Source organism: Paenibacillus sinopodophylli (assembly GCF_005930355.1).
Classification (GTDB): Bacteria; Bacillota; Bacilli; order Paenibacillales; family Paenibacillaceae; genus Pristimantibacillus; species Pristimantibacillus sinopodophylli.
This window is the reverse complement of sequence record NZ_VDBO01000001.1, coordinates 346,027-403,697: the sequence shown is the minus strand read 5'-3', so window position 1 is coordinate 403,697 and position 57,671 is coordinate 346,027. Positions and strand designations below refer to the sequence as shown.

The following is a 57,671-nucleotide window of genomic DNA, read 5'->3' as shown; positions in this document are numbered from 1 at the left end:
CTCCTGTAATACCTGTGTTTCCTGTTGCTCCAGTGGCTCCAGTGGCTCCAGTGGCTCCTGTTAATCCAGTTATTCCTGTTGCACCAGTACTTCCTATTATTCCCGTTTCACCAGTCGCTCCAGTGGCTCCTGTGACTCCTGTGGCTCCAGTATCACCGGTTGTTCCTGTGACTCCTGTTAGTCCACTTACTCCTGTTACTCCTATAGAGCCTGTAGCACCGGTTTCACCTGTAACTCCCGTAATTCCAGTACTTCCCGTTACTCCTGTAATACCTGAGTTTCCTGTGGCTCCTGTTAATCCAGTTATTCCTGTTGCACCAGTCTCGCCTGTGACTCCTGTGGTTCCGGTAGTTCCGTTAGTTCCTTTGGCTCCCGTTGCTCCTGTTTCACCAGTACTTCCTGTTATTCCCGTAGTACCCGTGGCTCCTATAGCGCCAGTAGCACCGGTTTCACCGGTTTCACCAGTAGCTCCCGTAATTCCTGTTATTCCTATAGTCCCTGTTGCTCCCGTATCACCAGTTGTTCCTGTGACTCCTGTTAGTCCACTTGCTCCTGTTGCTCCTGTTGCTCCCGTAGTACCTGTAACTCCAGTCACACCTGTAATACCTGTGTTTCCTGTTCCTCCTGTTTCACCAACAGCACCAGTACTTCCTGTTATTCCTGTGGCTCCTGTAATACCTGTGTTTCCTGTTTCACCAGTAGCACCAGTCGCGCCAGTACTTCCTACTACTCCCGTTTCACCTGTCGCTCCTGTAACACCTGTACTTCCTGTTGCTGCTGTAACTCCAGTCACACCTGTGTTTCCTATGGCTCCTGTGGCTCCTGTTTCACCTATTGCTCCCGTTACTCCCGTGGCACCTGTTATTCCCGTAACTCCAGTACTTCCTGTGACTCCCGTTATCCCTGTTACACCAGTAATACCCGGCTCACCTGTTGCTCCTGTTATACCTGTTTCACCAGTCGCGCCTGTGATACCTGTTATTCCTGTGGCACCAGTTACTCCAGTACTTCCTGTTGCTCCTGTCAATCCAGTTATTCCTGTGGCACCAGTGGCTCCTCTTTCACCAATCGCGCCTGCGATACCTGTACTTCCTGTATTACCCGTTATTCCCATGACACCTGTTTCACCAGTCGCGCCTATGGCTCCAGTTGCTCCTGTTGTACCAGTACTTCCTGTGATTCCTGTAGCTCCTGTGGCTCCTGTATTACCTGTAACTCCAGTTACTCCTGTTACACCAGTACTTCCTGTGACTCCTGTCGCTCCTGTTGCGCCAGTCGCGCTTGTGACCCCTGTTGCTCCTGTGGATCCTGTTGCTCCTATAGCACCGGTTTCACCTGTAGCTCCCGTAATTCCAGTACTTCCTGTTATTCCTGTTGCACCAGTCGCTCCTGTTACTCCTGTTACTCCTGTTACTCCTGTTACTCCTGTTACTCCTGTTACTCCTGTTACTCCTGTTGCTCCTGTGACTCCAGTTTCACCAGTCAAGCCTGTGACTCCAGTGACTCCAGTAACTCCTGTTGCACCTGATAGTCCACTTACTCCTGTTATTCCCGTAGTACCCGTGGCTCCCGTTATTCCTGTTGCACCAGTCGCGCCTGTGGATCCTGTTTCACCAGTCAAGCCTGTGACTCCAATAACTCCTGTAGCACCAGTACTACCTGTTATTCCTGTTGCACCAGTCGCGCCAGTTACTCCTGTTACTCCTATAGCACCTGTTGTTCCGGTAGTTCCTGTGGCACCTGTTTCGCCAGTGACTCCAGTAGCACCAGTATCTCCTGTTATTCCTGTGGCTCCTGTTACTCCTGTAGTACCTGTAATACCTGTAATACCTGTGTTTCCTGTTTCACCAGTAGCACCAGTCACACCTGTGTTTCCTATGGCTCCTGTTTCACCAGTAGCACCAGTCACACCTGTGTTTCCTATGACTCCTGTTTCACCAGTAACTCCAGTCACACCTGTGTTTCCTATGGCTCCTGTTTCACCAGTAACACCAGTCACACCTGTGTTTCCTATGGCTCCTGTTTCACCAGTAACACCAGTCGCGCCAGTACTTCCTGCTACTCCCGTATCACCTGTCGCTCCTGTAACACCTGTTACTCCCGTTGCTCCTGTTGTTCCTGTGGCACCTGTGTCTCCCGTAGCACCGGTTGCTCCTGTTGCTCCTGTAACACCAATACCTCCTGTGATACCTGTAATACCTGCAACGCCTGTTTCTCCTGTAGCTCCCGTTGATCCTGTGAATCCAGTTGTACCTGTTGCTCCTGTGAGTCCAGCACTTCCTGTTACTCCCGTTATTCCCGTGACTCCTGTTTCACCAGTCGCGCCTGTGGCTCCAGTTGCTCCTGTTACTCCAGTATTACCTGTTATTCCTATGGCTCCCGTATTACCTGTAACACCAGTGTTTCCTGTTATTCCTGTTGCACCTGTAATTCCTGTTTCACCCGTAGCACCAGTCAATCCTGTGACTCCAGTACTTCCTGTCGCTCCCGTTACCCCTGTAACACCTGTTGTACCTATTTCACCAGTAGCTCCCGTTGTTCCAGTAACACCCGTAACGCCACCTTTACCAGAAATCCCATCACAACTCAAAGAGCTCGAGCCCATACATACATAACACGAACACTCCAGACTGAATTTACTTGATCCCGAGCAGTTGCAATCCATGTACAAGCTCCTTCCTCAAAATAGTCATATGAATCCAAGTACTTTTATCATCAAACAACATCCAGTAACTCTTTTATTCCATTAGCCGAAATGAATCCCTTATTGCTATTAAATGAACGCGCAAAGAAGTTTGACTGTACTTAAGCCTTCTAAATGAGTCTTTCCAAAGATAAAAGACTATTCAATCCACCTATCCAGCACAAAAAAACGACAACTCCCACGATCCTCATTCAAGGTTCATATCACGGATCATTTGCTACCGGTGCAAACACCCAAGCACACCGTAACAAATCGGCATACATTACTGAGTACTCAACATGCAAGGAGGTGCTGTATACAATGTCCGGTCATGTAGGTGGTGCTTTCACTAACACTGGAACGATTCTCGTGCTTTTCATCCTATTGGTGATTATCGCTTGTAGCTGTGGCGTTTTTGGCGGCGGCTATTAATAGCAACGAACTTGGTCCTCCTTAATCGGAGGGCCATTTTTATTTTCATCCCGGCACAGAGCAGAATCATTCATTATCGAAATCTCTACAGACACCTTTTAGTAATTGTTGAGAGCTAATTTCATTACATATTCTCGAATTTGCAAAATGAACATTAAATGGTAATCTAGAATAGGGAACAGGGACAAGCAATGACAAATTTGCAGTTTGAAAGGGTGTTTAGAATGTCACTTGAAATTTATTTAAACTTCAACGGAAACTGTCGCGAAGCAGCTGAATTCTATGCGCAGGCATTCCATTCAGAAATTACGCATTTGGCAACATTTGGAGATATGCCTCCGAATCCTGATCACCCGCTGCCAGAAGAAGCGAAGTCTCTCATTATGCATGCTCGTGTTTCGATCTTAGGGAAAACTGTCATGTTCTCAGATGTATTCCCAGGCATGCCTTTCCACTTAGGAAATAACATCAACCTCACTGCACTAAGCCCCGACGAAGCACAAATTCGTACTATTTTCGATAATCTTTCGCAGGATGGAACAATAAAAATGGAGCTTGCTCCCACTTTCTGGAGTAAAAGCTACGGACAGCTTACCGATAAGTTCGGTATAGAATGGCAATTAAGCTGCGAGGACGAAACTGCTGGTTCGTAACCAAATTTAGATTCCCTAAATAGAAAGGCGCTTCTCCACAAAGAGAAGCGCCTTTCTTCGTCAAAAACTCCTACTTTTCGCACCTATCGTTTGACATACTTTTTCAGTAAAATCATTTATTCTTGTGTTGTTCTTATGCAAACACCTAACTAAATATTCCCACTATTACAATACAGAAAGAGGAGATTATTCATGCTGATTAAAAAGAAAACAGACATTGCTTCTATTCTAGAAAGCTTCAATGCATTTTCCCAATGGGACCAAGACGGCCAGAAGTTTTACCTCGTATTCGAAGATCGAAAGCGCGGAGGTCAGTGGACCTTGATGAGCTATGGCGAGGAACGCTTCAGTGTTCATGGACTTGGCGACGAATACTTGGACAAGCAAGAATATTTCTTTAATGAACAAGCCGAAATAGTTTCTTTTCTATGGCAGAACCGTGCCGCTTTCAATGCTGCGCTCAAGCCCACCTCCATGTGCAGCTAAAAGTTATAAAATCATCGCTTCAATTTGATTTTTTATGTATAAATACCAAAAAACACACCGAACGTCGCGTGTGTTTTTTGCTGCTCTGCATACAATTTCTATTGTGCTATGCGTTGCTGCAATAGCATCGCCAGCTCCTCTGAGCTCTCCCACATTAATGGCCGTATAGCAGGCATTCGAACACAATCCTCCGCTTGGACACTGCTTCTCATCGTCGATATGATTGGAATGTTTTTGCCCATTCCGATTCCGGCGACTAAATAAATCTCAGGAGAATGCTCCGATAAGTCTGCAATCATAAGCTTGCAGTCTGAATACTCGAGCAGTGAATACGCGTCTGTATATTCCCGCTCCGATGGCTGAAACAGCCTTGGACGGTATCCACACTGCTCAATTTTTGGAAATATTTGATCCAACCACTCTGCTCGCATCCCCTCGTCTTCGGGCAGCAGCACACAGCAGTCTTTCAGCTTACTACCTCCAGCACTAGCTGCAGCAATACTCCAGCCGCTATCCGTGAGTTTAAAGTTCAAACCCTCCCTAATCAACAACTGTGCCTCTTTCAGCTTCTCAATAATATAAACAAGCTCCTGCAGATTTGGCGAATAGGTCAGATTAAAATGATTACTTAACGGCTGAATAAGTACTGAGTCACCTGGACCTTTCGTATTCCGATAAATGAATTGGAGCAAACGTCGCTCCTTATCCTCAATCGTGACTGGAATCGTCGGCGCATCTGTTATCGCCTGAAGATCGTTCTCTCCGAGCACAACCTTATCTCCACAATCCGTCTTCTCCCTAATATAACCCGATATAATAGGAAATCGCTTATTTTTAACTGTATATGGCAGCGCATGAATCGTGACATAATGCTCTCTTTGCAGGCTATATGAGCTTTCTGGCGCACAATGGCATCCAAGAAAACGGTCAAACTCACCTTTTGGCTCTACAGGAACATATTCTGAACAAAATAAGCAACGTTTTTTCTCCATATTGATCATCCCCCTATTCACTAGCTTTCGCACATCTTAGCTGATATAAGGGGTTAAAGGGGATTAATAATTTTTAATATGTCAATATCATCCTTACGATTCGGAACACTTCATTATGTTTGAACCATTACAAATCTATCATCGGAAGAAACGACACAGCCTATTCACCACGCGGATCACATTCAATAATGAGGCGGTATAACTCTTCCGTCTCAACGTCCTGAACATTCATCTCTCTGTAAATATCGCACAGTGGTGGTGGTGGAAGTGTCGCCCTGTTAGCTTTTGGTATGATTCTCCCAAAATCGATGTCTTCTTTTAGCCTATATCTACGTCGAGTTGTTTGTCTAGGCTCATGTGCTGTCGGAGTATAGTTTAATCTAATTAGTATAAATAAGGCTGACGCAGACAAAAGCATCATTACACCTGATTTCAAGTCTTCTGTCAATCCCATGACGAGCACTGAGAATAACACTGCTGGAAGTCCAATTAACAGCATGATTAAATAGATCATCAGCTTCATGATTGCTTTCCCGTATGGTACATGGCATACACCTCACTTATTCAGCCATTCCGTTTAATCTATGTCACCATAGGTTATCCCAATTACTACGCAACTCCCCCAGTTGCGCCTTAACTCTTGTTGACAGGATGCTGCGGCATTTGAAAACCATAAGTCTATAACGAAAGGGCAGCTACACAATTAGCTGCCCTTTTCTATTCGCTATGCCAATCGTCGCTTCTACACCTGAATTGAACGCCAAATAATCGCTCTCTACACCATCGCTGAAGATCACTCCGTCCTCAGGCATTTGAGACGTTATCCGCAGCGGCTTGCTGTCATGAATCTGACCGAATACAAGCTTTGTTGCCGTTGTTTGACTAGGGAAAGGCTCTCTTACTGTGAAATAGAGATACGGAGACTGCCAAGTGAAATCATTCACTTCCACATTCCACTCGCTTACACTGCTATGTGCTGACTGATTCATCTCTCCTCTTACGATTCCGGCCGCACCAGCCAGCACGCTCCTAAACCAGCCCGTTGCACCAAGGCCCGTCGATATAATAATCCCACTTGAGGACTGCTGCTCGCTTAGTTGATTAATGGTAAGGTGGTATCGTGCTGACATATGTGTCCTCCTCCCAACAAAAAGATCGTTGACGCCATACAGCACCTGTCCATCGTTCAACTGAGCCTGTGCCAACGTTACTTCTTTTACCTGTCTTCTATTCTTGAGCACATCTGGCACAATAACCCTAATATCCTTGGTCGTAAACGGGAGCAGATGACCATCAAAGCGAACAGGATCAGAGTTAACGCCTATTAATGGCTGCTCCTGCAAGTATTTCAATGTATTGGCGACAAGGCCATCCTGTCCAACAACAACGACAATATCCTGCTTACCAAATATATACTGCTGAATGTGCTCACGCTCAATCAACTGCAACCTGCCGAAAGCACTCAGGTCATTAGAAACTTCTGCAATAGCCTTTCTATAAATCTCATCCTCGATCAAATAATCACTGAAGTCGGCACCAAGCCTCTCGATATAGAACTGTGCTTGCGAAATAGTATGATGACGCACTACTAATTCCTCTAGACGCGTTTTGCGCTTGATGAGAATGATTTTTTGAGTATGATTACGGTCACTCATCTTGCATTTCCCCCTCTACTAGCAATAGCTGGCGTACCCGAACCAGCCATCATGCCCTGCAATAAATCCGGGGTAATATTAAGCTGTCCAATTTTCTCTGCTTTGTCTGCAATATCCTGGAAAGCAATCGCAATCAGCTTGTTCGGCTCCATACCCATATTGCTTAGCGCTTGAAGGACATAGGGCTCAATTCCACTCATAGCCTTCATTACTGCAGCTAACTCATAGGCTTTGGCATCTGCCTGTGCGTTTTTATTTGCTATTGCTAACTCGATTAAACTACCCTTCTTCGCTTCAAGTGCTGTATCGAAGAATAGCTGTTCTTCCTTCATTTCATTCTGTTTCTGCTTAATAAACCGCTCTGCATCCAACTGAGTTTGTTTGATTTGCTTCTTCTTCGTTTCCACTGCTATTTCCGTACTTAGCTCATTCTCTTTTACTCTTCTTTCTTGTTCGATTGAAGCGTTTCGGCGCTCATATAGGGCATCGTCCGCGTCTCTCAACATTTCTTCCCTTGCTTTTGCTTCAAGTGCTCTCATCGTTTCCTTATTGGGCAGAACGGCAAGAACGGACAATCCCATCAGCTCAATCCCCAGTTTTTCGATCTCCTCATTACCCTTTACTTCATTTATAATTCGCTGTCCTAGTTTTTCGCTGGACTGGATTGCCTCTTTAAGCGGTAAATGTGCAAGCTGCTTCTTGATTTGCACTTTAACGATTGGAATCACTCTTTGCGCAAGTTTGTTGGGATCATCCGAGATATAGTTTTTTCTCCGTACATTATATGTGTAGTTCAAAAGCTGAGTTGTTTTATTATAATCAACGATGCGATAGGTCAACTGGCCTTGTACGGTCACGGTCTGGTAATCTTGCGTCATTTCTTCAAACATAAACGGCACGTCAATCGATGAAATCGGAACGACAATTACAGAAGTAGTGGGCTCAAAATAATAAAAGGATAATCCGATGCCTTCCTGGATAACTTTACCGTTCTGCACCTTAATTACATAATCACTTGGCTGAAACTTAACAAATCGGAATCCAAACATGCTAAAAACCTCGCTTTCGCTCTTGAATTGAATAATTCAAAATGACTATATCAGAACTATACAGCCTTCATTTGATAATATCAATATGAATAAATTAAACGCAAGCTGTTGAATCCCCCCTCAAAAACCACGAAAAGTATCCAATTTTTAGAAAAAATCTCGTTTACAAACGGATTTTTTTATTATAAAATTCTTTATAACGAACAACATGTTCGTAATGAAAGCTGTGTAGGGGGAGGTGTTAATGTCATGTCCAAATTCAAAAAAATCATAAGTCTTTCTTTACTGCTCACTCTTTGCCTGTTTCCTACTACAGCATTTGCTTCATCTAACAAAGATACTTCAGATCATAAAAAGAGCTTCATTTCCAGCATCTTTTCGGTATTTACGGTTACGAAAAACAATAACAGCAACAGTAATAATCAGTCTAATTACAACTCATCCAATCATTATTCGAATGACAAAGATTGGAACAACAAAGGCTGGTTTGATTGGTGGGACGATGATGACTGGTGGGATGAGATCTGTTGGTGGGATAAGCATAAAGATGATTCCTACAAAATTTGGGAACGCTACTATTGTTATTAATCCTTCTTGCATACGGACTATCTCACAATAAACAAGCTGCCTGCCCTAGTTTCGAAAAATAAAAAACCGTCTGGGCGCTGACCCAGACGGTTTTTGTTTGCCTATTATTAGTGTTTTCTTTTGTAATAGGTAATGCCAAGTGCAAGTGCTAGCACTGATCCTTTCACTATATCCATGGCATAGTAGGGAATGGACAGCATAATAAGACCATTGGAGAGAATTCCGATCAATACCGCACCAGCAAATGTGCCGAAAGCATTCGGCTTTCCAGCACCAAATACCGAATAGCCAATAAAGGCTGCAGCAACAGCATCCATCAAATAAGGGGCTCCGGCATTAACCTCGGCATTCATGACCCGTGCACCAAGCATGATCCCGCCGACAGCTGCGAATAAAGCTGAGATCAGGTAGGCTATCAGGCGATACTTGCTTACCGCGATGCCTGAGAGTTTAGCTGCTTCCTGATTACCGCCAATCATATACATGTAGCGTCCATGCTTTGTGTAAGTAAGGAAGATATGAACAACTGCTACGATGAGCAGCATAATGATGATAATCCAAGGTACTTGTCCCATCTTGCTAAACAGCTTGGGTATTTGGCCGGTTGCGAAATCTCCACTTGGCATCACCATATTTTGAGAAATCGTAGCTCCTCGTGTATACGTTAGCGCCACTCCCTGGAAAACAAACATTGTCGCGAGTGTCATAAGCATATCTTGTATTTTGAAATTGATGACCAGCAATGCGTTAATAACTCCCACGACGAGGCAGAACACAATCGTTACTGCTATCCCAAGTCCGACGTTTTGACCATGCCAGACATACATTGAAATAACGATCGCATTCGCAAGCGAAGCAACAGACCCAACGGAGAGATCAAAACCTCCGACAGAAAGCGAAACCGTTAAGCCAATTGCGATAATCGTTACGATCGAAATGGAACGTAAAATAATAATAATGTTCGATGTACTTAAAAAGTTATCTGTAACCGTACCAAATATAACGATAAGAAGAAGAATCGTTATAAGCGTTCCATATTTATATAAAAAATCAACGACCTGAAAATTTTTCTTCTCCCTGGCCTTTGCGGCAGCCATCATGTTAATAATCCTCCTGTACTATGAAGCATAATCTCTTCCTCGCTCGTTTGCGAAGTATGTAGCTCTTTCACAACAACCCCATCATACATCACATAGATACGATCCGTAATGCCCATTATTTCTGACATTTCACTTGAAGCGTAAATGATACATTTCCCTCGCCTTGCAAGTTCCGCAACCAGCTCGTAAATATCGCGCTTCGCCCCAACATCAACGCCTTTGGTAGGCTCATCGAATAGGTACACATCTGCATCAACAAGCAGCCACTTGCCAATCGCGACCTTCTGCTGATTACCTCCGGAGAGGTTGCCCACCTTCGCACTAGCATTTGGCGTTTTCACACCTAAGCTTTGAATAATTCCAGCTGCTGCTTTCTGCTCTTTCTCCTTGCTTAGCCATGTTCTCCATCTTGTGAAACGTGATAACCCAGCAGCAGTCAAGTTTGTGCTTACGGACTCCTCTACGAACACACCTTCTCGTCTGCGTTCCTCAGGAACCAGCGCAATACCGTTTCGAACAGCATGGTGTGGCGATCGAATCCGCAGCTCTTTTTCATTCATGAACAGTTGACCGGATACATCGGGTGCTGCTCCAAACAACGCGCGGCAAAGTTCAGTTTTTCCCGCACCTACCAAGCCTGCCAATCCAATGATTTCTCCTTTGCAAACATGCAGGTCGACGCCATTTACTTTCTCGCCGTCGCGAATGCCTTTGGCCTCAAACCATTTCTGTCCAATCTCTTTCTGTACATGAGGAAACTGACCATCCATCTTGGCACCAAGCATGTGCTCCACTACTTTATGCTGGTCGACATTCACAAGCTCTTCCCGTATTACCAGCTTTCCGTCACGCATAATAGTAATGTCTTCACAAATTTCATAAAGCTCCGGCAGTCGATGCGAGATGAATATGATGCCGACGCCCTCTTCCTTCAAAAAACGGATAAGCCGAAATAATTGTTCGGTTTCACTATGACTAAGCGGAGCCGTAGGCTCGTCCAGAACGAGGAAGCGGCACTGCTTAGATACGGACCGAGCGATCAGTACCATCTGCTTCTCTGCAAGCGTTAGCTCTTGAACGAGTTTTTTAGTTGATACGGTAATGTTCATACGATCCAATATCTTCTGTGCGCTGCGGTGAATCTCTCTCCAATTAATCAGGTGTTTTCCCTTCATATTATGCACCGTTTGCTCGAGCATAATATTCTCGCCAACCGACAGGTTTGATATCAATGCCGTATCCACTTCTTGGTAAACAACTTGAATGCCATTATCCTTAGCGTCCTTAGGCGTCCGAATGCGAACTTCCTCGTCGTCAACGGATATGCTCCCGGTATAGTGATCATGAGCCCCTGCCAGCACCTTCATTAGCGTAGACTTACCCGCACCATTTGCTCCAATTAGAGCATGTGCTCTGCCGGCAACCGTATGGAAATCCACATCCGTCAATGCTTGAACGCCTGGAAAGGCTATTGAAATCCGCTTCATGTCCAGCCGGCTTGCCTTTGAGTCTATCAACAGACCCACCTTCCTCCCCAAACAGGATAGAGCGCCCTTATCCATATGGATAAGGGCGCTGCGTTTATTGCTATTATAACATTAATTTTTGTTTATTTGCTGTTTGCGGCTTTCAAAGATTTCATCCAGTCCTCTTCGAATGCATCTGTCGTGCCCCAGCCTGGAAGAATATCTGCCAAGTTCACCATGTTTACTGGCTCACTTGATTTTTTAAGTCCTTCTTGATCGATAAGCGCTGCTTCCAAATTGTAAGTCGAAGGTGTCTCTTCACCAGCAATTTTTTTGGCAAGCAATCTTACGTTTACTGCACCGATCATTTTTGGATCAACAGCAGCTGTTGCAACCCAAGGGCTGTTCTCTTCTTGCATAATTTGCAAGTCGGCATTGGATAGATCGATACCATAAATTTTGATCTCGGTACGGCCTGCTTCAATAATTGCTCTTGCAGCACCGCTAGCAAATGCATCCCATGTTGCAAAGATTGCATCAATCTCACCCTTCGGGTGCTTAGTCAACATTGCAGCAACCGCGTTTTGCGTTTCAACGGAAGTGTTGTTGTTCGCTACACCAAAACGCTCAACTTCTTTGATATTTGGATATTGTGTAAGGGTATCTTGATAGATTTTGTTGCGGCGAACCATTGGAGGGAAACCATCAACCCATAGATAAACGATTTTTGCTTCTTCGCCTTGCTCTTTCACAAGCTGATCAAGCGAGTATTTAGCAAGTGCTTCATCATCTTGAGAAGTTAGTGTAACACCCTCAATCGCAGTCAACTCGTTCACGGAGTCGAAAGCTACAACAGGAATGCCTTTATCTTTCAGCTTCTGAACGTCTGCAACTGTCGCTTCATCATCACCATGCGAGATAATAACGCCGTCGTATCCGCCATCTGTTGCTTGCGCGATTGCATCATGGAATTTAGCTGTATCGCCGTTCGCTGAGAACGTATCAACTTTAAAGCCTAATGCTTCTCCTTCTTGCTTTGCTCCAGCCAAGAATTGTGCAGTATGATCATCTCCGCCGATTTTACGGATTACCATCAATTTAATTTCATCCTTGGCAGCGATTGCTGCTGGAAGATTTTCAATCGTTTTCGTTCCTTCGCCCGCTGCTTCACCACTCGAATTCTCGTTTTTTGCTTGTCCACAGCCTGATGCTACAATCGCAATTGCAATTACCAAGCCGAACACTCCACGAACCTTTTTCTTAATCATTCTGACTTCTCTCCCCAAATAATAATTTATCTTTTAATAAAAGTAATCCTATAGGATATTGGAACTAGCGTCAATAGCTTTTATACAAATACTATGCAATATGCTTTTCATTGAAAGATAGCCGCTTTCTTCTTCAAAAAATGATAAAATAAAAATGAACAAACGGAAGGGCGGAGAATCAATGAACCATAGCTTTATTATTGAACCTCAGACGTACACTTTATTCGAAAACGATGCGGAACAAATAGAAAAATGCAAGGAATGGGGCTTATTGTCTGAAAAAGCTGCCAAAACAAAAATTTTCTATTATAAAGGTTACGGTAATCAGCTAGCCTGCAACATTATTGGATTCGTAGATAAGCTGACTGCCGTCATTGCATTCGAGAATGATCAAATGCACTGTATCCATCCCTCTTATCTCAAAGAGATGCAAGCAGCCAATTATGGAATGAAGAGCACGATCGCTGCTGAAGAAGCTGTGATCTCAGAAACGACATCCACCGAGTTAGTTGAAGAAGCAACTAACTCATTGGATGAAGCTGAACCTGCATTAGAAGCATCAACTGCGACTTTAGAACCAACTGTTCAAGAGGAGCCCAAACCAAAACCAACTGCTAAAGAAAAAACGAAAAAGGAAAAGACGCCTAAGCTGCAGTTACCGGAAGAAAAAGTGAAAATGACAGCTACAGTAAAAGCTTTCACCACTGTACCAAACAACTTCTCAGATACAGAAGATGAGGTCATCATTTATGAAGCCGTTTCTATTGAAGAGCCGGCACTTGCAGTCGAAGATGCTTGGTCGAGCCATAGTGCAACATTAAAGAAATTTGAGCTCGAAATTGGAGATATTGTTCATTTTGAAGGTAAAATAGTCGCTAAAAAACTGTCGAAACATCCGATTCCATACAAAATCAACAATCCCGCCAAGATTCAAAAGGAAAAACGTGAGTGATAACCAACATAAATAAATGCTTTAATCTGTAGCTCTTGTGCATCACGTTTATTGATATTCAGAAGACAAAACAGACTGCTGCCTTAACCCCACAAGGTTTTGGCGGCAGTCTGTTTCATATCGTCATTGGAAGAAAAAAACATTAGATGGCGAATAATTGAATGCGATCGTTGAAGACGCTTCCGATTTTATACCCTCATTCTTGTTCTCACTTCATCGCTTAAATTTGCTCCAAACGGTACGTATACCCGCAAAACGAGCAACGAAATAATATGCTTTTGTCACCAATCGTGAAGGTTAACCGTTCATCATCTTCAATTTCAATAAATTCCCTTCCCTGTTCATCACGGTCGCCAGTTGCAAACATCGACGTTTTGTTTCCGCACTCACACTCAAAGCTCATCATCACGAAATTTCTCCTTTTTTATAACATTTCGAATAAATTCCAGCCTGCAATTGCTTCCGATTCATTGCTTCATCGTGTCAGCTTCGATATAATTATCGATGACATTTATTATATTACAAAAACAAAGTCAAGGAAGGGTTAAAAATAACATGTACATATCAGATAAATGGGTCGATTATGAGGTCATAGATACAGGAGACGGAGATAAGCTGGAGCGTTGGGGCAATTATACGCTGCGCCGTCCAGATCCACAAATTATATGGCCAATCACGAATGAGACAGGTTTGTGGAAGAAAGCAGACGGGCATTACCATCGCAGTAATTCAGGCGGCGGTCAATGGTCTATGAATGAGTCGCTTCCTGAGCGTTGGACGATTTCCTACGGAGAGCTCAACTTTCACATTAAGCCTACGAATTTCAAGCATACAGGCTTATTCCCAGAGCAAGCGGTTAACTGGAGCTGGATGATGGACAAAATCCGGAACGCTGGCAGACCTATCCGCGTGTTGAATTTATTCGCCTATTCTGGCGGTGCAACCGTTGCCGCTGCGGCTGCTGGAGCTGAGGTTTGCCACGTAGATGCAGCCAAAGGCATGGTACAATGGGCTAAGGACAATGCTCAGCTATCGGGCCTTGAATCCGCACCTATTCGCTATATTACAGATGACGTATTCAAGTTCGTACAACGCGAGCAGCGTCGCGGCAAGCAGTATGATGCCATTATTATGGATCCGCCTTCCTATGGACGTGGGCCGAATGGTGAAACGTGGAAGCTCGAAGAAAATCTATTCCCGTTTTTGCAGTCTTGTACTTCTATTCTATCCGACAATCCGTTGTTTCTACTCATAAATTCCTATACAACAGGTTTATCTCCGTCTGTATTGCATAACCTGCTGCATATGACGATGAATGCCAAGTACGGTGGGGACATTAATTGTGGTGAAATCGGATTGCCGATTACGAAATCCGGACTGAACCTGCCTTGCGGCATCTTAGGACGTTGGGAGTCAAAGTAATGTCGATTCCTATTTTATTCGAGGATAATCAAATACTAGTGGTTATTAAGCCTCCTGGCATACTCTCCCAAGAAGATGACACAGGCGATGCTGATATGCTTACGCTGCTGAAGCAAGATTTGAAAGAACGATACAACAAGCCGGGAAATGTCTTTCTCGGCCTTGTTCACAGACTTGACCGAATGGTCGGCGGAGTTATGATTTTTGCCAAAACCTCGAAAGCAGCCTCCAGATTATCAGAATCGGTTCGCAGCCGTCAATTTGGAAAGACCTATGTCTGTGTTGTTCAAGGTACACCCAACAAACCTCAAGCGCGGTTAACTCATTACATCCGCAAGGACAATAAACAGAATCAGGTAACGGTGTTCAATAAAGCGACTAATGAAGCAAAAGAAGCGATACTCGATTATGAGGTAGCAGCCGTTTCAGGGCGATTCTCGCTAATCTCTGTGAAATTGCATACGGGAAGACCCCATCAAATTCGTGCCCAGCTTGCACACATTGGCTGCCCGCTTGTTGGTGATCTGAAATATGGTGGAAAACCGAACGCGGGCATAAACGAAATCGCATTGTGGTCAACCTCCGTTTCAGCCCCTCATCCCGTATCGAAGGAATGGATGAGTTTTCGAGCATTGCCGAGCGGATCTGATGTATGGACATGGTGGACGACTGATCAGCTGGAAGCTGCCTCCATTATGCTTAGTCAAGCGTAACAAGGAAGGACGAACATATGATGCGCCGTAATCGGCACCGTAAATTTCAAGTCACATTGCTCTTATTGAGTATAATAGGCTTGCTGATCATCTTTTTCATGCCCGACCTGAACGACTCAGGGGCACTACCGGCTGAACAGATCCCTGCCGGGACTGCTGCTACTTCTCCTCTCCCGCCTAAGGAACAGGTGCAGGCAACACCAACGGCAACACCAGAGCCTACAGCTTTACCACCGACGGAAGAACCTGAGCCTGTTTACGCAGATGCAGTGTGGATGGCCGTTGGCGACGTGATGATGCATAAACCACAGTTGCCAGGTGCCTATGACAAAAAAACAAAACGTTTTGACTTTAATCCGTTTTTTGCTCATGTGAAGCCGATTTTAGCGCAAGGGGACTTCGTCATAGCCAATCTCGAAACCCCAATGGCTGGTGCGGACTTAGGTTATTCGGGATACCCGCTGTTCAACGCTCCTGAGGAGCTAGGCGAGGCGCTCAAAGCCGCTGGCTTTAACTTGATCACGAATGCCAACAATCATTCTTTGGATCAAGGAGAAGTTGGCATTCTTCGTACGCTTGATAGCCTTAAAACAGTTGGTTTGCCCTCAACAGGAACCGCTGCCTCTCAAGACGAAGCAGACAATCTCCTTCTAACAGAGAAAAATGGCATAGTTATGGGTTTGCTAGCTTACACCTATGGTACGAACGGGATTAAGATACCCGAAGGTAAACCCTACCTTGTATCCCTTATTGACGAGGAGAAAATAAAGGCAGATATGCATCGTCTGCGCGAAGCCGGCGCAGATTTCATTACCGTGTCCCTTCATTTCGGAACAGAATATCAAATCACTCCAAATGATGAGCAGAAGCGGCTTGCCCGCAGCTTAGTTGCTGCCGGTGCAGACATCATCGCAGGTTCGCATCCACATGTCATACAGCCTTATGAGGTTATAGAAACGACTGATGAGAATGGCCATGCCAAAAAAGGACTTATTATTTATTCTATGGGGAATTTCATATCTAACCAACGTGGAGATTCGAAGGATTACGGGGTTATATTCAAAGTTAACATTCGCAAGAATATGACAGACGGATCGGTTGATATCATCGATGTTGAATCGATCCCAACATGGGTTCACCGTTATAAGCCTGATCAATCTTACCGCTACCGCGTGCTGCCGGTTGAGGAAACAATCGCTGCTGCAAATGACCCTTTGCTGACAGAAGCCGACTACGAGGTACTTCAAAAAAATATCTTGATGCTGCGCAATCGGCTTGATTCAATGAAATAAAATGCAGCAACGCGCTAGGGCATTACAAATTGGCAACCTTGCCTAGTAAGTAAACCAATAGCTGCTGATTATGTGAGGAAATCCGGTCCAACGATTGCTCGATTAATTCGGTCCGAATCGTTGTACCGCGATCTGCCTCAGACTTCCCTTTCTCCGATACATTCACCCAGACAATTCTCCTGTCATTATCATCACGCGTGCGTTCAATCAACTCATTCCGCTCCATTCGATCGAGAAGCGTTGTAATCGCCGCAGGCGTCGTCGCTAGGTATTTCAGCAAGTCAGAAGGCTTCATCGGCTGATGCTCAAGAAGAAGCTCCAAAACGTTAAGCTGACCTTCTGTAAGCGGTGCAAGCGACTGCTCCAAGTTTGTTTTCCAATCCCGTGATAGCTTCGTCCATAATCGAGTAAATTCCACAGACACCATATCCTCACACCAGCTCCTCTGTCCATTTCCATCTATTTGTAATTAATTATAACAGTCTTTCATGTCGAATAAAAGATTAACCCAATTAATAATTTGCGCTATTAATCGATATATTACCGAACATTATGACAGCTTTAGACATACAATGTGGCAAAGGCCCAGCGCTATGTCTATTTATGTTTGGAAAGCAAGGAGCGTGCTACCAGTGGAAGATAGAAAAGCAGTCATCATTCAAAAAATTAAAAATTACGGCATCATAAAAGACCCACAATGGCTGGACCGCCCGGATGAGCTGGTACCATTGTGGGTCATGCTTGAAGCCATATTAGAAGTCATCGAACGGTTTGATCCGCCTAATCGACCTTTTGATTAACATCCTGAATAGAGCGTGCAAGCGTATTTGTGATGATATCCGTCTTCTCTAATGGAAACAACAGCTTGCCAATCGCTTTACGCTCTTCAATCGGTGCTTTCTCAGAGCTTGCCAGCAGCTTAGCGCCCGTAGAAGTAATCGCTATGATTTCCTTCTCTGACTTGCAATAGTATGCTGCTACAAGTACGGAGCCATTCGGCCGAACCCGCTTGCCTTCTTTGAATTCAAAGGTTTGAACGCCTTTGCCACCTCTGCCCTGAATCGGGTAATCAAGGAGCAGCGACCGCTTGGCGTATCCGATATCTGTAATAACGAGTAGTTCACCTTCATCCTCAGCCACCCATTCAGCAGCAACAAGCTCATCGCCGTCTTTCAACTGAATACCTCTAACGCCTGTTGCTACTCTGCCCATCGCATTAACCTCGGACTCAGCAAATCGGATGCTCATCCCTTGTTTGGTAACGAGCAAAATTTGCTTCGAGCTGTCGCTCAGAACAACGCGAATGATTTCATCGCCTTCAGACACTTTGCATGCAGCTACAGCAGTTGATCTAGTCGTCGCATACTCTTTTAATTCCGTACGCTTGACTTGACCTTTCTTAGTGACGAATACGAGTGAGGCAGTTGATGCCAATATATCTTTAATCGGAATAACACTCACGATTGCATCATCCTTAGGAATAGGGACAACGTTCACGATTGCAGTTCCGGTCTCTTTCCATTTGAATTCTGGAATCTGGTGGACAGGCAGTAAATAATATTGACCCTTGCGGGTAAACAGCAGCAAATTGTCAATCGTATTGACTGCGAGCCTCTCCCTTATCATATCGCCATCCTTCACGCCGCCGCTTTGCAGCTCGCCGCCAGATCGCGTGAATGAGAGCATGCTCGTCCGTTTCACATAACCTTCTTGGCTCAGCGTAACCAGAACATCCTCAGGCGTAACCAATACTTCCAGATTGACTTTGAGTTCTTCAATCTCACCGCGAAGATCTGAACGACGATCTATACCGTACTTCGTTTGGATTTCTAGCAATTCGTCCTTAATGACGCCGATCAGCTTCTTCTCGCTTGCAAGAATCGATTTCAAATAAGCGATCTTCTTCATCGCTTCCTTTAACTCTTTCTCCAGCGTATTAATCTCGAGATTCGTCAGACGATACAGCTGCAAAGTAAGAATCGCGTCAGCTTGCCGAGCGGTGAAGCCGAACTTGGCAATCAGATTATCTTGCGCATCGCTGCGGTTTTTCGAAGCCTTGATTGCTGCGATAACCTCATCCAGTATATTAAGCGCTTTAACAAGACCTTCCACGACATGCGCGCGATCTTCTGCTTTCTCCAAATCGTACTTCGTCCGGAATGTCACAACTTCCTTCTGATGAGCAATATAGGCCGACAGAATCTGTTTAAGTCCCAGCTGCATAGGTGTCTTGTTGACGATAGCTACCATGTTGAAGCTATAGGCAACCTGGAGATCGGTTTTTTTGAATAAATAGGCCAATATCCCTTGTGCGTCAGCATCCTTTTTAAACTCGATGACAATACGCAGTCCGTTCCGACCACTCTCATCCCGAACCTCGGCAATACCTTCGACTTTTTTCTCCAAACGGATATTTTCCATCGCTGTCACAAGCCGCGATTTGACGACCTGATAGGGAATTTCAGTAATAACAAGCTGCTGCTTGCCGCCGCGCATATCTTCAATGGCTGTCTTCGCACGAATATATATACGTCCCTTGCCCGTTGCATATGCGTCGCGAATGCCCTCTTCACCCATGATAATGCCCCCGGTTGGGAAATCCGGACCTTTCACAAACTTCATCAGCTCTTCAAGCTGCAGCTCTGGGCTGTCCATAAGCGCGATACAAGCGTCGATAACCTCACGTAGATTATGAGGCGGGATTTCCGTGGCAAAGCCGGCAGAGATGCCGCTGGTCCCGTTTACGAGCAAATTGGGATACCGCGATGGCAGCACAACCGGCTCCTTCGTTGTATTATCGAAATTATCTTTGAATTGGACCGTTCTTTTCTCTATATCGCGAAGAAGCTCCATTGCAATCGCGGATAAGCGCGCCTCAGTGTAACGCATGGCTGCTGCAGGATCATCATCCTGTGAGCCCCAGTTACCATGCCCGTCTACGAGCGGATGTCCCATTTTCCATGGCTGTGCCATTCTCACCATACCCTCATAAATCGACGAATCGCCATGTGGATGATAGTTACCCATCACATCGCCGACGGTTTTGGCAGATTTGCGATATTGCTTGTCCGGTGTGTTGCCCGAATCGTACATAGCGTATAGAATTCGCCGCTGCACTGGTTTAAGTCCGTCGCGGACATCAGGAATGGCGCGATCCTGTATAATGTACTTTGAATAGCGTCCGAAGCGGTCTCCCACTACCTCTTCCAAAAACGCCGGTAAAAATTGCTCCAGCATACTCATGCAGTTATCCCCCTATTCCTCATATTCCATAAAGTCGACATTCTCAACAATCCACCGTTTGCGAGGGTCAACCTTATCACCCATTAACGTAGAAACTCTGCGTTCAGCTTTTGCCGCATCTTCGATCTGTACTTTCAAGAGCGTCCGCTTCTCTGGGTCCATCGTCGTTTCCCACAGTTGATCGGGGTTCATCTCTCCGAGACCTTTATAGCGTTGAAGCTCATAGTTTTTGCCGTATTCCTTCAAATAGTTCTGAAGCTGCTCATCCGTCCAAGCATAACGGATCGTTTCGAGCTTCCCTGATTTGCGCGTAATTTTATATAGGGGCGGCTGCGCAATATATACGCGTCCCAAATCGATTAACGGCTTCATGTAGCGATAGAAGAAGGTGAGGAGCAGCACTTGGATATGCGCACCATCCGTATCAGCATCCGTCATGATAATAATCTTGTTGTAGTTGCATTCTTCTGCAACAAACTCTGAGCCTACGCCTGCCCCAATTGCAGAAATAATCGCTTTATACTCGTCGTTCTTCAGTATGTCAATAAGCTTCGCTTTCTCCGGGTTCATCGGCTTTCCCTTCAGCGGCAAGAGGGCTTGATACTTGGAGTCCCGTCCTTGCTTAGCCGAACCTCCTGCAGAATCGCCCTCCACAATGAACAGCTCCGTACGTGTGTAATCCTTGGACTGGGCTGGCGTAAGCTTGCCATTCAGATTCGAGCTCTCACTGCGTTTCTTGCCGCTGCGAATTTCCTCACGTGCCTTGCGTGCAGCCTCACGTGCTTTCGAGGCTTGCAGTGATTTTTTGAGAAGCATCTGCGCAATTTGTGGATTCTCTTCCAGAAACACCTGCATTTTCTCAGAAACAATCGCATCGACCGCACTGCGGGCAGACGAGCTGCCTAGCTGATCCTTCGTCTGACCGACGAACTCAACCTCAGACATCTTAATATTGATAACAACCATCATGCCCTCGCGAAGGTCATTGCCTTCAAGGTTTTTGTCTTTATCCTTGAGCATAGCCGCTTTGCGCGCATAATCATTCATAACACGGGTGTATGCCGTTTTAAATCCGGTTTCATGCGTTCCGCCGCCGCGTGTAGGAATAGAATTTACGAATGACGCAATCGTTTCGGTGTAACCGTCATTATACTGAAGCGCAACCTCGACCTCAATTTCGTCTCGTTCGCCTGTAAAGTGGATTACTTCGTGCAATACGGTCTTCTCTTCATTAAGAAATTGTACGAATTGCCGTGCACCGCCCTCATAATGGAACACATCCTGCTTGCCGCTGCGATCATCCTTTATGGATACCTTCAGGCCCGAGTTTAGGAAGGCTATCTCTTGTAGACGCTCCGACAACGTGTCATAGCTAAGCGTCGTGCCATTCTGAAACACGCGTCCGTCCGGCTTGAAAGTAACCTTCGTACCTGTCCGATTCGTCGTGCCTACAATTTCTAATCCGCGAACGGGCTCGCCTACATGCTCTCGGCCAGTGTCATCCACCCAATATTCGAAGCGCTGGCGATGAATTTTCCCATCACGGAAAATATCGACCTCCAGCCATTCAGACAACGCATTCGTTACCGAGGCGCCTACGCCATGCAAGCCGCCTGATTTCTTGTATCCGCCGCCGCCGAATTTCCCGCCAGCGTGCAGAATCGTAAATACGACCTGTGGTGTCGGTATCCCTGTCTTGTGCATCCCCGTTGGAATGCCGCGTCCGTTATCATGGACGGTTACAGCGCCGTTCTTATGCAAAGTTACTTCAATGGCTGAACAAAACTTGGCCAAATGCTCATCCACTGCATTATCAACAATTTCCCAAACAAGATGATGCAGCCCCGAGCTGCTAGTGCTGCCTATGTACATGCCTGGTCTTTTTCTTACAGCCGTCAACCCTTCAAGCACCTGTATATCATCGGCCTCATAATTCCGGTCTGCGGCCGCTGTATTTGCAAAGAGATCTGTTTGCTCTGACATGAGCGTCCCCCAATCTGTAATCACGTTTCCGTATCTTCAAGCTATTTTAATTCAATTGGTCCTGTTTCGTAAAGACATCTATTAAGGATAACACAATATGCGCTGTAAGCAGCATTTTCTCTCACGCTTCTTTTTAGCAGGATCATTCGCTTGAACGATAACACAATTTCTTTATATGTTCCACAGCAAGATTCTCAGAGCTTTGAATTCGATAATAATTAATATTGATGATGTTAGCATGTTTTGCAGATTAATGAGATTTATGTATTGGTTTCAAAAAATAAAATAAAAGAGAATGCTTCGATAGGAAACGTCCTATATGTTTCTAAAAGAATCAGCCTAATGTTTCGTTCCTAAACCTTATTGCTATTTCGGAACGAAACTTCCACTAATCAAGAACAGATATTTGACAATGCTGGTCATCGCTCGTATTATGGGTTACTCTTGTTATTGAAATACCCATCATAGGCATAGAGGTTAATTCATGAACAATAATGAACGAATAGACTGCATGAAATGCAAATATTTTTTTATTACTTGGGAACCCGCTGCTTCCAAAGGCTGCAAGGCTTTCGGCTTTAAAACCAATCAATTACCCAGTATGGTCGTATTTCGCTCATCCGGCAAGCCATGTCTTGAATTTGAAAGCAAACAGAAAAAATAGCGTCATTACCACATTAGCTACTGCAGCTGAGATCTAGGTTAATCTGTTGATTAACACAGCATGAAATGGAGTACCCATTCACTTTCTGCTGCTGCACCATGACAATAAAAAAGCACCCTAAGGTGCTTTCTGCAAAATATAGGAAAGTATATCATTACGCTATCCTTTTTCTATATTTCTCGGAATGAAACGCGCTGCGCCTCCAAAAGGACGGAAACAGCCGTTTCACCTTGAAATATAAGAATTTATAAGTTTGTTAGCTTATAAAGGACTTATATTTCACCGTCAAAGCTCCTTCGGCGTCTAAAGGATGCCACAGGCGTTTTTGCTTGGTTATTTATGCTTCGACCAGCTCGGATCACTGTTCTCAAGCAAGTAAGAAAAGTCATTCTCAAGACGTTTCTGCTCGGCTTTTTTCTTTTCTTCCGCCTGCAAGCGAATCGCTTCCTTCTTGGCAGCATCCGCTTGCTTCATCTCATCGGCTTGCAGCTTCAGCTTACTAAGCACATCGCTGCTCAACAAATCTTTTAAAGTTAATCCACCTTCTGTCTCCACTTTAGCAGCCTGTTTAGGCGACTGTGAAGCCACTTTCTTCTGTTTCTTGCCCATTAGAGCAACACCTGCCTTTAATCGATCAGCGCAAATTTCATTCTTATATGGCTATAACAGCCATAAGCGCTATTCAAATGATTGTTAATTATAATAGCCCGCTTCTCATTCACTTGCAAGCACGAATTGATTCAAGTCATCCTGCAGTTCTTTTGATATCCTCCTAAGCATTTCAGCAGAGGCTTGTATCTCCTCCATCGAAGCAAGCTGCTGCTCCGTAGCTGCAGCCATTGTTTCTGCTTCCGTTGAAGTTTTACGCGAAACAGTCGCTACCTCTCCGATAGACGCTGTAACTTCCTCCATCCCTGCAGAAATCTGCTCAGAGGCTGCCGATACTTCCTGAACTTGTTCACTCACCATCTGGATATTCGACAGAATGCTGCTTATCGTAGCTTGCGTCTGACCGATTGCTTGAAGGCCCGAATCCGTCTCCTTGCGCATCTCGTCCATGGCAATAACAGTCTCATCTACATTCGCGCGGACATCCGATAGCAGCTCTGTTATTGATTCCGCAGATAGAGCCGATTGTTCAGCCAGCTTGCCAACCTCCAATGCAACTATGCTGAAGCCCCGCCCGTGCTCCCCCGCCCTTGCCGCCTCAATATTAGCGTTCAACGCCAGCATTTTCGTTTGCTTGGCAATACCCATAATAACGGTGACAATTTGTTCAATCTGGACGGATTGCGCGTCCAGCTTGGCCACCACCTTTGCAGATTCCACCTGTGAGCCCTTAATGCTATTCATCTGTCTTGCCGTCTCTTCCAACTGCTCATCGCCTAGTCTAACATGTCCGGCAGCATTAACTGTCGCTTCTGCAGCCTCAGAAGCAGCCTCTGCAATTCGGGTTATGCCAACTGCCATTTCGTGCATAGCCGTTGCCGTTTCGCTTGTTGACATGCTTTGCAGCTCCGTTCCGCTAGAAACGCTCTGTATGGCATCAGCAACAAGCTTCATCGCAGATGTTGATTCATAAGAAATATCTTTCAATTGTACGGATGAAGCGGCTGCTTTCTCCGAAACCGCTTGATTCCGCCGCAGAAGTACATTTAGGGCACGCAGCATGTCATTAAATGCTAGCCCAACCTGCTGAAGCTCATCACGCGTATGCAATTGAAGTTCTCGTGACAAATCGCCTTTAGCCATTTCCTCCACTCGTATTTTCAGGGCACTAACCGCCTGCATCACGTTGCGGTAGAAGCCCGCATAGAACATGGCAGCAAGCAGCAAGGAAAAGATCGTAACCGTTAGAAGGCCATTACGGGTGCTGATCATTTTGCCGCTTCTGCTCTCAAGAACAACATCTAATTCGGCGCTGGCACTTGAAAATAGCTCATTCAGTACAGAAATGGTTTTCGTACCTTCAGCAAAAAAATCTTCACTCTTCGCTTTCAATATAGGCGCGTTCAGTATTTCAGATGCAACAAGGGCTCGAAAAAGATCGGTCGCTTCAATAGATTGTTCACCGCGCTGCACTAAATCAGTATTCGTCTTACTAGACCAATTAGCTACAGCGCCTAATGATTTATTCAAACCATGAAAGGCAGAATCCATTTTTGACATTTCCACCAACAGCTTTATTTTGGTTTCTTCTGAAAGCGTCTTAGACGCAAGCACACCATTGCCTTGTCCGCGAATGACCGCCGTGTTCTCGATGAGTACCGGGAGTTGCTGTACAAGCACGGTCATTAAATAAAAGGAATCCATAGCCGTATCCAGAGAAAGGCCTGATTCGTCGGAATAGCTTATCATTAACGATTTGATCTGATCAATTAATGCGGAGTGCGCCTCAAAACTCTCACTAGGCTTCAATTGACCAAACGCCTTCGAGAGGCGGTTCCATTCGGATTGCACCTCATCCCACTTCCGTGAAGACTCTGGAAATTGGTTGACCTCAAGCAAGCTCTCCATTCCAACGATCCTATCACTTATTTCCTGCTCATTCTTATTCAGATCACTCTGAGACTGTATATTCCCGTTCAAGAAGCCGTTCGCCAATCCCCGGTGCTGCTGAACAAGCAGCATGAACGGTAATACCTCTTTAATCTGAGAAGCACCTGCCTGTTCATTCTTAATGAATGTCAGATCCCGCTGTTGGTCTGACAACCATATGCTGAGCAGCAGCACAATCGGAATGATCATCAACACACTTACAAATATAAATTTTTGACCGTAACGAAGTCTTGACATAATTGCAGCAAACGGACGCAACATTGCATGAAGCATAGAAACCCCACCTTATGTATTTTCTCTAATCTATAACCTTTATCGGTAAGTCACAGCTTTATGTTTATGCCTATGTCAGGTTGTCTAACATAAGTGATTAAAACACAAAAAAATCGTTGCCGAATCAACCTCCATTCGGCAACGATCGTTGAAATCTTCGATTTATGACAGATTGCTGTAATCCATATAAAGAGACTCTGCGGCTGTTCGAGCCAAGTCGCGCGCCTGCTCTACAGTTGATGCCGAGCTAAGTGCAACAGCCATCCGTCTTCCTAATTTTGTTTCTGGTTTTCCAAACACACGCACCTGTGTATTAGGTACAGAAAGTGCTTCTTCGATACCGCCTATGCGGAAATCGACAGTTTCTCTGTCAGCCTTCAACGTATGTGATGCACCAGGCGTCAACAGCCTGATCGTCGGAATCGGAAATCCCAATATTGCCCTAACATGAAGGGCAAATTCCGATAGATCCTGCGTAACCATCGTTACCATGCCTGTATCATGAGGACGCGGTGAAACCTCGCTAAATAACACACCATCTTTCGTAATAAACAACTCTACTCCATAAATACCATAGCCGCCAAGCTCATCTGTAATGCGAAGGGCAATCGATTCTGCTTGCTCGATTTGTTCGAGCGTCATCGCATGAGGCTGCCAGGATTCAATATAATCGCCGTCCTTCTGCACATGGCCAATAGGCGGGCAATAGCTTGTCCCCGATACCGAGCGTACAGTAAGCAGCGTAATCTCAGATTCAAAGGTTACGAAGCCCTCCACAATAATACGCTGTTTCTTAGCACGCCCGCCTTCCATTGCATAGCTCCAGCAAGCTTCAAGCTCAGCTTCAGATCGGCATACACTTTGCCCTTTGCCTGATGAGCTCATGATGGGTTTAATGACACACGGGAATCCAAGTACTGCTGCAGCCTCGCGCAGCTCTTCCAATGAATCTGCGAAACGATACGGCGCTGTCGGCAGCTTTAACGTTTCTGCAGCCAGCCTTCGAATGCCTTCTCTATCCATCGTAAGCCACGCGGCGCGAGCCGTCGGAATGACACGATGTCCTTCCTTCTCAAGCTCGCGAAGTGTTTCGGTGGCAATCGCTTCAATCTCTGGCACGATGAAGTCTGGCTTTTCCTGCTCTATAATTCTACGCAGCTCCGCGCCGTTCAGCATATCAGTCGTGTAGCTGCGATGAGCAACCTGCATGGCTGGCGCATGCTCATAACGGTCCACAGCAATCGTCTCAACTCCAAGGCGCTGTGCCTCAATCACAACTTCCTTGCCTAGCTCTCCTGAACCTAGCAGCAGCAGCTTGCGAGCGTTCGTTGTTAAGGGTGATCCATACATAAAGAAAAAGAACCTCCTGGATGCAAACCATAATCGCTGTACGCCTTTAAGGACGATACCAACGCTTTGGTTCGTTTTTCCTTCCATTGTGGAGGTTCTCTCTTCAAAAATCAACTATTTTATGCGGCTATTCTACAAATAACGATATTGGGCTTCAATTAATCCATTATATACACCGCGTTTGGCAATCAACGCTTCATGATTCCCTTGCTCCACGATTTGGCCATGATCAAGTACAATAATTTCATCTGCATGGCGAATCGTCGACAAACGGTGAGCAATCATGAACGATGTGCGTCCTGCAAGCAATATTTTGAGCGCTTCTTGAATCTTAAGCTCTGTTTCCGTATCAATACTGGCTGTCGCTTCATCCAGTATGAGAATTTGCGGATCAGCCAGCAAAGCCCGTGCGAATGACAGTAGCTGGCGCTGGCCCATAGACAGCACATTTCCGCGCTCCTCAACCTGCGTATCGTAGCCGTCTGGCAATTCCATAATGAAATCATGCGCATTCACGGCTTGAGCCGCTTTGACGATGTCTGCATCGGATGCATCCAATCGTCCATAACGTATGTTGTCTCTGATTGTCCCGGCGAATATAAAAGTATCCTGCAAGACAATCCCGACTTGTGAGCGTAAGCTCTCAATCGTTACGTCGCGAATATCAATGCCATCGATCAGCACACGTCCCTGGACAGGATCGTAAAATCGGCATAGCAGATTGATTATCGTGCTTTTGCCAGACCCTGTATGGCCTACAAGCGCAATCGATTGGCCTGCTTTCACATCAATAGTGACGTCCTTCAGAGCTGGCCTGCCCTTCTCATACTCGAACACGATATGATCAAACTTCACTGCACCTTTAATTTTGGGAAGCGGCTTCGCCTCGTTCAGCTCGCCAACCGTCGGCTCCTCATCAATAAATTCAAATATTCGTTCAGAGGATGCCATAGCAATCAATAGCTGGGAATACATTTGACCAAGCCTATTAATCGGGTCCCAGAAATTCCCTATATACTGGGCGTAGCCGACCAGAACGCCAATCGTAATGGCTTCTGATTGAATAAGATGAGCGCCGTACCAGAACAGAATAAACGTTCCGATCGCGGATGTAATCTCAATTATGGGACCAAACGCTTGGTTGAGCGCCGATGCTTTGTTCCACGATTGCACATTCACCGTATTCATTTGATTGAAGAAGCTCATATTGTCCTTTTCTTGCACATAAGCCTGCGTAACCTTCATGCCTTGAATACTTTCATTCAAATGAGAATTGATACGTGATTGCTTAATTCGCACATCCTGCCAAGCGAAGCGAATTCTTTTGCGCAGCGTCGTTGATACCAGAAACATTAACGGCACGGTAATCATAACAGCGAGTCCGAGCTTGAAGTTCCATGCAAGCAGGATGATAACGATACCGAACAGCTGTACACAGTCCATCAGCAAGTTGACGACACCATTCGTGAACAGATCCTGAAGCGCATTGACGTCATTCGTCACCCGTACGAGCACGGAGCCTGCTGGTCTTTTGTCATAGAAGCGGAAGCTGAGCTTCTGAATATGCTGGAATAGATGATTCCTGAGGTCATAAATGACCTTCTGACCAATAATATTCGTATATTTGATGCGATAAGTATTCGATGCCCATTGGACAATGTACAAGACGAGCATGATGCTCGCGATGATAAGAAGCTTAGGTACGCTTGTTTCCCCATTTGCGGGTGCTATCGCTTCATCAATTGCCAATATGACAAGTGCCGGTACCCCTAGCCGGGTTGCCGTGCCTAGAATCATCATCCAGATCACAGGCATTAATTCCTTGGAATAAGGCTTCATATACATGTACAATCGACGCAATTGACCCCAGTTAAAAGGTTTTTCAATCAGCTCGTCATCTTGATAGATGAAGCGTTCGTTTTTGTTGTTAGCCTTTGATTTGACGCTGCTCATTAGACGGTACTCCCTTTCCGATCATGCGCCTCCGCGGCCAGTGCTGCATCATCAAGCGGATAATCCGCATATTGAATGTTGTAGGTATCTCTATATGGACCTTGCTGTGTGATTAGCTGCGCATGTGATCCGCGTTGAACAACATGACCTTTGTCAAGAACGATGATCTCGTCCGCATGTCTAAGCGATGATATACGGTGCGCAATGATAAATGTCGTGCGACCTGCCATCAATTCCTTGAAGCCAGCTTGGATCTCATGCTCAGTTTCCATATCTACAGCACTAGTGGCGTCATCCAGAATAAGAATACGCGGGTTTTTGATCAGCGCTCTTGCAATTGCGATCCGCTGCTTCTGTCCACCCGATAAGCCCATTCCTCTCTCGCCTACGATCGTATCGTAGCCAAGTGGCAGCTCCATAATGAAATCATGTGCATTGGAGAGCTTAGCTGCATATTCAATTTGCGCAGGTGTGACGTCTCGGACGCCATAAGCGATATTGTCGCGAATCGATGCCGAGAATAGGAAGGTTTCCTGGAAAACCGGTGCAATCAAGCGGCGCAGGCTGGCAACGTCAAGATTGCGAATATCGATACCATCAAGAGTGATCGTACCCTTCTTCACATTATAGGCACGCATCAGCAGTTGGATAATCGTTGACTTTCCAGCTCCGGTCGCCCCAAGTAATCCGATTACCGAGCCTTCAGGAGCATCGATGTTCAGATTCGTGACAGCAGGTAATTTGTCTGGGTAATGGAAGGTAACATCATTGAAGCGCACATGACCTTTTGATGTCTCACTATTAACCTCAATCGCGGCCTCTTCATTTTTCACATGGACATGCTCTGTGAGCAATTCAAGAACGCGCTCACCTGAAGCTTTGAACTGTGTGTAGTTATTAATATGGAAGCCAAGCCCCCACATCGGACCGATAATGTACCAGATTAAACTGAAAAAGGCTACGAATTCGCCAAGCTGCAGCGAATTGTTAATGACGAGTATGCCGCCTGCTACGAGAAGAATAACTGCACTTAAGTTAGCTACAAGCTCCATCACGGGAAAATATTTGGCCCAGATCTTGGCAGCGCCGACCTGATTCGTCTGATAAGCTTCGCTGCGAATCGAGAATTTCGACACCTCATGCGATTCGCGGGCAAACGACTTTACTGTGCGAACACCCGTAATATTCTCTTGGACGGCTGTTGTTAGATTACTCATCGCTTGACGCATCTCGCGAAATGCTGGATGAATGTTTTTCTCGAACTTAATGGCTGTGAAACCAAGCAAAGGAATCGTGACAAGCGTAATTAACGTTAGCTGCCAATGGATCGAGAACATCATAGCACCGCCAAATACAATCATCAGCACCATATTCAAAATTTGTGCAAAGCCAAAACCGATAAAGTTGCGAATCGCTTCCAAATCAGCCGTTAAACGAGACATGAGATCGCCTGTCTTCGCTTTGTCATAGTATTGAAAGGACAACGTTTGCAGCTTGTCGTACAAAGCATTGCGCAGCCGAAATGCAACTTTATTGCCCAGCCTGCCGCCAAAAAAACCGTGTAAAAACTGCATAAAGCCCTTAAAGCTTACGACCCCGACTACCGTGAAAGCAAGCATCGGCACCAACTCGAATTTTCTTGGCCTAATAACATCATCAATGAGGTAGCGCAGCAAATTCGGATAGACAAGTCCGAGTGCTGTAGCGCACATTAAGCAAAATATAGATGAGAACAAATACTTTCGCTCCGCCCAATAAAATGCTTTTAACTGCCTTAATACGTCCAAGTAATTCCATCTCCCCGTTGCTATATTGTTAGTATGAATGAATATTATCAGCATCCCGAAATGCGAGCAAACAGGATACGAATTCATATAGCTGTATGAATCAGCTAATAGCCGCGATATGGAAATTGGAAGCGGTTAATGCTCCCAAATAGTCCTAAATCGTGACAGATATGTGCCAATTGCTCACTTTTTGCACAGAAACACACAAAAATTAAAAAAGCTTTTGCAGGTCCAAGCGGCACCCGCAAAAGCATTCAGCTATTAATGCGATAGGTATATTCATATCCTTTAACAAAAAGAGATGAATGGATAGGTTGTAACCTTATAGATGAATTAATTGCTTATAAAGCTCGTTAAGCTCGGCTAGATCCGCGTTTCCTGCAAGTGAGCTGCGCTTGCCGCTTTCGTAGGCAAGCATGTCTTCTTGCAGTTGATTGGCTGCCTGCTCCGCCGCACGACTCCATATCTGTTCATAGAGCTGCGTCCAAGCAGCGGTTTGTTCAGTCATCCAGCCGTTCAAGGAAGGTGCGAGCAGCGTCTCAAGCTCCTTGCGAAGCAGCGTCTTGCCTTCGCCTTCAAAGAAATGGCGCGGTGATTTGAACCGGCTCCATAGCAGCTTCACTTCCACAGATTCAGCTTCCCATGCGTCTGGCTGCTCAGGTGTAGGAAGAGAAGCCGCTGAATAAGGGACAGCGCTGTATGCAGCTATTGTTGATTCAAGCCGCTGCGCGTAACTTGCATATTGCTTCTGGAGCTGCGTATGAATCCCGCGCTCCATTCGCAGGGAAGTTGCCAGCATTTCTTGAGATAGCTCAAGCTGAACAAGGCGCTGAAGCTCAAGCCATGATGTCCAGATTGCCTTCTTCAAGTCACGCCCGTCATCCTGCAGGGACGCTGGGTTAAAGGCGAAGTTGTAGAACTCGCCGAAGCGATATTGTATCCGCTGAACGACATAATATAACAGCTCACTTAGCTCTTGCTTCAGCTGTTCAGGCAATACACCTGATTGCAAAGCCTCAATATCTTGTTTCGCTGACTGCACGGCCTGCTTTAGATCATGAAGCTCTGCTTCTCTAGTAGTAGCATCGCCTTCCGCGCTTCTCAGCCAACCGGAAACGGTTGACAATGCACGCTTCAAGTCCTGCTCCGCCGCTTGAGCGGCAAGTCTGCCAAGATCATTCTGTATGAAGGATAAGAATGATTGCTCGAATGCCTCAATTCCAGAGCGTTTCACCAGCTCGGCGTTCCCGTCTGTCTTACCGTCAAGCGCCTGCAGACTTGATACAGGGAACAGTCTAGGAGACCGTATTGCATGCTGAAGCAAATTGGTTTCTACATGCTTCAATACGCCTGCGAGCTCTGCTTCGTCCGCTGCGAGGTCAGCCGCGTTCACAAGGAAGAACATTTTATCCAGCTCGAATTGATCCTTAACCCGCCCAAGCTGCATTAAGAATTGACGATCCGCTTGTGAGAAAGCATGGTTATAATAAGTTACGAACAGAACGGCATCCGCGTTTTTGATGTAATTGAAGGCAACACCAGTATGTCTGGCATTGACCGAGTCAGCACCAGGCGTATCCACGAGCACGATGCCCTGCGCAGTAAGCTCGCAGTCGTAATGGAGCTCGATCTCGCTCACGAAGCATGAGCGGGATTCTTCTGCAACATAGCGCTCATACTCCGCTTGGTCCACAGAGAGCTGCTGTCCAAGCAGCGGCTCATGCATAGCCCAGCCTGCGCGGGCTGCGCGCAGGAAGCTGAAATGCGGGCGGCCGCCTGCCCCGATGGAATCGGGAGTCAAGCGGTCAATCGCCCGCATGAGCGCTGCGGCATCCGGCAATTGGTCGATGCCGGCTTTCTCTCCGAGCAGCGCCAAGGAGTAGCGCACGTCGTCCTCGACTGCGGCGCGCGACTTCATGACGATGCGCGCCGTGCCATGGCCGTGCTCCGCCGTAGGCGGCACGAGCCGGTTGATCGCCGCCGTCGTCGGATTAGGCGATACCGGCAGCACCGGTTCGCCGATCAGCGCGTTCGCGAGCGATGATTTTCCGGCGCTGAAGGCGCCGAACAACGCGATGGTGAAGCGGCTGTCCTGCAGCCGCTTCGCCTTATCGCGCATCGCGTGCGCGGCAGCAGCCAGCGCTGCATGCGGCGCGAGCAGCTCCGCCGCGCTCGCTAAGCGCGCGGCTGCGCCATGCTGCTGCGCAAGCGCGGCTCCGCCCGCTAGCGCGCCAGCTCCCGCGCGGCGCGGCGCACCCGCCGCCGCGCGCCCGCCCCTGCTTGCCAGCGGCGCTTCGCTCGCCGCTGCAGCAGCTCCGGCGGCCTCAGTCGCCGCCTGCGCTGCAGTGCCTGCCCCAGCCGCTGCGCGCGGCGCGGGCAAAGCCGGCCTAGCCGGCACTTCAGGCAGCGCTGCAGCAAGCCGCGCCTGATGCTCCGCAGCTCGCTTCGCCATCGCAGCGAGCGCCTCAAGAGCACCAGCCTGCGCGCGGAGCGCTGCAAGCTGTGCCTGTGCATCCGCAGCGGCTGAATCGCCTACCGCGGCAGCATGATCCGCCAGCGCGTCGATCAATACTAACGCCCGCTGGCGATAAACAGCCTTCACATCCGCGGCAAGGTCGCGGCTGAAGGTCATTGTATATTCATTGTTGATGACCGCACCGCCCTTCACCCGTGCGATGAGCCATTCCGAATCGGGAACCCAGCCAAGACTTTGCGCCATGCCCGTTTCCAGCACCTCACCGTCGAAATCTGCTCGTTCAGCTTCTGTTCGAAGCAGGTGCTTCACATGCCAGTCTATAGATGCATTAATTAGACTATTCAATTCCTCACTGAATGCGGTCAATCTCCGTTCTTGCTCCGCAGCCGTTTTGGCAGCTGCGAACAAAAGCCCGGCTTTAAAGCCCGGTTTCCTGCTCTCAAGAAAAGACTGTGCCAGGTCTCGCAAGCCAGCCGGTGTAATATTCGCGTTGTCGAGCAATGACTGCAGCTCTTTGCGAAGCTGCGCACGGTATACCTCTTTTTGGTCCGCGATTTGTGCAATGAGCTGCTTTAGACGATCCATCTCGGCAGTAACAAGAGCAGCAGCCTCTTCCCCGCCAGCTTCCTCAATCAATCGCTCTCGCTTCGGCTCCGCTTCAAGTTCGCTCCATTTCAAGTGGCCTGCTGCCAGATGCCGCAGTGATGCGTCTACACTGTAGATGCATAGTGGCTCACGAATCTTCTGCAGCCCATTAAGCAAATCGAGCAGCTGATCCCATTCCTGATGCGGATGCGTAGGTTCACGCAATGACAAATAAACGATTCCTGCCGGCTCCAAATGCCAAGCATGAAACGCATCCTCTACGCTTTGGCGGTAGCTTGCGAAAGACAGCTCACGATCGCGATGCTTATCAATCTGATTCACAATGAAATATAATGGCTTGCCCCAATCCTTCAACTGCTTCGCGAAAGCGAAGTTAATTTCGGATTGCACATGATTATAATCCATCACATAGAAAACCACATCTGCCAAATGCAGCGCCGATTCTGTAGCCATGCGATGAGCATCATCCGTTGAATCGATTCCCGGCGTATCGAGCAGAACCGTGTGGTCTCCCAATTGTTCACTAGGATATACGATCGAAACGGAAGTAAATTGCTCACCATCTACACAATAGCGGTCAAGCTCTTCAATCGCTACTTCTGCTTGCGTAGCAACACCATCTTTAATCGTCTCGACAGCAGCATAAGCCCGCTCTCCGCCGCGAATAGATACAACGTTCGCGCTTGTTGGAATCGGACTTGATGGCAGCAGCTTTGTACCACATAGGCGATTAATCAAAGTTGATTTCCCTGCCGAAAAATGTCCACAAAAAGCGACAGTAAGCCGACCTTCGGTCAGCTTACTGTTCAGCTCCTGTGCTTGCTTTGCATGTAATGTATCTCCTGCAGCGGCCATTAAGCCCGCTGCCTCGGATATAGCTCCCGCTATGCTTTGCACCGTTATTTCAGTCATCTGTTTCTCCTTAGACGGCTTGCTCTTCTTCAGACGGCAGGCAAATTTCGAATACGTTGCCGTGCTGCAAAATCATAATGTTACGCTCTTTGTCACGCATAACGACAACCTCAGGCTTAACGCGCATACGCTCGATGTATTGATCAGGAACGTCTCCTGAACCACTTACTGTAATGCCTTCTACAACGATATCCTCGTTTTCTTCTGGTGGAGACTCAAGCACTTGCTCATAAATATCGGAAAAAAGCTCAAAGTTTTTTGTGTATACGGAAATACAGTTCATCGTCATCATCCTTTATTAGCTATTTTAGGTTTCATAGGCTTATTTTTGGTTTTAAAGCCTGGCTTCATACGTTGTTTTCCTTCTTTGCACGAATCAAGCAGCGGACAAATCGGACACTGCGGGCTTTGTGCTTTGCAATGATAGCGGCCAAAAAAGATGAGCCTATGGTGAGTCAAAGTCCATTCCTCGCGCGGTACGAGTTTCATAAGCTTCTTCTCAACCTCTAGAACTGAATCATCAGGCTTCGCAAACCCTAACCGCTTTGTTACACGATCCACGTGCGTATCAACTGCGATAGCAGGTACGCCAAATGCGTTTGACATGACTACATTCGCCGTTTTTCTTCCTACACCTGGCAGCTCAGTCAGACCATCATGGCTCTCCGGTACTTTACCGTCATATTTATCGATAACGATACGGCACAGCTTCTGAATGTTAGAAGCCTTGCTTCGAAACAATCCGATGCGGCGAATATCCTGCTCCAGCTCCTCAAGCGGAACGCTCAAATAATCCTCCGGCCGCTTATATTTCTCAAATAAGCCTACCGTCACTTTATTGACCGTTTCATCCGTGCATTGCGCTGACAGCAGCACGGCTATCGTAAGCTCAAACGGATTGCTATGGTTCAGCTCGCAGTGTGCATCTGGAAACATTTCCGCAATGATATCCAGTACATGACGCATTTTCTGCTTCGTGCTCATCGTCCTCTCCCCTAATCAAACACTATCGTTCAAAGTGTAGCGAAAATTGTCACGCTTCGCAACCGTAATCAAGCATATTCTATAAAAAAACTGCCCATATGGGCAGTTTTTTCACAAAATATAAATATCTCATCCTAAATATGGCTTCTTTTCACTTCTTCTACGGTTTGACCACTGCAATTGCAAAATTTCTAAAGCCATAAATGGTAATCGCATCTCCAGCTTTGAAAGCCGTTGCAGCCGTTACATTTCCATTATAGAAATATTTCGTATTGCTGTTTACATTGAAGTAATTGCGGTTATCGGCATCGGATACCTTCTCTGTCCAAATCTGTGCTGTCGCCAAATTGTAAGTAGTGAAGATACGGCTCTCTCCAACAGCAACTGAAATTTGTGTCTTGCTGCCATCAAACTTCTGCACCTCTACATAATCACCAACTGCTATAAGAGTAGTCGTGTTGTTCTGTGAAGCACCTTTTATTGCAGTAAAACCCCCATCTACATTATAGACGACTGTTTGGCCTACAAGGTCTATAACGGTTACGCTGCTTGCAGACACAGCTTGTACCCTTCCGAAAGTAGCGGCTACCGTACGTGCTGTTACCGCTTGTTTTCCGACAAAGTTAACATTAATTAAAGTACCTGGCGTAATTTGATCAACTGTAAGTTTGGCTCCTGCCTCATTAACCAATTCTGTGTTCCCTACGGACAGATCAAATGCAGTTGTCGTTGCATTTTTCACACGCAGCTTCTTGCCCACTGAATCAATCGTCAGCACTTCGTATTGTGTAGTAGCATGACTTTTGATTGTTGCTACTTTATCCTGGCTGCTGTTTAGCTCAAGTGTCAGCAAATCGCCAGCCTTCAAGTCGCTGAGTGCTGCATTTGCTATAACAGGGTGCTCAACAATAGCATTACTATAAGGCAACGAAACCGAAGCACCATTATCAAGCTTGACCGTTAATAAGTTTGTTGAAGCATTCATAGACACCAATTGACCCGTATACTTCGTTACGAACTGAAGCGATACGATCGCATTTCCGGTATACGAGATCACAATTTTGCGATTCTGTGTTAACAAATTGGTTGCGGAAGATAATGAAATTTGATTGCCGCTGTATTCAATTCTCGTTTTATCCGTGAAATATAATGCCTGTGCATTTCCACCTGACGCATCTACAACCGTCAATAGCTTTTTGTCATAAACGAAACTGGCAATTTGTGCACCCGCTAATGATTTCACATTACGGTTCACAACTTTTATTTTCGTGACTTTATCCGCATCATTTAATGTAAGCTCTACTTCGTCTGCTTCCTTTATCAGATCGCCAACAGTTGCTTCGGTCAATCCTTCTATTTCCAACGTCACCGTATCCGCCATGAATTTAGATACAAGCGCAGTTCCCTGCATAATCGTAATAAGCTCACCATCTGTGCCGTAGAAGGTACCTTTCGCACTTGTAGCCGACGCTTGCGAAGCAGCTACGACTTTAATTGCAAGCGGTTTTTCACGAAATGAATCCTGAGTGATGGTAATTGGACTATCTGTTTTAATAGATGACAAAGCAAGTGCTTTACCATCTGTGTCAACAACGGAAAGCAAGTCGTTATAGTAAACTTCAACCAAGTCATCATTGTCCCAAACATAAATTTTCTTCTCGTTTGCTACCACGCGACCAAGCGTTCCAGAAACCGTACTCGTGTACACTTTATCGCCATTTACTTCAACGTACTGTGCCTTGCCGTCTTTTGCGATGAGCGTCACGTCGCCATACTCAAGTAGCTGCTGTTTTGTAATAGGAATCTCCGTATTGTAATGATAGAAGAGCGTATCCGCATCAAGCGTGTACGTTGTTTCTTTCTTGTCGTGATAAATGGTTAGCGCTGTATCCGTCAATCTGGAAATTACTCCATTTACTTGACCTTCGTATGCGACAGGGTACTGCTTCTCTGCTCTGCTGAACATTGTAGCGAGGCTTGCCCGCGTTACATTCGCTTTCGGATCAAATTTCACGGCAGTTACACCTTTTACAAGATCAAGCTTTGCTGCCAGGTTGATATAGCCTTTGTAGAGTGAATTAATTTGAGATGCATCCGAGAAGCTAGATGCTGTATTCTGAAGATCCAATGCCTCCTGCTTCTGGCCGATTGCACGTACCATAAGCTTCGTTACCCACTCACGCGAGGCTGGCTTTGTTCCCCATGCAATCTTCGTATCCTTTGAAGCCAGCTCATATTCTTCTTGTTGATCAAGCAGCCCTTCCTCAAAGGCAAGCATAACATAGGACTTAAAGAAAGCACTTACCGAAAAGGATGTAGGAAAACCGATAATCGCATCTTGATCTGCTTGTTTATCTAGACCAGCGAATCGCAATGCCATAAGCACAGCTTCCTGTTGACTGACATTTTCACTTGGGCGGAAAACAAAGGTACCATTCGTTGTTGTATTGCCTTCAATAATTTTCTGCAACGCTAGTTTAGCAATATGCTTCTCTGCCCAGTGTCCACTCGCTACGTCTTTGAATGGTGTGGTAAGCGTAGCTGCTGATACGTAGCTATGAGTTGTCGGAATGATTACGCCGCTTCCTGCTACTAGTGAAAAAGCGATGGCTCCAATTAAAATTTTTCTGCCTGCAAATTTCTTGCTCATAAACTTATAATCCCCCTGATAATCAAGTAGTTTTAAGCAGAACGGCTCCGCTGCCCTACTGAGAGGTACGGAGCGAAGCCATTTGAACACTTATTTATTATTCTTTCAACATCGGATGCTCCAGTTCAACGTGACCCATTAACGTATCAATCTCTGCACCGTCAACTAATAGCTGAATGGACTTAACGAATTCGAATTGAAACAGTGTCTGCTTGAGTGTTTCAATAACGATACTCTCGCCTGGCGCGCCGAGTCTCGCTTCGTCAGGCAAATGAATATCAAGGGTAACGAGCCCTTCTTCCAGTATTACGGATTTAACTTCAATCGGTTTCCACAATGCTACAGCTTCTCCAGCAGCGTCCTTCTGAAGCTCCGCTATGGCTGCTGCAACCAAATCAGCTTCTGTCTCGTAAGATAATTTAACTGTCTGCTCGATTGTTTCAGTAAGCTCGGCATCGGTTAAGTAAATAGCAGCATCGATTACGTTCGTTACGGCTGTCGGCTCTGGAGATGGAGACGGTGATACCGTCTCTGTAGCTGCGCCACCTTGATTATTGCTAGGCTTATCTTGAACGCCGCACCCTGCAAGCACAGCAGATAAAACCATGACAACAAGCAGCCCGCGTGCTTTGAATCGTTTCATCACACTGAACACCAGCTTTCTATTTCACTTTTAAATATTCCTTGATGCCAGCAACAAGCTCAGCTGCGATACGATTCTGTGCTGCATCATCATACAGCATTTTCACATCATTCGTATTAGACAAAAATCCAGCCTCGATTAACACAGCAGGCATTGTCGTTTGCTTAATAACCTTATAAGCTTCCTTCTTTACTCCGCGATCTTTAATTTTAGTAGCCGCAATCAAACGTTTGTGAATTACGGCAGCCAAAGCTTTACTATTGTCTTTGTAATAGTAGGTCTCAGCACCCGTTGCTGTCGCTGGCCCTTTATTGGCATGGATAGAAATAAATAAGTCCGCTTTGAGATTCTCAGCAAATTTCACACGATCATCCAGAGACGGATACGTATCGCCTGTTCTCGTAAAGTGAGCTTTGATCTTCGTTTCTTTATCTAGCAGAGCTTTCATTTTGAGCGCGACGCTTAAATTAAACTCTTTCTCCCATTTGTTCGTAATACTCGAAGCACCAGGATCCGTTCCTCCATGTCCGGGATCGATGACAATATTGAACACATCTTTGGACGGTGGCGGATCTGTTGGAATAACAACAACTGGGGGCTCAACTGGAATGGTTGGGTCAACAGGAACATCTGTAAGAGCCATAAACTTCAATTGGAATGTACCGACATCCTCAGTCAGTACGTAACCGGTATCGTTACTAATCTCAATAACTAATCGAACGGTTGACGGCGTATTCGAAAACAACGAATATCTAACCTTTTGCAAATAAGTGCTGTCAGTTACATCAATAACGGCTTGGCCGTTCACAAGTGTAATGAATCCCGTATTCGGGAAGTCAAATACGACTCGTTTAGGATTGTCTAACAGCAAGGGCTTGTTCGCTTTCATTGTGCCCTCATAGCTCATGGTCAGCGTACTGTCACCATTGTATGCCACATCGGTAACAAGCGCTGTTGGCACGACTGGCTCTGCTGGTTCAATAGGATCGACAGGTTCAGACAGATGCTCATACATATGTACTTCTTTCGCGGTATTGTTCCATTCGACATCTAGACCGAATTGTTCACCGATGAAGCGAAGTGGAACTAATGCATTGCCTTTAATAATAGCAACTGACGTGTCCATTAGAACCGTCTTGTCATTCACGAGGGCCGTCTTGTCATTGTACTTGAGCTTTATGACATTCGTACCGTGCGTAACCGTTGCCGCTTTCGACGTATTGTCCCATTGGATCTGATAACCTAATCCTTCGGATATCGTCCGAACAGGTACAACGGTAAACTTGTCAATAATTTGCGGATTAGCGGCTGACGTTAACAGCTTGCCATTCAAAAAAAGCTTTGGGACGACCTCTGCAGCTTGTCCTACAGTGGCGAACATCGTGAAAAATAACGACATAAACAACAACATGGACACAAATCTTTTCATTTCCCACCTCGATGACTGAAATTGCCCGCATCGAATGAGTGCATTCGACTTTTACAGACGCAAATATAGACGCAGCTTGTCAGAAAAAGTTGCGTGAAAAGGAAAAAAGAGGACAAATCACTCACACGAGTCGATTTGTCCTCTTTCCATTCACGTATTAAACCAAACGTGCGATATGTTTTTGCTCGTAAGCCGTAATTTTGTCTTCATGCTGAAGCGTTAATCCGATATCATCGAGTCCTTGAAGAAGGAATTGACGGCGATGCTCATCAAGATCAAAGTTAATCGTCAGACCATGATCATCAGAAAGCTGTTTGTTCTCAAGATCAACCTTCAGCGTATAGCCCTCATGTTTAGCCGTACGTTGGAAGATTTCTTCCACTTGCTCTTCGCTAAGCTTGATCGGCAGAATGCCATTCTTAAAGCAGTTGTTATAAAAGATATCTGCATATGATGGAGCGATAATGACTTGGTAGCCGTAGTCTAGAATCGCCCATGGAGCATGCTCACGAGATGATCCACAACCAAAGTTCGCACGGGATACGAGTACAGAAGCACCCTCGTAGCGCGGTTTGTTCGGTTCGAATTCAGCGTTTACTTCGCCGTCCTCGTGAAAGCGCCATTCGAAAAATAGATATTGACCGAAGCCGCTGCGCTCAATGCGCTTCAAAAATTGTTTAGGTATGATTGCATCAGTGTCGACATTGACCCGGTCGACCGGGGCGACGATGCCTGTAAGTTGTTTAAACGGTTCCATATCGGTTATACCCCTCTCTCGCGTTCAATTAGTTCAACACTTCGGATTTAATTTCCCAATCACGCACATCGTGGAAATGACCTTTAACAGCTGCAGCAACAGCCATTGCAGGCGATACAAGATGCGTACGTCCTCCACGGCCTTGGCGACCCTCGAAGTTACGGTTAGACGTTGATGCGCAGCGCTCGCCTGGTTTTAATACGTCAGGGTTCATCGCTAGGCACATCGAGCAACCAGCATCACGCCATTCAAATCCTGCTTCAGTAAAGATTTTGTCGAGTCCTTCTTTTTCCGCTTGAATTTTCACGCGGCCTGAGCCTGGAACGACAATAGCTGTTACACGGTCGCTGACCTTGTAGCCTCTAGCGATCTCTGCTGCTGCACGCAAATCTTCAATACGGCCATTCGTACATGAACCGATAAATACATAATCGATTGCAATTTCGTTCATAGGTGTGCCTGGTTTAAGATCCATATAATCAAGCGCCGCATCAGCAGCTTTGCGCTCGTTTTCTGTCGGAAGATCAGCTGGGAATGGTACTTTAGCCGTAATGTTCGTACCCATCCCTGGGCTAGTTCCCCAAGTCACTTGCGGAATAAGAGCATCTACGTCGAAGTCCACAACCGTATCGTATACAGCACCTTCGTCAGTTGTAAGTTGTTTCCACGCTTCTACAGCTTCATCGAAGCTAGCTGGTGCATATTGACGACCGCGAAGGTAGTTGAAAGTCGTTTCGTCTGGTGCAATTAGACCAGCGCGAGCGCCCGCTTCAATGGACATGTTGCAAACCGTCATACGTTCTTCCATCGTCAAGCTTGTAATGGCTTCACCAGTAAACTCGATAACATAGCCTGTAGCAAAGTCTGTTCCGTATTGCGCAATAACACCCAGAATCAAATCCTTGGCTGTCACGCCTGGCTTGCGTGTTCCGTTGAAGCGAACCTCAAGCGTTTTTGCTTTCGATTGCTGCAAGCATTGCGTTGCCATAACGTGCTCAACCTCACTCGTACCAATACCGAATGCCAATGCGCCAAAAGCACCGTGTGTCGATGTATGGCTGTCGCCACAAACGATTGTTTTACCTGGATGTGTAAGACCAAGCTCAGGTCCCATAACGTGCACAACACCTTGGTCGATGCTGTCTAGATCAAACAACGTTACGCCAAAATCTTTACAGTTTTGTGTAAGCGTGTCGATCTGCTGTTTCGAGATTGGATCCGTAATGTTGAAGCGATCCTTAGTAGGTACGTTATGATCCATCGTTGCGAAAGTAAGATCCGGGCGACGCACTTTGCGGCCGGATAGACGTAAGCCCTCAAATGCTTGCGGCGACGTTACTTCGTGAACGAGCTGCAAATCGATATAAATAACGCTTGGCTTACCTTCTTCTTGATGAATGACGTGATTGTCCCAAATCTTCTCAAACATTGTCTTTTTCGTCATTATATTCACCCCATCGTTTCGTTAAATCTTCTGCGTTTCTTAACTGAACTTACTATAGCATTTCTTTCTTCATTGATCCAAGATATAATATCTATAACGTCTATAGGTAATAACTATAATGGCAGTTTCCCATCAAAAAATTTAATAAAGGAGATTAGATATGGAGCTCAGACAGCTTAATTATGTCATTCAAATTGCGTTAGAGAAAAACTTCTCGCGTGCAGCGGAGAAGCTGCATATTGCACAGCCGTCATTAAGTCAACAGCTATCCAAGCTGGAACAGGAGCTCGGCGTCCTACTATTTCGCAGAACGACTAACTCCGTCGAGCTTACGCAGGCTGGACAGGTTTTTGTGGGCAAATCACAAGCGATATTAGACGCCGTTGAGCAGCTCAAACAGGAAATGGACGATATGGCACAGATGCGCCGCGGTCGTCTAGTCGTCGGAACGCTGCCTATTACAGGCTCACATATTCTCCCTATGGTGCTGCCCGTATTTGGAGAGCAATATCCACAAATCGAAGTCGTGCTGGTCGAGGATACAACGAATAAGCTTGAACAACTCACTGCGAGCGGCGGTACCGATCTCAGCTTGCTCTCTCTACCTTTAATTGACAGTTCTCTCGCATGGGAGCCTTTTCTAGAAGAAGAAATTTGTCTTGCGGTGCCGCCAAACCATCATTTGATGAATAGAGAAGGCCCTATCGATATTTCCGAACTTGAAGAAGAACCGTTCATCGGACTAAAGAGAGGTCAAGGGTTCAGGCAGATTACGGTTGATCTATGCGAAAAAGCCGGCTTCTCACCACGCATTGTGTTCGAGAGCAGTAACATGGAGACGATTCAATCCTTAGTGGCAGGCGGCATGGGAATAGCCTTTGTCCCGCAAATGCTTACACGGGTCAAAGGCTCGCAATTCGCTCCTAGGTACCTGTCTTTATTGCAGAAGCCGACAAGAACACTTGTTATTGCCAGTCGCAAAGGCCGCTATTTATCGAAAGCATCCGTAGCATTCATTCGCACCTTGAATAAAACTATAAGCAATTATCCATAATTACGCTTCATAGATTGCAGGTCTGCGATCTTCAAATACTGGAATTTTCGAACGTACAGAGTCAACGAGCGACAGATCAATTTCGGCGTAAAGAATTGTTTCTTCTTCTCCAGCCTCGGCAATTGTTTCTCCCCAAGGATCAAGCACGAGTGAATGTCCGAAAAAGTTTGTCTCGCCGCTTGTTCCCATCCGGTTGCATGCAATGACGAACATTTGATTCTCAATTGCGCGCGCAGTCAGCAGCGTCTTCCAATGATGCAGGCGCGGATGCGGCCACTCTGCAGGCACGAACAGCAGCTTGGCTCCTTCCAGCGCCAGCTTTCTGGCAAGCTCAGGGAAACGAATATCATAGCATATCATCATTCCTGCGTCTGCTCCTTCGACCTCAAACCTTCCTAGCTTGTCACCTGCTGCCAAATACTTTTCTTCATCCATTAGGCGGAATAAATGTATTTTCGAATAATCGGCAATGACCTGCCCGCTGCGATTGAACGCATAAATCGTATTGTATACGTCATCCCCCTTTTGTTCAGCTACCGAGCCTCCAATAATGTGAACCTGATGCTGTTTGCTGAACGCAGATAGAAACGTTTTTGTACGCTCTCCCTCATGATCTGCAATCGATTTAATTTCTTTGAGCGCGTATCCTGTGTTCCACATTTCTGGAAACATAATAATATCCGGCTTGTTAGCTTGGCTGACCGCCTCTTCCAGCATGCTTCCGAGCTTAGTGAAATTAGCTTCTGGATTCCCTGCCTCTATGTTCATTTGCAGCAATGCGAGCCGCAATGGTTGACTCATCGTTAGTTGCCTCCCATGGTTGTATTTTCCCTAATGATACCTTGTCATGGATTTGTGTCAAGATGGGAAACGTAACAACAAGGAATGACTACTTTGTTTCAAAAAGGAGAATGTTTATGATGTTATCAAAACGAATAGCCGCCATGCTGCTCGCATGCTGCTCGCTCTTCCTGTTTGCACAGCTTGCTTCCGCTCACTCCGAACACGGCGCTCACCGTGCAACTAGTACCGAAACGGGCTTAAAGCCCGTGCAAGTGTTCGACGTAACCGCCGGCAAAGTTGTCAAAACGGTTCCGAACGATGCGCAGTACCAAAGCTTTGCCTCCTCCTGGGTCAATTCAATCAGCGGGCTCGCACCACAGGTTACCAATGATGAGAGCTGCAGCTATGTTTACCGTATTCCTTTAGCGAAACCTGTCACGATTAAATCGAATGATGTAGTTGTTACGTCTGACGATTTGTTTCTCTTCTATTGCAAGGACAAACCACCGATTCTGCTCGTATTTGATGAGAAACGCAGACCGTACTTGTTCCTGTTCAAAGCAGACATTAAGCCGTTTATTCAAAAGGTTGGCATTCCTGCTTCATAGGAATCCGCTTCTCAACGCCCTTCATTCATGCTACATTTAAGCTATTGTCTAATATAGATAGCGATATTGTGATGTGGAGCGTGAGGGAATGGAAACACAAATTGGTCAACACCTTATTCAACCTGCAGATCGGATGAACGGTCTTCCGACGCAATTTTTTGCCAAGCTGGTCGCCAAAGCTAACGCTCAAACGGCCAAAGGACGCGATGTAATCAATTTGGGACAAGGCAATCCGGACCAGCCGACCCCTCCCCATATTGTAGCCAAGCTTCAAGAAGCAGCGGCTAATCCGTTATACCACAAGTATCCTCCTTTCAGCGGCTATCCTTTTCTGAAGGAAGCTGTTGCGAAGCGTTACAAGGAGGATTACAACGTCGATGTCGATCCGACGACTGAGGTTGCTATCCTTTTCGGCGGAAAAACCGGTTTAGTCGAAATCAGTCAATGCCTGCTAAACCCTGGTGATGTGTGCCTTGTCCCTGACCCAGGCTATCCTGATTATTGGTCAGGTGTCGCGCTTGCTGGAGCTGAGATGGCATTCATGCCATTAACCGAGCAGAATAACTATTTGCCCAATTATGAGGCAATCAGTCCTGAGCTTGCTGAGCGTGCAAAGCTCATGTTTATGAATTACCCGAACAATCCGACAGGTGCTGTCGCAAGTGCTGAATTCTATGAAGAAACAGTGAAATATGCAGAGAAGCATGGCATCGTCGTTGCAAGCGATTTTGCTTATGGCGCAATCGGCTTCGATGGACATAAGCCAATTAGCTTTTTGCAGACGCCTGGTGCCAAAGAGGTTGGAATTGAGTTTTATACGCTGTCCAAAACCTATAACATGGCAGGCTGGCGTGTAGGCTTTGCAATCGGGAATGCACAAATTATCAGGCTGATCAATTTGATTCAGGACCATTATTATTGCAGTCTTTTCGGAGGCATTCAAGAAGCAGCTGCACTTGCTCTTACTGGGCCTCAGGATTGCGTTGCAGATCTCCGCGCCATGTACGAGAGCCGTCGTGAAGCTTTGTTTACCGCACTCGATCGCATCGGTTGGAAGGCTGTACGTCCGGGAGGATCATTCTTCTGTTGGCTTCCCGTACCTGCGGGGTATACATCTGAATCATTCGCTGACCTCCTGCTTCAAGAAGCAGATGTCGTTGTGGCTCCAGGGGTAGGCTTTGGCACTCATGGAGAAGGCTTTGTTCGGCTCGGATTGCTTACCTCCGAAGCGAGGCTTCAGGAAGCTGTTGAACGGATTGGCAAGCTCAATTTGTTCTAAGCGGAACCCCGCTATTGCCTTGCTTTACAGCAGCAGATGATCATGTTATGCTTGTAGGAATTGAACATGAACGTGATGACGGGACAAGTAAGCAAGAAGGGTCGCGATCAGAGAGTAAATTCCATGGGCTGCGAGAATTTACCGAAGGCCGCTTGCTGAACCTACCTCCGAGCGGCCGGCTATGAACCGGACAGCGCCTTCTGTTATAGGCTTAAGCTGGATAACCCCTTGTATAAGCCGGGTTGTCAACAAAGGTGGTACCGCGGAAGCTAAGACTTTCGTCCTTTATGGACGGAAGTCTTTTTTGTCGTCATGAAACAAGCATAGGATGGGATAAGATGACGGAACGTGTAGTCGTAAAAATTGGCAGCAGCTCCCTTACTTCTGAGGAAGGCGGCTTGAATCGCGAGCGCATTCAATACTTCACTTCGGAGCTTGCCTCTCTGCATAAGAAAGGCAGCAGCGTGATGCTTGTCACCTCGGGAGCAGTCGCAGCAGGCTTCCGACAAATCGGATATGCAACGAAACCAAAAATTGTACACGAGAAGCAAGCGGCAGCAGCCGTTGGGCAAGCGCTGCTAATGCAGGCTTACCAGGAAGCCTTCAATGGCTATGGTATCGTCGCCGCTCAAATCTTGCTTACCCGTGCTGACTTCTCCAACAGACGCCGTATCCAAAACGCGTTGATGACCATCGAAGAGCTGCTTCGTCTCGGCATCATTCCGATCATTAATGAGAATGATACAGTCGCGACGGATGAGCTTGTCCCTAAATTTGGAGACAATGACAGCTTATCCGCGCTTGTTGCAGCTATGACTAAAGCAGCTAAGCTCGTAATCATAACTGATATGGATGGCTTGTATACGGAGGATCCTCGGAAAAACCCACAAGCTGTCAAGATCGAACGGGTTGATCAAATTTCCGAGGATATTATGAAGGTAGCTGGCGGTGCAGGCTCCTCCGTTGGTACAGGTGGCATGCGTTCCAAAATCGAAGCAGCACGTATCGCGATGCGCGGCGGCGTGCATGCTTTCATCGGAAAGGTGCAGCAGGAAGGTGATTTATCCTTGGCAGTGGATGGCGTTGGCCGCGGTACTTATTTCGATACGAAGCTTAACAGTCTTCCAATGAAGAAGCAGTGGCTTGGTTTTCATTCCATACCCCTTGGCCGAGCGACGATAGATGATGGTGCAGCCCATGCTTTGCTAGAAGGCGGAAAAAGCTTGCTTCCTGCTGGTGTCAAGGAAGTTCAAGGCGAGTTCCTGCCTGGCGATGTTATCGAAGTTTCGAATCCGCAAGGCGAGATTATCGGCCGCGGGGTCGTCAACTACGCGGCTTGGCAGATCCAAGCTGTCGCAGGTCTTACTACTGAAGAAGTGAAACGCAGAATCGATGTTTCACGCATCGAATTTATTCATCGCGATGAGTGGATTTCATTAAAATAATAAGGGGGCTTACTATTATGACAAGTGAAGTCAGGACAAAAGCAACATTAGCACAAGATGCATCAGCCATTATGAATCGATTGACAACAGATCAAAAAAATAGTGCACTCCTAGCTATGGCAGATGCCCTTCTCTCTGAACAAGAAGCCGTTATCGCTGCGAACGAGCTTGATCTACAGCGCGGGCGTGAGCAAGGCACTAGTGAATCACTGCTAGACCGATTGGCGCTTAATCATGATCGCGTAACCGCCATCGCCGAAGGTCTGAAGCAAATCGTCGAGCTGCCTGATCCAGTTGGTGAGCTTCTGGAGCATTTCGACCGCCCTAACGGCTTAAAGGTTAACAAAATCCGAGTACCTATTGGCGTTATTGGTATGATCTATGAGGCTAGACCGAATGTAACGGTTGATGCTGCAGGCTTGTGCTTGAAAACAGGCAATAGCGTCGTTCTACGCGGCGGTTCGGCTGCCATAGAATCCAACCGCAAAATCGTCGAGGTTCTCAAAAATGCCCTTGGCAAAACAGATATGCCTGCTGATGCGATTCAGCTCATTGAAGACTCAGACCGTGCATCAGTGAATGAGATGCTTAAACTAAATGGTCTGTTAGACGTTGTCATTCCTCGCGGCGGTGCCTCTTTGATCCGTAATGTCGTGGAGAATGCAACTGTGCCGGTTATCGAAACGGGTGCTGGTATTTGTCATACCTTCGTTGATGCAAGCGCAGATTATGATATGGCGATTGAAATTGCGATCAACGCGAAGGTGCAGCGCCCTTCTGTATGTAATTCGATGGAAACCTTACTGCTCCACGAAGCATTCGCAGGTGAGCATCTGCTCACAATTGCAGATCGCTTCAAACAGTTAGGGGTTGAGCTCCGCGGCTGTGAGCGTACGGCTGCGCTAGTCCCAGGTATGAAAATAGCATCAGATGAGGATTTTAGTACAGAATATAACGATTATATTCTCAATCTTCGTATCGTTCCTGATTTAGATGTCGCTCTTGACCATATCCGCCGCTTCAGCACGAAGCATTCGGAATGTATTGTGACAGAAAACCATGAACATGCAGAACGCTTCATACAGGAAGTCGATGCTGCTGCCGTCTATCATAACGCCTCTACTCGCTTCACAGACGGCTATGAGTTCGGATTTGGCGCGGAAATTGGCATTAGTACCCAAAAGCTTCATGCTCGCGGACCAATGGGATTGCCTGCGTTAACATCGACCAAATATCAAATTTATGGCACTGGCCAAGTAAGAGGCTAATTCGCCGTCCACTAATATAGATTGATCAAAGGAGTGCAATCATGACCCAATTGACACAAACGAGCTTGGACAGTCTTCAGCTTTGTTTCTATGGTGCGGGCTCTATGGCAGAAGCTATCGTTAGAGGCATCATAAACAAAGAACTGGTACAGGCTAGCCGCGTTTCGATGCTGAACCGTCAGAATGCAGATCGTTTGACAGAGCTGAACGATCGTTATGGCATTCAAACGATTTTGCAAGGCAAAGAAAACGAAGCCTATTTGCGTGAAGCTGATATTTTATTTCTAGCCATGAAGCCCAAGGATGCCGCAGAAGCTATTGCTTCTATTAAGCATTTGATATCTCCAAACCAATTAGTTATATCTGTCATAGCCGGCTTATCTATTCAAGCGATTGAAAAGCTTCTAGGCGATCAAGTCGCAGTCGTTCGAGCAATGCCGAATACCTCCAGCACGATCGGACTTGGCGCAACCGGTATAAGCTATTCCGATAAAGTATCGAAGCAGCAACAGCTGCTTACCGAAGCTATATTCAACTCAGTCGGAATTAGTACGGTTGTGGATGAATCGCTCCAACAAGCGGTTACAGGTGTCTCAGGCAGCGGCCCTGCCTACGTCTATTATTTTATGGAATCCATGATCGAATCTGCCATTAGTCTTGGCTTCTCTGAGGAAGCCGCGAAAGAGCTCGTCGTCCAAACCGTTCTGGGAGCTGCAGAAATGGTTCGCCACACAGGCGAAGAGCCAGCCGAGCTGCGCCGCAAGGTGACCTCACCTAATGGAACAACTCAGGCAGCACTTGAGCTTATGGCCGAGAATGATTTTGCAGGAACCATTCAAAAAGGTGTCCACCGCTCCGCTGAACGTGCAGGCGAGCTGGGCGCTGCTATCGAGAGGAGCATTTCAGAATGAAAGGTTTATGTGTAGCAACCTATCGCTCATATGATGACAAAGCAGATTTCCATAAAAAAGCACTTTCCATCGCTGTTGGCTTGACCGTTGGCAGTTGGACTGAACTCCCGGAAGCTCAAAAAGCAAGTATGGAGAAGCATCTCGGAGTCGTGCTGGATGTAAAGGTCCATGAGCCTGCTGACGTACTACCCGGCGAGCGTTTCGCAGATATTCGTATTGCTTACCCAGATATCAATTTCAGCCGCGACTTGCCCGCCCTACTCGTTACAGTCTTCGGTAAGCTCTCCATGGACGGCAAGATTAAGCTGCTTGATCTCGACGTTTCTGAAGACTTTGCTTCTGCTTTTCCTGGTCCAAAATTCGGACTGCAAGGTGTTCGAGAGCTGCTAGGCGTACATGATCGTCCGCTGCTTATGAGCATCTTCAAGTCCGTTGTGGGTCATGACCTAGCAAACCTTCAAGATCAATTCTACAAGCAAGCACTTGGCGGAGTCGACTTGATCAAGGATGACGAGATTCTGTTCGAGAATCCGCTCACTCCGCTTGAGAAGCGCGTCGAAGCTTGTATGGATGCTGCACGCCGCGCAGAAGCGGAAACAGGTCAGAAGCTGCTCTATGCTGTCAATTTGACTGGACCGACCTCGCAGCTTGCTGCCAATGCGCGCAAAGCAATCCAAGCAGGCGCCAACGCACTATTGTTCAACGTCCTAGCCTATGGCTATGATGTTCTTCATGAGCTCAGCAGCGATAAGACAATCAACGTGCCGATTGCTGCACATCCAGCAATGGCAGGCGCGATGTACCCATCGCCGCATTATGGGATTAGCGCTTCCCTTCTTCTGGGCAAGCTAATGCGTCTCGCAGGAGCTGATCTGGTTCTCTTCCCTTCACCTTATGGCTCAGTTGTAATGCCTAAGGAAGAGAACCTCGCAGTGAGAGACGCCTTGCTTGCACCGCTGCATGGCTTACGGACTAGCTTCCCAGTACCTTCGGCTGGCATCCATCCGGGACTTGTGCCGCTCATATTGAAGGATTTTGGAACCGACGTTGTCGTTAACGCTGGTGGAGGCATCCATGGCCACTCCATGGGCACTGCTGCAGGAGGTCAAGCATTCCGTCAAGCGATTACTGCGACCTTAAATGGTATCTCCCTTAGAGATGCAGCATCAGAAACAGGCAATGAGGCTCTTCAAGCTGCCATTCAAGCGTGGGGGATTAGAGAATAATGACTCATAACCATTCAACTAAGAAACGCATCGTATTTTGTGATTTCGATGGCACCATTACTGTGAATGATAATATTATTGCGATCATCAAACATTTCAATCCTGAAGGCTGGGAAAAAATTGCGGAACAAACCATTGCACAAGAGATAACCATAAAGGATGGCGTCGGCCAGCTATTCCGTCTTCTTCCTGCTTCTATGCAAGAAGAGGTTATCGCCTTTAGCATCTCGAATGCGCGTATCCGTGATGGTTTCTCTGAATTTCTCACATATTGCAAGGAGCAGGACATCGAATTTTACGTGACAAGCGGCGGTATCGACTTTTTTGTATACCCAATCCTTGAAGCCTTTCATATTCCAAAAGACCATATTTATTGCAACGGCAGCGATTTCAGCGGAGAGCGCATTGAAATATTGTGGCCGAATCCATGTGATGGGAACTGCAGCAACGATTGCGGCATGTGCAAGACTACGATTATGCGCAAATTTCCGTCTGAGCAATATGAACGAATCATTATCGGGGACAGCGTGACTGATTTCGAAGGTGCAAAGCTTGCGGATATCGTGTATTCACGCTCACATCTTACGACGAAGTGCAAGGAGCTAGGGCTCGCACATACCGAATACGAAACATTCCATGACATTATTAAATCGATGAATGGCGAAGGGACGGACTAATCATGAGCTTTCAACAAATCGCATTAGAAGATAAGCAGCGGGCTTTATCCGAGCTCCGCGAAGTTAAAGAGCTGTTCGCAACGCGTGGCTGGTTTCCAGGCACAAGCGGCAACTTGTCGATCCGCGTTGGCGATTTCCAGCCTGATGATTTCCAATTTGCAGTAACCGCGAGCGGCAAAGACAAAACCGTACATACACCTGAGGATTATTTGTTCGTTGACCAAGACGGAAAGCCTTGTGAGTCAACGCGGTTGAAACCGTCGGCTGAGACGCTAATTCATTGCGAGATATACAAGCTGACAGGCGCTGGAGCAATCTTCCACATTCATTCTGTCTTCAACAGCGTTATTTCCGAGTATTTTTGGGATCGCAAGTCGGTACCTGTAGATGGTGTGGAGCTTATTAAAGGATTTAATATTTGGGATGAAGAAGCTCATATCGACATTCCAATCGTATCTAATTTCGCACACATCCCTTCTATCGTGCCAGAAATTACGGAACGTATTGTGAAGCATATTCCAGGTGTATTGCTGCGTAAGCACGGTATTTACGCATGGGGCGCCAACGCTTTCGAAGCCAAACGCCATCTTGAAGCATTCGAGTTTATTTTCGAATATGTGTATCGCTTGGAGCTGCTGCAGCGCGGCAATCGATAGTCAGTCAACATAAAGCTGCCAGAACAGCCCTTCGGCTGTTTTGGCAGCTTTTTCGATTTCAAGAAATTATGCGAGGCGTCAATAGATGTAGGTAGGTTTGTACATTCTATCTACATACCTCACACTCAGCCGCCTGCCGCCCACCTAGCTACGTTGCACTTTATACACTCTAATCGTCGTTTAAGTAACCATGCTCCTGCTACGTTGTAGTTTCTGCAATAGAATGGCGGTTTCGCAGCCTATATTTCACAAATAGGAATGATTCTGTTGCACTTTTTGCAACGTAGACTGACGAATTAATTTTTTTTGTGCGTTTCTATTGCACAAAGTGCAATGTACGCCGTAGTGCTTGGTTGGTTAGTTGCAGGAATATTTGCTTATGTACTTAAATTAGCATAAGAGTAAGAATGAGTTAGTATATGTCCTGTTAGAACCCATGTGAGCTTACAATAACCAGAAAGCTATACATACTTTGTTGTAAACACGCATGCATGCTTACCGAGTCGAATCGGCGGTTACGCAGACTCGAATTCATCTTGTAAGAACCCCTGTGCTCTTACACTAACTAGAAAGCTATAGTTACTACGTTGTAAGTACGCATGCGTGATAACGAGTCGAATTGGCGGTTAAGCAGGCTCACATTCATCCTGTAAGAACCCGCATAGACATATACTATGCATATACTCGGTGAAGTTTAATTAGTTACTGTAATCAGGAATTTTCCATCCAGCATGTTCCATATACATTAAACCATTCAAATAAATAATTGACATTTACGTAACGGCAACGTTCATAATAGTTCATTGAGGTGACCGCTATGAGAGTGCATGAAGCCGCAAAACAATTAGGTGTTACGCCGCGCACACTGCGTTTTTACGAGGAAAAAGGGTTGATTCACCCTACTAAAACACCTGAGAATAAATACCGTTCCTATTCTGAGGAGGATCTTATCAAGCTGCGTTGGATTATCTCACTCCGAGAGCTTGACATGCCGCTATCCTCCGTTCATGAGACAATCAGCCGAATCAATGAGACTGATATTTTCATCCGTACCATTGACCGCACACGCTCTAATCTATATGAGCAATGGTTGACGGCTACTAAAGCGCTGCAAGCACTCGATGAAACGATTTCCGATTGGCAGCGAACTAGAACTCCAGACCTTGTACAGCTGGAGCATGCTGCAACTGAAATGAAACGCAACCGAATGTTGCGCACTTCTTGGAGTGATCAATGGAACTATGACGAAATGGCTATTCTCCATGGCTATGATACGCCGCTAGCTGTACTCAACGGCATGCTCGAAGAGGAGCACTATTATCAGTCGCTTGTCCGAACGGTAGAATGGCTTGATCCTTACAAATACGAGAATGGGCTTGAGCTTGCATCAGGAAGCGGCAATCTGTCATCATTACTTGTCCAAGCTGGAGCAAACCTTACGGTCGTTGAGCAATCTGCTGAAATGCTTGCTATTATACGCGAGAGGCTCCCCTCTATTGACGCGAAGCAAGGCAATATGCTGGGCCTGCCGTTTGCAACACAAAGCTTTTCTTTTATTGCTTGTACCTTTGCCATGCATCACCTTGATCCTGCCCAGCAGCTACTCGCTCTTGAAGAAATGGATCGTGTACTACTTAACGGAGGTCGGATCGCGATTTGTGATCGAATAACGAATCATGGAGGAGATTCAAAGCGACAATTGCAATGGTTTAGGCAGAATGGATATACGACTGTAACAGAACAGTTAAATTCATCAGCTCAACTTGTATTTGCAAGCAAGCCTTAGCAATAGTTTTCAAATAGCTGCTAAATGAGAAATTCGGGACTGATCCAACAATATAAAAAGCGGTAGTCTAGGACTATAAATGTCCTAGACTACCGCTTCCCCGATTTCCTATTGGTCTTTATGAGATTTACATGCATGCATCCATTCATTTATGGATTCTATTCAAACTTCCTCTCCACATGCCATACCTATTTTTGCTGGATAAGTTCGAATCGGCTACCCGCATTTCTTACATGGGTCTCCGTAATCGGAAATGCGATGATGCAAATTACAAATCGATAAATCATTGCCTCTGCCCCTTTGATCGTGAAGGAAGGACAGACGTGGCTATGCTTTAAGCGCTCTTCCGTCTTGACGAGCCATCTCTGGTGTAATTCCATGCATCGTATGAAAAGCACGCACGATTCATTATCTCCAGCCACTCCATACACTTCCCTCTCTCACTATCAAATATAGCTAGGGCTGCGAATCGTTTCGCAACAATCTGTACCTAAAGATGTTGCATCCCGTCCACAGCGCACGAATTCGCCAATTATTGTCATACTACCATGTATTGGAGATATCTTGAATTAGGTAAACCGACTATTTGAGCAGCGTCACATCATCAGCCTGAACCAGTAGCATGGAGCATGTAACTTCAATTAGACATTCATTACGTTACTACAGCTGCTCTGCTCTGCTCTGATCTGATCTGTTCGATTCTATTCTATTCTATTCACACCTCCTTCTCACTTAACCTGCTGCCGCATCTATCCTGCACTTTTGCATTAACTTTGCCTTTTTCGCACACTTTTTAACGCCTATCCTGCACATTTGCATTAACTTTACTCATTTGGGACCTTAAACTCACATTTTATGCTCGTTTTACGAAGCTATACTGCAGGAGTGCAGTATAGCTTCCATTAATGGCCAGTATTCGGCCTCTATCCTGCGATTGTGCAGGATAGCTATTAAATGCACACCATACCACAATGGGATGGTATTGTTTCGTTTTTGAAACGATGTGTAATCGTATTGACAAAATGCTATTCAATCATAATATTTTCAAACAAGCAACTGATATAAATAAACGTAAACGGCTAAAGCCGTCATCTAGTGGCTAAACTAACATTTCGCGTAGAAATATAGAGAAAGTTGGAAAAATGAAATCCTTTCCTATACATCAAGCACAAACAGGTGTAGTCATCCATTGCTGGCTCAGCGCGTTTTATTCTGAGAAATGGAGAAGATATTTAGCCTAAAGATACGTTTTCTTAAACGATACGAAAAAAGAGGCTAAGCCATCGGCTTAACCTCTTCCTCCACGAAATTTCTGTGCGTGCGCACGGGCCTCATCAGCATTAGTTACTCGGTTGCGGCTCCATTCAATGAGTATGCGATCTATATATCGCAGACTTAGCTTGCCAGCAAACACGGCTTCCTTAAGAGCGAATCGAATAATTTCATCCGTATAGCGGTCATGGTCAAGCCAGCCTGATATCGTCTCACACTCAATGGGCGACAGCAGCCTGCCGAATTCTTGCTCGAATACGCTGAATAAATCGGAAACCGGCGCTTGCTGCTGTCTAATCGGCTGACGTTCCGCCTTCTTCGACTCCCGCATCAGCTCTGCTGTGAGCGCTGAAGCCTTCAGCAGCCATCCTGTCCAATTATAGCGCTCCGATTGCATGCCAGTTACACTATCGACATATTCATCGATCATCAAAAATTCGTCCTTCATGAGCCTTCCGAGCAATTGACCAACTTCTTTCACAGTCATGCCCATTCGCTCAGCCAGTTCCTCCGGCGTTGGGAAATCATTCCGATCCGCTTCCGTAAATACCATAATCTGCAGAAGCAGCATCGCTTCCGTTTCTGATATGCCAAGCTGGCGGTATGTGCGGAGCAGCATCGCTGATACATAGACGCCGCCCTCCTGCAATGCGGCAGCCATACCATGCGAGTAAGCCTTCCATATCTCGTTGTTCACTGGCAGCATTGCCTCCTATATCAAGCTATGATACCGTTTCTGACTGCTTCACTAAATTATACGTATCTCTTGCAATGAGTAGCTCTTCGTTCGTTGGAACGACCAGCACCTTCACGCGTGAGCTATCCGTCGTAATTTCACGGGCATCCTTGCGGCGTTCCCCGTTGCGTGCCTCATCGAGCTCAATGCCAAGGAACGAAATACCTTCGCAAATCGCTTTACGAAGGGCTACCGAGTTCTCCCCTACACCAGCTGTGAACACAATCGTGTCAACACCATTCATCGCAGCAGCATAAGCGCCAATGTACTTCTTCACTCGGTATGCGTACATGTCAAACGCTAGCTTGGCGTTTTTGTCGCCTTCGATCATGGCTTCAGTAACCTCGCGCATGTCGCTGCTTATTCCCGAAATCGCGAGCATCCCGCTATGTTTGTTAAGCATAGAATTTACTTCATTCAATGTCAATTCTTCTTTGTTCATAACGAAAGGTACGATTGCAGGGTCCATGTCACCACTGCGTGTTCCCATCATAAGACCTTCAAGCGGTGTCATCCCCATGCTCGTATCGAATGATTTGCCATCGAGAATGGCCGTACAGCTTGCACCATTACCAATATGACAAGTAATCATCTTAATGGATTCAAGCGGCTTCTGCAAATAATTTGCTGCCTTTGCGCTTACATAAGAATGGGAAGTGCCGTGAAAGCCGTATCTACGGATTTTGTGACGGCGATACAGCACAGTTGGAATCGGGTATAGATACGAAGTGTTCGGCATCGTTTGGTGAAAAGCTGTATCAAATACGACAGCCTGTGGAATACCTGGCAAATTCGCATCTACCGCTGAAATACCCATCATATGAGCCGGATTGTGCAAAGGAGCCAAATCAAACAATCTACGGATTTCTAGCTTCACCTCTTGGGTTACAAGCACGGAGCTGCTGAATGCTTCACCGCCGTGTACGACACGGTGACCGACTGCATCAATCTCGTTCAAACTTGAAATGGCGCCGAATTCGGGATTTGTCAGCATATCGATTACCCGTTTGACCGCCGTTACATGATCCAGAATTTCACTTACGTTGCGTACCTCTGGCTTATCAACCGGTTCATGCGTAACAATCGATGAATCCATCCCGATTCGCTCTACTCGGCCACTTGCTAGTACGGATTCATCCTGCATGTTATACAGCTGGTATTTTAATGAGGAGCTTCCTGCATTGATGACTAATACTTTCATTATATTCGATCCCCATCCTTGTCATATTTGAAAAAGCCAACACCTGATTTAGCACCAAGATGTCCTGCGCGCACCATTTTTTTCAATACAATGGATGGACGATATTTGAGCTCGCCATACTCACGGAACATCCGGTCGAGTGCTGCAAGCACGGAATCTAATCCGAAGCGATCAGCCATCTCGAATGGCCCATGCTGGAAGGAGTAACCGATCCGCATGGCACTATCGATATCCTCTGCTGACGCTACGCCTTCTTCGAGCACATGCAGCGCTTCGTTAATAAACAAGCAGATGAGGCGAGTGGT

General features: G+C 46.3%; 48 protein-coding genes (2 of these 48 only partly in view). 19 read left to right on the top strand and 29 right to left on the bottom strand.

Features of this window, described 5'->3' with window-relative positions:
• On the bottom strand, positions 1–2,590 hold part of the coding region annotated (locus FGT79_RS32180) for a beta strand repeat-containing protein (protein WP_281285892.1) (this coding region is incomplete at its 3' end). 3,541 nt of the annotated region lie to the left of the window's left edge; 2,590 of 6,131 annotated nt are visible.
• Between the two features lie 414 nt (positions 2,591–3,004).
• Between FGT79_RS32180 and FGT79_RS32460 the strand changes: the two genes are divergently transcribed.
• The 3 genes from FGT79_RS32460 to FGT79_RS01575 all read left to right on the top strand — a co-directional run bounded on the left by FGT79_RS32460 (position 3,005) and on the right by FGT79_RS01575 (position 4,254).
• A complete protein-coding gene (locus FGT79_RS32460; RefSeq protein ID WP_138751036.1) occupies positions 3,005–3,115 on the top strand; it encodes a sporulation protein YjcZ in 111 nt (36 codons plus the stop codon).
• Positions 3,116–3,339: 224 nt separating this feature from the next.
• Positions 3,340–3,768, top strand: a complete 429-nt coding sequence (locus tag FGT79_RS01580) for a VOC family protein (protein WP_138751035.1) — start codon at positions 3,340–3,342, stop codon at positions 3,766–3,768.
• Positions 3,769–3,960: 192 nt separating this feature from the next.
• Complete coding sequence (locus tag FGT79_RS01575; protein WP_138751034.1) at positions 3,961–4,254, top strand: hypothetical protein; 294 nt, start codon at positions 3,961–3,963, stop codon at positions 4,252–4,254.
• A gap of 98 nt (positions 4,255–4,352) precedes the next feature.
• Here FGT79_RS01575 and FGT79_RS01570 read toward each other — a convergent pair whose 3' ends face one another.
• The 4 genes from FGT79_RS01570 to FGT79_RS01555 form a co-directional block, all read right to left on the bottom strand.
• Complete coding sequence (locus FGT79_RS01570; RefSeq protein WP_138751033.1) at positions 4,353–5,246, bottom strand: hypothetical protein; 894 nt, start codon at positions 5,244–5,246, stop codon at positions 4,353–4,355.
• A gap of 160 nt (positions 5,247–5,406) precedes the next feature.
• On the bottom strand, positions 5,407–5,769 hold the full coding sequence (locus FGT79_RS01565) for a hypothetical protein (protein ID WP_138751032.1): 363 nt from the start codon (positions 5,767–5,769) through the stop codon (positions 5,407–5,409).
• Positions 5,770–5,941: 172 nt separating this feature from the next.
• Positions 5,942–6,901: a diacylglycerol kinase catalytic domain-containing protein gene (locus tag FGT79_RS01560; protein WP_138751031.1), complete on the bottom strand. Its 960-nt coding sequence runs from the start codon at positions 6,899–6,901 to the stop codon at positions 5,942–5,944.
• The gene (locus FGT79_RS01555) at positions 6,898–7,950 is read right to left on the bottom strand and encodes an SPFH domain-containing protein (RefSeq protein ID WP_138751030.1); all 1,053 of its coding nucleotides are present in this window, start codon (positions 7,948–7,950) and stop codon (positions 6,898–6,900) included. Before FGT79_RS01555 ends, FGT79_RS01560 begins: the two co-directional genes overlap by 4 nt.
• Positions 7,951–8,199: 249 nt before the next feature.
• Here FGT79_RS01555 and FGT79_RS01550 point away from each other — a divergent pair, with 249 nt between their 5' ends.
• The gene (locus tag FGT79_RS01550; RefSeq protein WP_138751029.1) at positions 8,200–8,538 is read left to right on the top strand and encodes a hypothetical protein; all 339 of its coding nucleotides are present in this window, start codon (positions 8,200–8,202) and stop codon (positions 8,536–8,538) included.
• Positions 8,539–8,645: 107 nt separating this feature from the next.
• Here the strand turns inward: FGT79_RS01550 and FGT79_RS01545 are convergent, their stop codons facing one another.
• The 3 genes from FGT79_RS01545 to FGT79_RS01535 form a co-directional block, all read right to left on the bottom strand.
• Positions 8,646–9,638 carry an ABC transporter permease gene (locus tag FGT79_RS01545; RefSeq protein ID WP_138751028.1) on the bottom strand — a complete coding sequence of 331 codons (993 nt, stop codon included), beginning with the start codon at positions 9,636–9,638 and terminating at the stop codon, positions 8,646–8,648.
• A complete protein-coding gene (locus FGT79_RS01540) occupies positions 9,635–11,125 on the bottom strand; it encodes a sugar ABC transporter ATP-binding protein (RefSeq protein ID WP_138752886.1) in 1,491 nt (496 codons plus the stop codon). The genes FGT79_RS01545 and FGT79_RS01540 overlap by 4 nt, the downstream gene beginning before the upstream one ends.
• Before the next feature lie 122 nt (positions 11,126–11,247).
• A complete protein-coding gene (locus FGT79_RS01535) occupies positions 11,248–12,372 on the bottom strand; it encodes a sugar ABC transporter substrate-binding protein (protein ID WP_138751027.1) in 1,125 nt (374 codons plus the stop codon).
• Between the two features lie 181 nt (positions 12,373–12,553).
• Here FGT79_RS01535 and FGT79_RS01530 point away from each other — a divergent pair, with 181 nt between their 5' ends.
• The gene (locus FGT79_RS01530; RefSeq protein ID WP_138751026.1) at positions 12,554–13,324 is read left to right on the top strand and encodes a hypothetical protein; all 771 of its coding nucleotides are present in this window, start codon (positions 12,554–12,556) and stop codon (positions 13,322–13,324) included.
• 220 nt (positions 13,325–13,544) lie between these two features.
• Here the strand turns inward: FGT79_RS01530 and FGT79_RS01525 are convergent, their stop codons facing one another.
• Entirely contained in the window at positions 13,545–13,730 is a 186-nt protein-coding gene (locus FGT79_RS01525) for a hypothetical protein (protein ID WP_138751025.1), read from the bottom strand.
• Positions 13,731–13,879: 149 nt separating this feature from the next.
• Between FGT79_RS01525 and FGT79_RS01520 the strand changes: the two genes are divergently transcribed.
• Genes FGT79_RS01520 through FGT79_RS01510 form a run of 3 tightly spaced genes read left to right on the top strand, consistent with a single transcriptional unit; the run spans position 13,880 to position 16,751 of the window.
• On the top strand, positions 13,880–14,746 hold the full coding sequence (locus FGT79_RS01520) for a class I SAM-dependent methyltransferase (protein WP_138751024.1): 867 nt from the start codon (positions 13,880–13,882) through the stop codon (positions 14,744–14,746).
• Positions 14,746–15,459: an RluA family pseudouridine synthase gene (locus FGT79_RS01515; RefSeq protein WP_138751023.1), complete on the top strand. Its 714-nt coding sequence runs from the start codon at positions 14,746–14,748 to the stop codon at positions 15,457–15,459. Before FGT79_RS01520 ends, FGT79_RS01515 begins: the two co-directional genes overlap by 1 nt.
• 17 nt (positions 15,460–15,476) lie before the next feature.
• Positions 15,477–16,751 carry a CapA family protein gene (locus tag FGT79_RS01510; RefSeq protein ID WP_246096088.1) on the top strand — a complete coding sequence of 425 codons (1,275 nt, stop codon included), beginning with the start codon at positions 15,477–15,479 and terminating at the stop codon, positions 16,749–16,751.
• Positions 16,752–16,773: 22 nt separating this feature from the next.
• Here the strand turns inward: FGT79_RS01510 and FGT79_RS01505 are convergent, their stop codons facing one another.
• The gene (locus FGT79_RS01505) at positions 16,774–17,178 is read right to left on the bottom strand and encodes a MarR family winged helix-turn-helix transcriptional regulator (RefSeq protein WP_138751022.1); all 405 of its coding nucleotides are present in this window, start codon (positions 17,176–17,178) and stop codon (positions 16,774–16,776) included.
• A gap of 205 nt (positions 17,179–17,383) precedes the next feature.
• Between FGT79_RS01505 and FGT79_RS30900 the strand changes: the two genes are divergently transcribed.
• The gene (locus FGT79_RS30900; RefSeq protein ID WP_171056038.1) at positions 17,384–17,551 is read left to right on the top strand and encodes a hypothetical protein; all 168 of its coding nucleotides are present in this window, start codon (positions 17,384–17,386) and stop codon (positions 17,549–17,551) included.
• On the opposite strand, the gene gyrA is transcribed toward FGT79_RS30900, so the two are convergent.
• The 15 genes from gyrA to leuC form a co-directional block, all read right to left on the bottom strand.
• Positions 17,532–19,994, bottom strand: a complete 2,463-nt coding sequence (gene gyrA, locus FGT79_RS01500; protein WP_138751021.1) for a DNA gyrase subunit A — start codon at positions 19,992–19,994, stop codon at positions 17,532–17,534. The two genes, FGT79_RS30900 and gyrA, sit on opposite strands and share 20 nt — an antisense overlap.
• 12 nt (positions 19,995–20,006) lie before the next feature.
• On the bottom strand, positions 20,007–21,977 hold the full coding sequence (parE, locus tag FGT79_RS01495) for a DNA topoisomerase IV subunit B (RefSeq protein WP_138751020.1): 1,971 nt from the start codon (positions 21,975–21,977) through the stop codon (positions 20,007–20,009).
• Between the two features lie 997 nt (positions 21,978–22,974).
• Entirely contained in the window at positions 22,975–23,250 is a 276-nt protein-coding gene (locus FGT79_RS01485) for a YqkE family protein (RefSeq protein WP_138751018.1), read from the bottom strand.
• A gap of 105 nt (positions 23,251–23,355) precedes the next feature.
• Positions 23,356–25,473, bottom strand: coding sequence for a methyl-accepting chemotaxis protein (locus FGT79_RS01480; protein WP_138751017.1), 2,118 nt, complete (start codon positions 25,471–25,473; stop codon positions 23,356–23,358).
• Between the two features lie 162 nt (positions 25,474–25,635).
• Positions 25,636–26,823 (bottom strand): formate-dependent phosphoribosylglycinamide formyltransferase, encoded by a 1,188-nt coding sequence (gene purT / locus FGT79_RS01475; RefSeq protein ID WP_138752884.1) that lies wholly within the window; start codon positions 26,821–26,823, stop codon positions 25,636–25,638.
• Positions 26,824–26,955: 132 nt separating this feature from the next.
• On the bottom strand, positions 26,956–28,776 hold the full coding sequence (locus FGT79_RS01470; RefSeq protein WP_138751016.1) for an ABC transporter ATP-binding protein: 1,821 nt from the start codon (positions 28,774–28,776) through the stop codon (positions 26,956–26,958).
• Positions 28,776–30,563, bottom strand: coding sequence for an ABC transporter ATP-binding protein (locus FGT79_RS01465; protein ID WP_138751015.1), 1,788 nt, complete (start codon positions 30,561–30,563; stop codon positions 28,776–28,778). The genes FGT79_RS01470 and FGT79_RS01465 overlap by 1 nt, the downstream gene beginning before the upstream one ends.
• Positions 30,564–30,885: 322 nt before the next feature.
• Complete coding sequence (locus FGT79_RS01460) at positions 30,886–34,557, bottom strand: dynamin family protein (protein ID WP_138751014.1); 3,672 nt, start codon at positions 34,555–34,557, stop codon at positions 30,886–30,888.
• Between the two features lie 10 nt (positions 34,558–34,567).
• Complete coding sequence (locus FGT79_RS01455) at positions 34,568–34,840, bottom strand: NAD/NADP transhydrogenase alpha subunit (RefSeq protein ID WP_138751013.1); 273 nt, start codon at positions 34,838–34,840, stop codon at positions 34,568–34,570.
• A 5-nt stretch (positions 34,841–34,845) separates the two neighbouring features.
• Complete coding sequence (nth, locus tag FGT79_RS01450; protein WP_138751012.1) at positions 34,846–35,541, bottom strand: endonuclease III; 696 nt, start codon at positions 35,539–35,541, stop codon at positions 34,846–34,848.
• A 160-nt stretch (positions 35,542–35,701) separates the two neighbouring features.
• The gene (locus FGT79_RS01445; RefSeq protein ID WP_138751011.1) at positions 35,702–38,191 is read right to left on the bottom strand and encodes an S-layer homology domain-containing protein; all 2,490 of its coding nucleotides are present in this window, start codon (positions 38,189–38,191) and stop codon (positions 35,702–35,704) included.
• 97 nt (positions 38,192–38,288) lie between these two features.
• Positions 38,289–38,834 carry a GerMN domain-containing protein gene (locus tag FGT79_RS01440; RefSeq protein WP_138751010.1) on the bottom strand — a complete coding sequence of 182 codons (546 nt, stop codon included), beginning with the start codon at positions 38,832–38,834 and terminating at the stop codon, positions 38,289–38,291.
• Between the two features lie 19 nt (positions 38,835–38,853).
• The gene (locus FGT79_RS01435) at positions 38,854–40,263 is read right to left on the bottom strand and encodes an N-acetylmuramoyl-L-alanine amidase (RefSeq protein ID WP_138751009.1); all 1,410 of its coding nucleotides are present in this window, start codon (positions 40,261–40,263) and stop codon (positions 38,854–38,856) included.
• A 157-nt stretch (positions 40,264–40,420) separates the two neighbouring features.
• Entirely contained in the window at positions 40,421–41,020 is a 600-nt protein-coding gene (gene leuD, locus FGT79_RS01430; protein ID WP_138751008.1) for a 3-isopropylmalate dehydratase small subunit, read from the bottom strand.
• Between the two features lie 28 nt (positions 41,021–41,048).
• Positions 41,049–42,464, bottom strand: a complete 1,416-nt coding sequence (leuC, locus tag FGT79_RS01425) for a 3-isopropylmalate dehydratase large subunit (RefSeq protein WP_138751007.1) — start codon at positions 42,462–42,464, stop codon at positions 41,049–41,051.
• Between the two features lie 160 nt (positions 42,465–42,624).
• Here leuC and FGT79_RS01420 point away from each other — a divergent pair, with 160 nt between their 5' ends.
• The gene (locus FGT79_RS01420) at positions 42,625–43,518 is read left to right on the top strand and encodes a LysR family transcriptional regulator (protein ID WP_138751006.1); all 894 of its coding nucleotides are present in this window, start codon (positions 42,625–42,627) and stop codon (positions 43,516–43,518) included.
• Here the strand turns inward: FGT79_RS01420 and FGT79_RS01415 are convergent, their stop codons facing one another.
• Positions 43,519–44,319, bottom strand: coding sequence for a carbon-nitrogen family hydrolase (locus FGT79_RS01415; protein ID WP_138751005.1), 801 nt, complete (start codon positions 44,317–44,319; stop codon positions 43,519–43,521).
• Between the two features lie 116 nt (positions 44,320–44,435).
• Here FGT79_RS01415 and FGT79_RS01410 point away from each other — a divergent pair, with 116 nt between their 5' ends.
• The 9 genes from FGT79_RS01410 to FGT79_RS01370 all read left to right on the top strand — a co-directional run bounded on the left by FGT79_RS01410 (position 44,436) and on the right by FGT79_RS01370 (position 54,157).
• Positions 44,436–44,909, top strand: coding sequence for a hypothetical protein (locus FGT79_RS01410; protein WP_246096085.1), 474 nt, complete (start codon positions 44,436–44,438; stop codon positions 44,907–44,909).
• An 88-nt stretch (positions 44,910–44,997) separates the two neighbouring features.
• Positions 44,998–46,188, top strand: a complete 1,191-nt coding sequence (locus FGT79_RS01405) for a pyridoxal phosphate-dependent aminotransferase (protein ID WP_138751004.1) — start codon at positions 44,998–45,000, stop codon at positions 46,186–46,188.
• Positions 46,189–46,526: 338 nt separating this feature from the next.
• A complete protein-coding gene (gene proB, locus FGT79_RS01400; RefSeq protein WP_138751003.1) occupies positions 46,527–47,633 on the top strand; it encodes a glutamate 5-kinase in 1,107 nt (368 codons plus the stop codon).
• 17 nt (positions 47,634–47,650) lie between these two features.
• Complete coding sequence (locus FGT79_RS01395; RefSeq protein WP_138751002.1) at positions 47,651–48,901, top strand: glutamate-5-semialdehyde dehydrogenase; 1,251 nt, start codon at positions 47,651–47,653, stop codon at positions 48,899–48,901.
• Between the two features lie 41 nt (positions 48,902–48,942).
• The gene (gene proC / locus FGT79_RS01390; protein ID WP_138751001.1) at positions 48,943–49,812 is read left to right on the top strand and encodes a pyrroline-5-carboxylate reductase; all 870 of its coding nucleotides are present in this window, start codon (positions 48,943–48,945) and stop codon (positions 49,810–49,812) included.
• On the top strand, positions 49,809–51,038 hold the full coding sequence (locus FGT79_RS01385; protein ID WP_138751000.1) for a 2,3-diketo-5-methylthiopentyl-1-phosphate enolase: 1,230 nt from the start codon (positions 49,809–49,811) through the stop codon (positions 51,036–51,038). Before proC ends, FGT79_RS01385 begins: the two co-directional genes overlap by 4 nt.
• Complete coding sequence (locus tag FGT79_RS01380; protein ID WP_138750999.1) at positions 51,038–51,715, top strand: 2-hydroxy-3-keto-5-methylthiopentenyl-1-phosphate phosphatase; 678 nt, start codon at positions 51,038–51,040, stop codon at positions 51,713–51,715. Before FGT79_RS01385 ends, FGT79_RS01380 begins: the two co-directional genes overlap by 1 nt.
• 2 nt (positions 51,716–51,717) lie before the next feature.
• Positions 51,718–52,371 (top strand): methylthioribulose 1-phosphate dehydratase, encoded by a 654-nt coding sequence (gene mtnB / locus FGT79_RS01375; RefSeq protein ID WP_138750998.1) that lies wholly within the window; start codon positions 51,718–51,720, stop codon positions 52,369–52,371.
• An 817-nt stretch (positions 52,372–53,188) separates the two neighbouring features.
• Positions 53,189–54,157: a MerR family transcriptional regulator gene (locus FGT79_RS01370; protein ID WP_138750997.1), complete on the top strand. Its 969-nt coding sequence runs from the start codon at positions 53,189–53,191 to the stop codon at positions 54,155–54,157.
• 1,288 nt (positions 54,158–55,445) lie between these two features.
• On the opposite strand, the gene FGT79_RS01365 is transcribed toward FGT79_RS01370, so the two are convergent.
• The 3 genes in view from FGT79_RS01365 to FGT79_RS01355 are tightly spaced (at most 25 nt apart) and all read right to left on the bottom strand, a layout consistent with a single transcriptional unit that may run on beyond the window.
• The gene (locus FGT79_RS01365) at positions 55,446–56,126 is read right to left on the bottom strand and encodes a DnaD domain protein (RefSeq protein ID WP_246096083.1); all 681 of its coding nucleotides are present in this window, start codon (positions 56,124–56,126) and stop codon (positions 55,446–55,448) included.
• Between the two features lie 25 nt (positions 56,127–56,151).
• Positions 56,152–57,366 carry an acetate/propionate family kinase gene (locus tag FGT79_RS01360; protein WP_138750995.1) on the bottom strand — a complete coding sequence of 405 codons (1,215 nt, stop codon included), beginning with the start codon at positions 57,364–57,366 and terminating at the stop codon, positions 56,152–56,154.
• Positions 57,366–57,671, bottom strand: partial view of a 3-hydroxyacyl-CoA dehydrogenase family protein gene (locus FGT79_RS01355; protein WP_138750994.1) — the 3' portion only. Its footprint extends 567 nt past the window's final position; the window shows 306 of its 873 coding nt (coding positions 568–873); its start codon lies beyond the right edge, outside the window; it ends in the stop codon at positions 57,366–57,368. The genes FGT79_RS01360 and FGT79_RS01355 overlap by 1 nt, the downstream gene beginning before the upstream one ends.

Coding starts and splice junctions, on each gene's coding strand:
- FGT79_RS01470 (WP_138751016.1), bottom strand. CDS start 28,776: ATGAGCAGCGTCAAATCAAAGGCTAACAACAAAAACGAACGCTTCATC.
- FGT79_RS01505 (WP_138751022.1), bottom strand. CDS start 17,178: ATGGTGTCTGTGGAATTTACTCGATTATGGACGAAGCTATCACGGGAT.
- FGT79_RS01440 (WP_138751010.1), bottom strand. CDS start 38,834: ATGAAACGATTCAAAGCACGCGGGCTGCTTGTTGTCATGGTTTTATCT.
- FGT79_RS01485 (WP_138751018.1), bottom strand. CDS start 23,250: ATGGGCAAGAAACAGAAGAAAGTGGCTTCACAGTCGCCTAAACAGGCT.
- FGT79_RS01520 (WP_138751024.1), top strand. CDS start 13,880: ATGTACATATCAGATAAATGGGTCGATTATGAGGTCATAGATACAGGA.
- FGT79_RS01385 (WP_138751000.1), top strand. CDS start 49,809: ATGAAAGGTTTATGTGTAGCAACCTATCGCTCATATGATGACAAAGCA.
- purT (WP_138752884.1), bottom strand. CDS start 26,823: ATGTATGGATCACCCTTAACAACGAACGCTCGCAAGCTGCTGCTGCTA.
- FGT79_RS01570 (WP_138751033.1), bottom strand. CDS start 5,246: ATGGAGAAAAAACGTTGCTTATTTTGTTCAGAATATGTTCCTGTAGAG.
- FGT79_RS01555 (WP_138751030.1), bottom strand. CDS start 7,950: ATGTTTGGATTCCGATTTGTTAAGTTTCAGCCAAGTGATTATGTAATT.
- FGT79_RS01370 (WP_138750997.1), top strand. CDS start 53,189: ATGAGAGTGCATGAAGCCGCAAAACAATTAGGTGTTACGCCGCGCACA.
- FGT79_RS01460 (WP_138751014.1), bottom strand. CDS start 34,557: ATGACTGAAATAACGGTGCAAAGCATAGCGGGAGCTATATCCGAGGCA.
- FGT79_RS32460 (WP_138751036.1), top strand. CDS start 3,005: ATGTCCGGTCATGTAGGTGGTGCTTTCACTAACACTGGAACGATTCTC.
- FGT79_RS01405 (WP_138751004.1), top strand. CDS start 44,998: ATGGAAACACAAATTGGTCAACACCTTATTCAACCTGCAGATCGGATG.
- nth (WP_138751012.1), bottom strand. CDS start 35,541: ATGAGCACGAAGCAGAAAATGCGTCATGTACTGGATATCATTGCGGAA.
- FGT79_RS01575 (WP_138751034.1), top strand. CDS start 3,961: ATGCTGATTAAAAAGAAAACAGACATTGCTTCTATTCTAGAAAGCTTC.
- FGT79_RS01535 (WP_138751027.1), bottom strand. CDS start 12,372: ATGATTAAGAAAAAGGTTCGTGGAGTGTTCGGCTTGGTAATTGCAATT.
- FGT79_RS01435 (WP_138751009.1), bottom strand. CDS start 40,263: ATGAAAAGATTTGTGTCCATGTTGTTGTTTATGTCGTTATTTTTCACG.
- FGT79_RS01360 (WP_138750995.1), bottom strand. CDS start 57,366: ATGAAAGTATTAGTCATCAATGCAGGAAGCTCCTCATTAAAATACCAG.
- FGT79_RS01545 (WP_138751028.1), bottom strand. CDS start 9,638: ATGATGGCTGCCGCAAAGGCCAGGGAGAAGAAAAATTTTCAGGTCGTT.
- FGT79_RS01540 (WP_138752886.1), bottom strand. CDS start 11,125: ATGAAGCGGATTTCAATAGCCTTTCCAGGCGTTCAAGCATTGACGGAT.
- FGT79_RS01530 (WP_138751026.1), top strand. CDS start 12,554: ATGAACCATAGCTTTATTATTGAACCTCAGACGTACACTTTATTCGAA.
- FGT79_RS01445 (WP_138751011.1), bottom strand. CDS start 38,191: ATGAGCAAGAAATTTGCAGGCAGAAAAATTTTAATTGGAGCCATCGCT.
- FGT79_RS01455 (WP_138751013.1), bottom strand. CDS start 34,840: ATGAACTGTATTTCCGTATACACAAAAAACTTTGAGCTTTTTTCCGAT.
- proB (WP_138751003.1), top strand. CDS start 46,527: ATGACGGAACGTGTAGTCGTAAAAATTGGCAGCAGCTCCCTTACTTCT.
- FGT79_RS01395 (WP_138751002.1), top strand. CDS start 47,651: ATGACAAGTGAAGTCAGGACAAAAGCAACATTAGCACAAGATGCATCA.
- FGT79_RS01550 (WP_138751029.1), top strand. CDS start 8,200: ATGTCCAAATTCAAAAAAATCATAAGTCTTTCTTTACTGCTCACTCTT.
- FGT79_RS01480 (WP_138751017.1), bottom strand. CDS start 25,473: ATGCTTCATGCAATGTTGCGTCCGTTTGCTGCAATTATGTCAAGACTT.
- proC (WP_138751001.1), top strand. CDS start 48,943: ATGACCCAATTGACACAAACGAGCTTGGACAGTCTTCAGCTTTGTTTC.
- FGT79_RS01420 (WP_138751006.1), top strand. CDS start 42,625: ATGGAGCTCAGACAGCTTAATTATGTCATTCAAATTGCGTTAGAGAAA.
- FGT79_RS01560 (WP_138751031.1), bottom strand. CDS start 6,901: ATGAGTGACCGTAATCATACTCAAAAAATCATTCTCATCAAGCGCAAA.
- mtnB (WP_138750998.1), top strand. CDS start 51,718: ATGAGCTTTCAACAAATCGCATTAGAAGATAAGCAGCGGGCTTTATCC.
- FGT79_RS01510 (WP_246096088.1), top strand. CDS start 15,477: ATGATGCGCCGTAATCGGCACCGTAAATTTCAAGTCACATTGCTCTTA.
- gyrA (WP_138751021.1), bottom strand. CDS start 19,994: ATGAGTATGCTGGAGCAATTTTTACCGGCGTTTTTGGAAGAGGTAGTG.
- FGT79_RS01415 (WP_138751005.1), bottom strand. CDS start 44,319: ATGAGTCAACCATTGCGGCTCGCATTGCTGCAAATGAACATAGAGGCA.
- leuD (WP_138751008.1), bottom strand. CDS start 41,020: ATGGAACCGTTTAAACAACTTACAGGCATCGTCGCCCCGGTCGACCGG.
- leuC (WP_138751007.1), bottom strand. CDS start 42,464: ATGACGAAAAAGACAATGTTTGAGAAGATTTGGGACAATCACGTCATT.
- parE (WP_138751020.1), bottom strand. CDS start 21,977: ATGTCAGAGCAAACAGATCTCTTTGCAAATACAGCGGCCGCAGACCGG.
- FGT79_RS01565 (WP_138751032.1), bottom strand. CDS start 5,769: ATGAAGCTGATGATCTATTTAATCATGCTGTTAATTGGACTTCCAGCA.
- FGT79_RS01580 (WP_138751035.1), top strand. CDS start 3,340: ATGTCACTTGAAATTTATTTAAACTTCAACGGAAACTGTCGCGAAGCA.
- FGT79_RS01515 (WP_138751023.1), top strand. CDS start 14,746: ATGTCGATTCCTATTTTATTCGAGGATAATCAAATACTAGTGGTTATT.
- FGT79_RS01410 (WP_246096085.1), top strand. CDS start 44,436: ATGATGTTATCAAAACGAATAGCCGCCATGCTGCTCGCATGCTGCTCG.
- FGT79_RS01380 (WP_138750999.1), top strand. CDS start 51,038: ATGACTCATAACCATTCAACTAAGAAACGCATCGTATTTTGTGATTTC.
- FGT79_RS01525 (WP_138751025.1), bottom strand. CDS start 13,730: ATGATGAGCTTTGAGTGTGAGTGCGGAAACAAAACGTCGATGTTTGCA.